Origin of the sequence: Sphingopyxis sp., from assembly GCF_036402335.1 — a bacterium.
GTDB lineage: Bacteria > Pseudomonadota > Alphaproteobacteria > Sphingomonadales > Sphingomonadaceae > Sphingopyxis.
In genome coordinates, this window is record NZ_DASWTD010000411.1 from 1 (window position 1) to 43,065 (window position 43,065).

Annotated in this window: 41 protein-coding genes, 1 tRNA gene and 1 riboswitch; of the genes, 24 read left to right on the plus strand and 18 right to left on the minus strand. The window is 66.0% G+C overall.

What is annotated here, in order from left to right; all coding sequences use genetic code 11:
* Nucleotides 1–80: 80 nt before the first annotated feature.
* The 3 genes from VGD20_RS13260 to VGD20_RS13270 are packed head-to-tail and all read right to left on the minus strand — an operon-like array spanning nt 81 to nt 3,102.
* Complete coding sequence (locus VGD20_RS13260) at nt 81–956, minus strand: F0F1 ATP synthase subunit gamma (RefSeq protein WP_192647279.1); 876 nt, start codon at nt 954–956, stop codon at nt 81–83.
* A gap of 46 nt (nt 957–1,002) precedes the next feature.
* Nucleotides 1,003–2,532, minus strand: coding sequence for a F0F1 ATP synthase subunit alpha (gene atpA / locus VGD20_RS13265; RefSeq protein ID WP_331134904.1), 1,530 nt, complete (start codon nt 2,530–2,532; stop codon nt 1,003–1,005).
* A 3-nt stretch (nt 2,533–2,535) separates the two neighbouring features.
* Complete coding sequence (locus VGD20_RS13270; RefSeq protein ID WP_331134905.1) at nt 2,536–3,102, minus strand: F0F1 ATP synthase subunit delta; 567 nt, start codon at nt 3,100–3,102, stop codon at nt 2,536–2,538.
* A gap of 204 nt (nt 3,103–3,306) precedes the next feature.
* Between VGD20_RS13270 and VGD20_RS13275 the strand changes: the two genes are divergently transcribed.
* From VGD20_RS13275 to VGD20_RS13290, 4 genes are all read left to right on the plus strand, one after another.
* A complete protein-coding gene (locus VGD20_RS13275; protein ID WP_331134906.1) occupies nt 3,307–3,984 on the plus strand; it encodes a dienelactone hydrolase family protein in 678 nt (225 codons plus the stop codon).
* Nucleotides 3,981–4,514 carry a shikimate kinase gene (locus VGD20_RS13280; protein ID WP_331134907.1) on the plus strand — a complete coding sequence of 178 codons (534 nt, stop codon included), beginning with the start codon at nt 3,981–3,983 and terminating at the stop codon, nt 4,512–4,514. Before VGD20_RS13275 ends, VGD20_RS13280 begins: the two co-directional genes overlap by 4 nt.
* Nucleotides 4,511–5,302 carry an alpha/beta hydrolase gene (locus VGD20_RS13285; protein ID WP_331134908.1) on the plus strand — a complete coding sequence of 264 codons (792 nt, stop codon included), beginning with the start codon at nt 4,511–4,513 and terminating at the stop codon, nt 5,300–5,302. Before VGD20_RS13280 ends, VGD20_RS13285 begins: the two co-directional genes overlap by 4 nt.
* A gap of 65 nt (nt 5,303–5,367) precedes the next feature.
* A complete protein-coding gene (locus VGD20_RS13290; protein WP_331134909.1) occupies nt 5,368–5,919 on the plus strand; it encodes a hypothetical protein in 552 nt (183 codons plus the stop codon).
* On the opposite strand, the gene VGD20_RS13295 is transcribed toward VGD20_RS13290, so the two are convergent.
* Nucleotides 5,897–7,438 (minus strand): serine protease, encoded by a 1,542-nt coding sequence (locus VGD20_RS13295; RefSeq protein WP_331134910.1) that lies wholly within the window; start codon nt 7,436–7,438, stop codon nt 5,897–5,899. The two genes, VGD20_RS13290 and VGD20_RS13295, sit on opposite strands and share 23 nt — an antisense overlap.
* Before the next feature lie 41 nt (nt 7,439–7,479).
* Complete coding sequence (locus VGD20_RS13300; RefSeq protein ID WP_331134911.1) at nt 7,480–8,301, minus strand: DUF2306 domain-containing protein; 822 nt, start codon at nt 8,299–8,301, stop codon at nt 7,480–7,482.
* A gap of 166 nt (nt 8,302–8,467) precedes the next feature.
* Between VGD20_RS13300 and VGD20_RS13305 the strand changes: the two genes are divergently transcribed.
* Genes VGD20_RS13305 through VGD20_RS13315 form a run of 3 tightly spaced genes read left to right on the plus strand, consistent with a single transcriptional unit; the run spans nt 8,468 to nt 10,727 of the window.
* On the plus strand, nt 8,468–8,932 hold the full coding sequence (locus VGD20_RS13305; protein WP_331134912.1) for a DUF1203 domain-containing protein: 465 nt from the start codon (nt 8,468–8,470) through the stop codon (nt 8,930–8,932).
* Nucleotides 8,933–8,934: 2 nt separating this feature from the next.
* Nucleotides 8,935–9,969 (plus strand): bifunctional DNA-binding transcriptional regulator/O6-methylguanine-DNA methyltransferase Ada, encoded by a 1,035-nt coding sequence (gene ada / locus VGD20_RS13310; protein ID WP_331134913.1) that lies wholly within the window; start codon nt 8,935–8,937, stop codon nt 9,967–9,969.
* Nucleotides 9,969–10,727, plus strand: a complete 759-nt coding sequence (locus tag VGD20_RS13315) for an isocitrate lyase/phosphoenolpyruvate mutase family protein (RefSeq protein ID WP_331134914.1) — start codon at nt 9,969–9,971, stop codon at nt 10,725–10,727. The genes ada and VGD20_RS13315 overlap by 1 nt, the downstream gene beginning before the upstream one ends.
* A gap of 6 nt (nt 10,728–10,733) precedes the next feature.
* Here the strand turns inward: VGD20_RS13315 and VGD20_RS13320 are convergent, their stop codons facing one another.
* From VGD20_RS13320 to VGD20_RS13340, 5 genes are all read right to left on the minus strand, one after another.
* Nucleotides 10,734–12,275 carry a hypothetical protein gene (locus VGD20_RS13320; RefSeq protein WP_331134915.1) on the minus strand — a complete coding sequence of 514 codons (1,542 nt, stop codon included), beginning with the start codon at nt 12,273–12,275 and terminating at the stop codon, nt 10,734–10,736.
* A gap of 69 nt (nt 12,276–12,344) precedes the next feature.
* The gene (locus VGD20_RS13325) at nt 12,345–14,513 is read right to left on the minus strand and encodes a primosomal protein N' (RefSeq protein ID WP_331134916.1); all 2,169 of its coding nucleotides are present in this window, start codon (nt 14,511–14,513) and stop codon (nt 12,345–12,347) included.
* A 146-nt stretch (nt 14,514–14,659) separates the two neighbouring features.
* Complete coding sequence (locus VGD20_RS13330; RefSeq protein ID WP_331134917.1) at nt 14,660–15,070, minus strand: DUF2141 domain-containing protein; 411 nt, start codon at nt 15,068–15,070, stop codon at nt 14,660–14,662.
* Nucleotides 15,015–15,746, minus strand: a complete 732-nt coding sequence (locus VGD20_RS13335; protein ID WP_331134942.1) for a sterol desaturase family protein — start codon at nt 15,744–15,746, stop codon at nt 15,015–15,017. The genes VGD20_RS13330 and VGD20_RS13335 overlap by 56 nt, the downstream gene beginning before the upstream one ends.
* A gap of 35 nt (nt 15,747–15,781) precedes the next feature.
* Complete coding sequence (locus VGD20_RS13340) at nt 15,782–16,534, minus strand: ParA family protein (protein ID WP_331134918.1); 753 nt, start codon at nt 16,532–16,534, stop codon at nt 15,782–15,784.
* Between the two features lie 93 nt (nt 16,535–16,627).
* Between VGD20_RS13340 and crtY the strand changes: the two genes are divergently transcribed.
* Genes crtY through VGD20_RS13370 form a run of 6 tightly spaced genes read left to right on the plus strand, consistent with a single transcriptional unit; the run spans nt 16,628 to nt 21,872 of the window.
* Nucleotides 16,628–17,782: a lycopene beta-cyclase CrtY gene (gene crtY / locus VGD20_RS13345; protein ID WP_331134919.1), complete on the plus strand. Its 1,155-nt coding sequence runs from the start codon at nt 16,628–16,630 to the stop codon at nt 17,780–17,782.
* Nucleotides 17,779–19,251, plus strand: a complete 1,473-nt coding sequence (locus VGD20_RS13350) for a phytoene desaturase (protein ID WP_331134920.1) — start codon at nt 17,779–17,781, stop codon at nt 19,249–19,251. Before crtY ends, VGD20_RS13350 begins: the two co-directional genes overlap by 4 nt.
* On the plus strand, nt 19,251–19,832 hold the full coding sequence (locus VGD20_RS13355) for a TIGR00730 family Rossman fold protein (protein ID WP_331134943.1): 582 nt from the start codon (nt 19,251–19,253) through the stop codon (nt 19,830–19,832). The genes VGD20_RS13350 and VGD20_RS13355 overlap by 1 nt, the downstream gene beginning before the upstream one ends.
* Complete coding sequence (locus tag VGD20_RS13360; protein ID WP_331134921.1) at nt 19,832–20,791, plus strand: phytoene/squalene synthase family protein; 960 nt, start codon at nt 19,832–19,834, stop codon at nt 20,789–20,791. The genes VGD20_RS13355 and VGD20_RS13360 overlap by 1 nt, the downstream gene beginning before the upstream one ends.
* The gene (gene pnuC / locus VGD20_RS13365) at nt 20,788–21,357 is read left to right on the plus strand and encodes a nicotinamide riboside transporter PnuC (protein WP_331134922.1); all 570 of its coding nucleotides are present in this window, start codon (nt 20,788–20,790) and stop codon (nt 21,355–21,357) included. The genes VGD20_RS13360 and pnuC overlap by 4 nt, the downstream gene beginning before the upstream one ends.
* Nucleotides 21,354–21,872 carry an AAA family ATPase gene (locus tag VGD20_RS13370; protein WP_331134923.1) on the plus strand — a complete coding sequence of 173 codons (519 nt, stop codon included), beginning with the start codon at nt 21,354–21,356 and terminating at the stop codon, nt 21,870–21,872. Before pnuC ends, VGD20_RS13370 begins: the two co-directional genes overlap by 4 nt.
* Nucleotides 21,873–22,254: 382 nt before the next feature.
* Here the strand turns inward: VGD20_RS13370 and VGD20_RS13375 are convergent, their stop codons facing one another.
* Nucleotides 22,255–23,181: a homoserine O-succinyltransferase gene (locus tag VGD20_RS13375; protein ID WP_331134924.1), complete on the minus strand. Its 927-nt coding sequence runs from the start codon at nt 23,179–23,181 to the stop codon at nt 22,255–22,257.
* A gap of 38 nt (nt 23,182–23,219) precedes the next feature.
* A riboswitch (SAM-I-IV-variant riboswitch) is annotated at nt 23,220–23,325 on the minus strand.
* 92 nt (nt 23,326–23,417) lie between these two features.
* The gene (locus tag VGD20_RS13380; protein ID WP_331134925.1) at nt 23,418–24,950 is read right to left on the minus strand and encodes a class I adenylate-forming enzyme family protein; all 1,533 of its coding nucleotides are present in this window, start codon (nt 24,948–24,950) and stop codon (nt 23,418–23,420) included.
* Between the two features lie 88 nt (nt 24,951–25,038).
* Between VGD20_RS13380 and VGD20_RS13385 the strand changes: the two genes are divergently transcribed.
* The 4 genes from VGD20_RS13385 (at nt 25,039) to VGD20_RS13400 (ending at nt 28,858) form a co-directional block, all read left to right on the plus strand.
* Entirely contained in the window at nt 25,039–25,752 is a 714-nt protein-coding gene (locus tag VGD20_RS13385; protein WP_331134926.1) for a response regulator transcription factor, read from the plus strand.
* A gap of 143 nt (nt 25,753–25,895) precedes the next feature.
* The gene (locus VGD20_RS13390) at nt 25,896–27,428 is read left to right on the plus strand and encodes an acyl-CoA synthetase (protein ID WP_331134927.1); all 1,533 of its coding nucleotides are present in this window, start codon (nt 25,896–25,898) and stop codon (nt 27,426–27,428) included.
* 4 nt (nt 27,429–27,432) lie between these two features.
* Nucleotides 27,433–28,041 carry a 2-hydroxychromene-2-carboxylate isomerase gene (locus tag VGD20_RS13395; RefSeq protein WP_331134928.1) on the plus strand — a complete coding sequence of 203 codons (609 nt, stop codon included), beginning with the start codon at nt 27,433–27,435 and terminating at the stop codon, nt 28,039–28,041.
* Nucleotides 28,042–28,054: 13 nt separating this feature from the next.
* Nucleotides 28,055–28,858, plus strand: a complete 804-nt coding sequence (locus VGD20_RS13400; protein WP_331134929.1) for a crotonase/enoyl-CoA hydratase family protein — start codon at nt 28,055–28,057, stop codon at nt 28,856–28,858.
* Nucleotides 28,859–28,964: 106 nt separating this feature from the next.
* On the opposite strand, the gene VGD20_RS13405 is transcribed toward VGD20_RS13400, so the two are convergent.
* The 6 genes from VGD20_RS13405 to VGD20_RS13430 are packed head-to-tail and all read right to left on the minus strand — an operon-like array spanning nt 28,965 to nt 32,730.
* Nucleotides 28,965–29,654 carry an ATP12 family chaperone protein gene (locus VGD20_RS13405; protein ID WP_331134930.1) on the minus strand — a complete coding sequence of 230 codons (690 nt, stop codon included), beginning with the start codon at nt 29,652–29,654 and terminating at the stop codon, nt 28,965–28,967.
* Complete coding sequence (locus VGD20_RS13410) at nt 29,651–29,887, minus strand: hypothetical protein (protein ID WP_331134931.1); 237 nt, start codon at nt 29,885–29,887, stop codon at nt 29,651–29,653. Before VGD20_RS13410 ends, VGD20_RS13405 begins: the two co-directional genes overlap by 4 nt.
* Complete coding sequence (locus VGD20_RS13415) at nt 29,884–30,504, minus strand: FMN-binding negative transcriptional regulator (RefSeq protein WP_331134932.1); 621 nt, start codon at nt 30,502–30,504, stop codon at nt 29,884–29,886. Before VGD20_RS13415 ends, VGD20_RS13410 begins: the two co-directional genes overlap by 4 nt.
* Entirely contained in the window at nt 30,504–31,727 is a 1,224-nt protein-coding gene (locus VGD20_RS13420; protein ID WP_331134933.1) for an RluA family pseudouridine synthase, read from the minus strand. The genes VGD20_RS13415 and VGD20_RS13420 overlap by 1 nt, the downstream gene beginning before the upstream one ends.
* Nucleotides 31,724–32,104: a fluoride efflux transporter CrcB gene (crcB, locus tag VGD20_RS13425; protein ID WP_331134934.1), complete on the minus strand. Its 381-nt coding sequence runs from the start codon at nt 32,102–32,104 to the stop codon at nt 31,724–31,726. Before crcB ends, VGD20_RS13420 begins: the two co-directional genes overlap by 4 nt.
* A gap of 47 nt (nt 32,105–32,151) precedes the next feature.
* Nucleotides 32,152–32,730 (minus strand): thermonuclease family protein, encoded by a 579-nt coding sequence (locus VGD20_RS13430; RefSeq protein ID WP_331134935.1) that lies wholly within the window; start codon nt 32,728–32,730, stop codon nt 32,152–32,154.
* Nucleotides 32,731–32,934: 204 nt separating this feature from the next.
* Between VGD20_RS13430 and VGD20_RS13435 the strand changes: the two genes are divergently transcribed.
* From VGD20_RS13435 to VGD20_RS13465, 7 genes are all read left to right on the plus strand, one after another.
* Nucleotides 32,935–34,008: a MarR family winged helix-turn-helix transcriptional regulator gene (locus VGD20_RS13435; protein ID WP_331134936.1), complete on the plus strand. Its 1,074-nt coding sequence runs from the start codon at nt 32,935–32,937 to the stop codon at nt 34,006–34,008.
* A 51-nt stretch (nt 34,009–34,059) separates the two neighbouring features.
* Nucleotides 34,060–34,135 (plus strand) — tRNA-Val (locus VGD20_RS13440).
* A gap of 725 nt (nt 34,136–34,860) precedes the next feature.
* Entirely contained in the window at nt 34,861–37,308 is a 2,448-nt protein-coding gene (locus tag VGD20_RS13445) for a TonB-dependent receptor (protein WP_331134937.1), read from the plus strand.
* Nucleotides 37,308–38,660, plus strand: a complete 1,353-nt coding sequence (locus tag VGD20_RS13450; RefSeq protein WP_331134938.1) for an MFS transporter — start codon at nt 37,308–37,310, stop codon at nt 38,658–38,660. Before VGD20_RS13445 ends, VGD20_RS13450 begins: the two co-directional genes overlap by 1 nt.
* A gap of 37 nt (nt 38,661–38,697) precedes the next feature.
* Nucleotides 38,698–39,651: a TauD/TfdA family dioxygenase gene (locus VGD20_RS13455; RefSeq protein ID WP_331134939.1), complete on the plus strand. Its 954-nt coding sequence runs from the start codon at nt 38,698–38,700 to the stop codon at nt 39,649–39,651.
* Nucleotides 39,652–39,762: 111 nt separating this feature from the next.
* Nucleotides 39,763–41,403 carry an arylsulfatase gene (locus tag VGD20_RS13460; protein ID WP_331134940.1) on the plus strand — a complete coding sequence of 547 codons (1,641 nt, stop codon included), beginning with the start codon at nt 39,763–39,765 and terminating at the stop codon, nt 41,401–41,403.
* A gap of 93 nt (nt 41,404–41,496) precedes the next feature.
* Entirely contained in the window at nt 41,497–42,954 is a 1,458-nt protein-coding gene (locus VGD20_RS13465) for an amidohydrolase family protein (RefSeq protein ID WP_331134941.1), read from the plus strand.
* The last annotated feature ends 111 nt before the right edge of the window (nt 42,955–43,065 follow it).

The following is a 43,065-nucleotide window of genomic DNA, read 5'->3' on the forward strand; positions in this document are numbered from 1 at the left end:
TTGGGCGCGGCGGCCTTCTTGGCGGGAGCCTTCTTTTCAGCGGGAGCGGTAGCCATTACGTTCTTCCTTGCTTGGATAGCTTACAGCGCTTCGGCGCCGGCAATGATTTCGATGAGTTCGGTGGTGATCGCCGCCTGACGCGTGCGGTTGTAAACGATGGTCAGCTTGTTGATCAGGTCGCCTGCGTTGCGCGTCGCATTGTCCATCGCGGTCATCGACGCGCCCTGTTCGGACGCGGCGTTTTCAAGGAGGCCCTTGAAGATCTGGATCGTGATGTTGCGCGGGAGCAGGTCGGCGAGGATCGCTTCCTCATCGGGCTCATACTCGACCGCGGCGCCGCTCGATGCCGGAACGTCGACGGGGGCGGGAACGGGAATCAGCTGCTGGCCGGTCGCTTCCTGAAGGAGCGCCGAACGGAACTTCGAATAAAAGAGATGCGCGACGTCGAAGACGCCGGCTTCGTACATCTCCATGACCTTTGCCGAAATTTCGTGCGCCTGGTCGAAGCCGATGTCGCGGATACCGGTCGTCTCATAGAGCTCGGTAATCTGGCCTGCGAACAGGCGTGCGATCACCGGGCGGCCCTTGCGGCCGATCAGGTAGAAGAGGACCTTCTTGCCCTGCGCCTGCAGCTCGAGCGCCTTGTCGCGCGCGGCCTTGACGATGTTCGAGTTGAACGCGCCCGCAAGACCGCGGTCGCTGTTGAGCACGACCAGCAGGTGCGTGTCGCTCTTGCCGGTGCCCGCGAGCAACTGCGGCGCCGAATCCGACGCGCCGACCTTCGACGCGAGGCTGGCGACGACGCCTTCGAGACGCTCGGCATAGGGGCGCGCGGCCTCGGCCGCGGCCTGCGCCTTGCGAAGCTTGGCGGCCGCGACCATTTTCTTGGCCTTGGTGATCTTCTGGGTCGATTTGACCGAGACGATGCGCCCTTTGAGTTCCTTCAACGAAGCCATTTAAGCCCCTCTTTGCGTCCCGGCCGGGCCGGGATGCGGAAAGCGATTAAGCGAAGATCTTGGCGAAGGCGTCGAGCGCCGCGACCAGACCCTTTTTGGCGTCGTCGCCAAGGTCCTTGGTGTCGCGGATCGTCTTCAGCACATCGCCATGGTCGCTGCGCAGATAGGCGAGCATCGCCTGTTCGTAGCGCGACACGTCGGTCGACGCGACATTGTCGAGATAGCCGTTGGTGCCGGCGAAGATCGACGCGGTCTGTTCTTCGAACGGCATCGGCTGGAACTGCGGCTGCTTGAGGAGCTGCGTCAGGCGCGCACCGCGGTTGAGCAGCTTCTGCGTCGACGCGTCGAGGTCCGAACCGAACTGCGCGAAGGCTTCCATTTCGCGATACTGGGCGAGCTCGAGCTTGATCGAGCCCGACACCTTCTTCATCGCCTTGGTCTGCGCGGCCGAGCCGACGCGCGACACCGACAGGCCGACGTTGATTGCGGGGCGGATACCGGCGTTGAACAGGTTGGTTTCGAGGAAGATCTGGCCGTCGGTGATCGAAATCACGTTGGTCGGGATGTACGCCGAAACGTCGCCCGCCTGCGTTTCGATGATCGGCAGCGCGGTGAGCGAGCCCGAACCATTGTCGCTGTTCATCTTTGCAGCGCGCTCAAGCAGGCGGCTGTGGAGATAGAAAACGTCGCCGGGGTAAGCTTCGCGGCCCGGCGGGCGGCGCAGCAGCAGCGACATCTGGCGATAGGCGACGGCCTGCTTCGAAAGATCGTCATACACGATCACGGCGTGCATGCCGTTGTCGCGGAAATATTCGCCCATCGTCACGCCAGCGTAAGGCGCGAGATACTGCAGCGGAGCGGGTTCCGAAGCGGTCGCAGCGACGACGATCGAATATTCCATCGCGCCATTTTCTTCGAGCTGACGCACGATCTGCGCGACGGTCGAACGCTTCTGACCGACGGCGACATAGATGCAGTACAGCTTCTTCGATTCGTCGGTGCCGGCGTTCGCCTGCTTCTGGTTGATGAAGGTGTCGATCGCGACGGCGGTCTTGCCGGTCTGACGGTCGCCGATGATCAGTTCGCGCTGGCCGCGGCCGACGGGGACGAGCGCGTCGAGCGCCTTGAGGCCGGTCTGGACGGGTTCGTGGACCGAGGTGCGCGGGATGATGCCCGGCGCCTTGACTTCGACGCGCATGCGCTTGTCGGCCTTGATCGGGCCCTTGCCGTCGATCGGATTGCCGAGGCCATCGACGACGCGGCCGAGCAGGCCCTTGCCGACGGGGACGTCGACGATCGTGCCGGTGCGCTTGACGGTGTCGCCTTCCTTGATCTCGCTGTCCGAGCCGAAGATCACGATGCCGACGTTGTCGGCTTCGAGGTTGAGCGCCATGCCCTTCACGCCGTTGGCGAATTCGACCATTTCACCGGCCTGGACGTTGTCGAGGCCGTGGACGCGGGCGATGCCGTCGCCGACAGAGAGCACCGAACCGATTTCGCTGACCGTTGCGTCGGTCCCGAAATTGGCGATCTGGTCCTTGATGACCTTGCTGATTTCAGCGGCGCGGATTTCCATTGTTTAGCCTTTCATCGCCTGTGCGAAGCTATTGAGACGGGTACGGATGCTGCCGTCGATCAGCTGGCTGCCCAGCTGGACGACGAGGCCGCCGAGGATGGCGGGATCGACGGTCGTGTCGACGGTGACGTCGCGCCCGACACGGGATTTGAGGTTCGCGGTCAGCTCCTTGAGCTGCGCGGCCGAAAGCGGATGTGCGCTGGTGACCTTCGCGGTCACTTCGCCGCGGTGGTCGGCGACGATCGCGCTGAAGGCGTCGATCATCTTCGGCAGGTCGGCGAGGCGACGGTTCTCGGCGAGCACGCCGAGGAACTTCGCGGTCAGCGAATCGAGCTTCAGCGACTTGGCGACCGCAGCGATCGCCTTGGAGGCGTCGGCACGGCCGACGACCGGGCTGGCGATCAGCGCCGAGAGGTCGGCCGAATCGGCGAGGCCCGTCTTGAGGGTCGCAAGGCTCTTTGCCACCGCGTCGATCGCGTTCGATTCGCGAGCCAGATCGAACAGCGCGACCGCATAACGGCCCGCGAGGCCCGCCGTGATGTTGCCCTGAATGCCGCCGGAATTCTCCACGCGTGAAAGTCCTTTGCTACGATCCCGTGGGGGATGGGTCGCGCGCTTTTATGGGGAGATTCGTTGAATATCCCCCACGCGAAGTCGCGGCGCGCCTAGCAACGATTTTGCTGCAATGCAAGGTGGGGGGACGATTGCTTTTGCCCCTTCGTGCGATAGGGACGGGCTGACAGAAAAATAAGGCCGCGACGGGAGGCAAAGAGCATGGGCGAGATGATCCGGATGACGATGGACGACGGCGCCGAAATCGCGGTCTATCAAGCGCAACCGGCAGGCGGGCGCCGTGGCGGGCTTGTCCTCGTCCAGGAAATCTTCGGGGTCACCGACCATATCCGCGAGCTGTGCGACGAATATGCCGCCGATGGTTACGAGGTGCTCAGCCCGGCGCTCTTCGACCGCGAGCATCCGGGGTTCGAGAGCGACTATTCGGGACCGCAGTTCCAGCGTGCGGTGCAGTTGGCCCGCGAGCTCCATCCGTTCGAGCAGAGCTTGAAGGATGCGCAGACGTGCATCGACGCGCTGAAAGGCAAAGGTCCGGTGTTCATCACCGGCTATTGCTATGGCGGCTCGGTCGCGTGGCGGATGGCGCAGACCAGCCCCGATCTCGCCGCATCCTCGGCCTATTATGGGAGCCTCGTGCCGACGATGTTCAGGGGCGAGGCACCGGCGTGCGCCACCATCGCCCATTTCGGACGCTTCGACGACGGCATCCCGATGGAGGGTGTCGAGGCGCTGGTCGCGAAGGATCACCCGACGGCGCAGGTGTTCATTTACGAGGCCGGCCACGGTTTCAACAGCGACCGGCGCAAGGATTATCATGAGCCGAGCGCCGACCTGGCGCGCGAGCGGACGCTGATGCTGTTCAGGGCGTGTGGCGGATGAGGCTGATATTCATTCACGGGCCTGCCGCGAGCGGGAAGCTGACCGTGGCGCGCGAACTCGCGACATTGACCGGTTTGCCGCTGTTCCACAATCATCTGGTCGTCGATGCGCTGCTCGCGGTGTTTCCGTTCGGCAGCCCCGCCTTTGTCGAACTGCGCGAGCGGATATGGCTCGACGTTTTTCGCGCGGCGGCTGCCGAAGGCCGCTCGCTGATCTTCACCTTTCATCCCGAGGCGAGCGTCGCGCCCGACTTTCCCGCGCGTGTCGTCGCCGTCGTCGAGGCGGCGGGCGGTCGGGTCGATTTCGTCGGGCTGACCTGCGCGCCCGAGGTCGTCGAAGCGCGGGTCGGGGCCGCATCGCGGCAGGCCAGCGGCAAATTGTCGTCGCTGGCGCTGCTGCGCGAACTCGAGGCAAAGGGCGCCTTTGCCTACCCCCCGATCCCGGCGGCGATCGAGATCGACACGGGCGCGGTCCAACCTGCCGAAGCGGCAACGCGGATCCGCGACGGCCTCGGGCTGCGCCAGGCGTGAAAATCGCGATCAACCTGCTGATCTTCGCGCTCGTCGTTGCGCTTGCCGTCACCCTGCTGCTCTATACGCAGCAGCGCCGTATCCTTTTCCCGGCGCCGTCCGGCTATCCGACGGAGGCGCCCACGGGATTCCGGCTCGTCTATACCCGGACCGACGACGGCTTGCGGCTCTCGGCCTTCTATCGTCCGGCGATGCCGGGGAAGAAGACGATCCTCTTTTTCCACGGCAACGGCGACAATATGCTCGGCGCGATCGAGGCGACGCGCGGGCCGGCGGCGGCAGGGTACGGGCTGATGCTCGCCGAATATCGCGGCTATGGCGGCAATCCCGGGTCGCCCGACGAGGCGGGGCTGTACCGTGACGGCGAGGCGGCGATTCGCTGGCTTGCCGAGGCGGGCATCGCGCCGCGCGATATCGTCATCGTCGGCAATTCGGTCGGTTCGGGGCCGGCGACGGAGATGGCGGTGCGGCACCATGTCGCGGCGCTGATACTCGTCTCGGGATTTTCCAGCCTGCCCGAGGTCGTGCGGAGCCAGGTGCCGATGACCGGATGGCTCGTTCGCGACCGGTTCGACAATATGGCGAAGCTCGCACGGGTGACGGCGCCAGTGTTCCTGCTGCACGGCGATGCCGATACGCTGGTGACGCCCGACAATCTGACGCGGTTGCGGCGCGTCCGGCCCGATGCGACCGCCGTACTGGTCGCCGGGGCGGGACATGAGCTGGCCTATACCGCGCCGGCGCAGGCGATCCTTGCGGACTGGATCGACGGATTGCGGGCGCCGTAGCTCAATCATATGGTAACCCGCGCCGGGCATGATCGGCACCGACGTCCATTCGCGGAGTGCCCGTCATGCTGTGGCCCATCATCCTGCTTTCGGCAGCGACGTTCGATCTCGATCCGGCATGGAAGCCGGCGCGCGATCCGCTGGTCGATGCGCGCGCGGGAAAGATCCAGTGCCACGATGCCGATCCCGCCGCGCGCACCTGCCGCATCATGACCTGGCTCGGCGAAGGAGAGGGCGGCCGGGTGCAGGTGCGGCAGTTGACTGCGCTCAGCGACAGCCCCGCGCTGGCAGCGGAACTGCGCATGGGTGCGACGCGCGAAGGCGCGGGGCTCTGCGGCGTGGTGAACGAGACCTATATGGCGAGCTTCCGCATCGTCAGCAGCCGCGCGCCCTACGTGCCGCTGAACGACAAGCGCTATTCGATCCTCTATCGCGACGCGCTCGTCGGGGCGCTCTGGAATCGCAAGACCTGCGCTTACGCCTATTCGCGCGCCGAGGATGATTTGCAGCTCGAGGTCGGAACCGTCGACGGCCAGTTCGCCGGCGAGATGATGAGCAATTATATCTGGATCAGCCCCGGCGCGGGCTACCGGCTCAAGGCGCGGGTGCCGGCTTGATCGCCGGCCTCGAAGCGGGCTGGCAGCGATAGACGAGCCGTTCGTTCGGGCTGGCGGGCAGCGCGCTGCGGATCGCGTCCTGCTGCGCCGCGAGCCCCGCCAGTTCGTCGGGGTTGGCGGTGCAGCTCTTGAGCGTGACCGTCGCGCGCGTCTCGCGCGCCTTCGTCATCGTTTCGGCATCGAGCAGATAGCGGTCGACGCGATAGTCGCGCCCGGTCGCATCGATCGATGCGACGGTGACCGTGGCTTCCTCGTTGGGGACGAGGATCCGCTGCCAGCGGTCGTCGGCGCCCTGCGTATACTGGGTACGGCCGTTGACGCAGCCCCCCTTGCCGATGGTGATCGGCACATCGGTCGTCGCCGACACGGTGATGCGGCTGCGGTCGGGACGGATGGTGCAGAGGAAATTGCCCTGCGCGAGTTTCGGCTCAGTCGTCGCGGCCGTGGCGGCCACTTCTTCGGCGATTTCGGCGTGCGCATCGGGGCGCGTCGCGAACAGCACCGCCGCGCCGAGCATCAGCACCGCGCCGGCGCCGCCCGCGATCTTCGCATTGCGGATATTCTTCTGGTTGTAGAAGAGCAGCCCCGCGCCCGCGGCGAGCGCGCCGATCACGAAGAGGACGCCGGCGAGCGCGATGCGATTCTCGCGCGAGGCGAGCGCGTCTTCCTCGGCGCGCGCCTGCTTGAGTTCGCGGTCGAGCCGGGCGGCGGCGTCCTTTGCGGCATTGGCTTCGGCGCTGGCGCGCGATTCGGCATCCATCGCGGCGCGGTCGCGCGCGTCGGCTTCGGCGAGCGACAGGCACGGCGTGCCGATGCTCGCATAATCCTGTCCCGCGTCGGTCAGGAAGCGCGTGAGTTCGCGCCCCGCGATCGCGAAGGCAAAGGGCGAATCGCCGTCGTCGGCGCGCGTGATCGCGGTGTTGATGCCGGTGATGCGGCCGCACGCGTCGACCAGCGGGCCGCCCGAATTACCGCGCGAAATCTTCGCGGTGTGGATCAGCATCGCGACGCCGTCGACCGCCTGCGTGTTCGACAGATTGCCTTCGCTGCGCGTCGGGGTGCGCGGGGTGATATAATCGTTGGCGCTGCGCGCGGTCGCGAGGTCGACATTGCCCGGATAGCCCAATGCCACGACATCGGCGCCCGAATCGAGCGGGCCGGTGTAGATCGCGGCGGCGGGCAGGCGGCCCTCGGTAATCTCGACCAGCGCGAGGTCGCGTGCGGTGTCGATCGCGATCAGCTTGCCCGCATAGCTTTTCTGTCCTTCCGACGGGACGACGCCGAGCGCGACATTGCCCGGATATTTGGCCGCCGATTCGACGACATGCGCGTTCGTGACGATTCGTGTGGGCGAGATCGCGATGCCGCTGCCATGGCCGAAGCCGACAACCTCGCCATCGACCATGGCGACGGTGACGACGCGCACGACGCTGCGCGACGCGGCGCTGATGTCGTCGGCGGCGCGGGCCGGGACAGCGAGGGTAAAGAGAGCGAGCAGCAGCGCGAGAAGGCGAGTCATGGCGCGGACCCTAGTCGCTCGCGGCACGAAGGCAAGCGGCGCTAGATGTAAGGGCCCCACATGATTATCCACGCGCCCGCGCTGCCGGCGAGGATGACGAGGCCGCTGAAGCCCAGCAGGATCGCGACGCCCTTTTTCGCCGCCGGCGTGCCGTGCGCCCCGGCGCGCAGATAAAGCTCGGCGAGTGCGAGCGGGATCAGCGAGCTGGCGAAGGCGAGGAAGAGATCGAAGGGCCCGTCCAGCGCCTTGCCGATCCCCGCGCCGCCGGTCGCCATGCCCCACGCCATATAGGCGACGCGCATGAACCAGACCGCCGATGCGACCGCGAACAGGCGCAGCGCCCAGCGGCGATGCTCGATGAATCGGCGCGCGCGGGCAGCGCGGTAGGCAAGCGCGGCGAAGGCGAGGATGAGCAAGGCGTCGAGCGTGATGCCGATCGCGCCTGCGAGTACGAGCCAGGTCTGGCGTACCCAGGTAAGCCACAGCCCGCCGAGCGCGAGCATCAGCGCGCTGACGAGGTAAAGCCGCCCGTTCCAGCGGTGCACCGCGGGCCAGCGGGTGCGGATCGCGGGGACGAGCTGGACGAGCCCGCCGAAGGTGATGACCGCTGCCATCAGCACATGCACCGCAAAGAAGAGGTTGCCCGCGGTGTCGCCCGCGACGAAGCCCTTGATCAGCGGCTTGTCGTTCCAGCCTGCAAAATCGCCCGAAAGCGACGGGGGGTAATAGAAGAGCAGGATGAAGACGGTGAAGAGCAGCTGTCCCGCGGCGATCGCCAGATAGCAGAAGGTCGCGCCGCGCCCGAGCCAGTCGATACGGCTGGCGGGCCGTGCCGATACGATCGATGCGTCGATACTCGCCATCACGACCTCCCCGTTTCCGGCAGCGAATGTGCGCGCTCCGCCAAGGTGAGTCAATGATATAATACAGTAATACAGTTGGGCGAATGTTTGAACGCAAGCATCGGGACGCGGCGCGATGCGGAGCATGGCATTGAAGGCTGGCAGCCGCGAAAGGATGTTTGTTTCGATGACCTATTCGATCGAGGGGCTCAGCCCCGAAAAATTCGCCCCGCTCTTCGCGCTCGATGATGCCGGGCTCGCCGCGATCAACGCGCGCCGCCTCACCGCGACCGCCGACCGCGGCTTTCCGTGCCGTGTCAGCCTGGAGGACGCGAAGGCGGGCGAGGAACTGATCCTGCTTCATCACACGAGCCACGATGTCGCGACGCCGTATCGCAGCGCCTATGCGATCTATATCCGGCCGCATGTCACCGCCGCGCGTTATCGCGACGAGGTGCCGCCGGTGTTCGCGGGCCGCTCGCTTGCGCTGCGCGCCTTCGACGCGGACGGCATGCTGCGGACCGCGCGGCTGGCGGGACCGGGCGAGGCCGATGGCGCGATCCGCGACCTGTTCGCTGACGACGCCATATCCTATATCGATGCCCACAACGCCGCGCACGGTTGTTTCGCCGCGCGGATCGAGAGGAATTGACCATGAACTTCAAGGCCATGACCGACGACGAGCGTTGGGACGCGGTGCAGGCGCGCGACAAGGCGCAGGACGGCCGCTTCGTCACCGGGGTGCTTACCACCGGCATCTATTGCCGGCCAAGCTGCGCCGCGCGCCATCCCCTGCGCCAGAATGTCCGCTTCTTTCCCGACGGCGACGCGGCGCGCGCGACCGGGCTCCGGCCGTGCAAGCGCTGCCTGCCCGACGATGTTGCGCGCGACGAAAATGCCGTGATCAAGGCGATTGCGGCGATCAAGGGCAGCGAGGAGCCGCTCGCGCTCGCCGATCTGGCGCGCCGCACCGGTTATTCGCCGACGCATTTCCAGCGCGTCTTCACGCGCCACACCGGCCTGTCGCCCGCGGCCTATGCTCGCGCGCTACGCGACGAACGCGCACGACAGGCACTCAGCGAGGGCAGCCGGGTGACCGACGCGATTTACGACGCGGGCTTTTCGGGGCCGTCGCGCTTTTACGGGAATATGGAAGGGCGCATGGGAATGACCGCGTCGGCGTGGGTGAACGGCGGGAAGGGCGCGACGATCCACTGGGCGGTCGTGCCGACCAGCCTCGGCGAGATGCTGGTCGCGGCGACCGGGAAGGGCGTGTGCCGCCTGTCGTTCGCCGAAGGACGCGAGGCGCTGGAAGAGCGTTTCCCGGCCGCCGATCTGGTCGAGGGGGGCGAGGAGTTTTCGGCATTGCTGAAACAGGTGATCGCCGCGGTCGAGGCACCCGTGAACGGCTTCGACCATATTCCGATCGACGTGAAGGGTACCGCCTTTCAGGAAGCCGTGTGGCGCGAACTCAGGAAGATACCCGCGGGCGAGACGCGCAGCTATTCGGACATCGCCGCCGCGGTCGGGAAGCCGAACGCGGTGCGCGCGGCGGGCAGCGCCAATGGCGCGAACAATGTCGCGGTGCTGATCCCGTGCCACCGCGTGGTGCGCAGCGACGGGACGCTCGGCGGCTACGCCTATGGTCTGCCGATCAAGGAAGAATTGCTGAAGAGGGAGAGTTTTTGATGTCCGACAAAATTGCCGAATTCCGGGCGCTGCATGTCCCCGGCGACCCGCTGATCCTGATCAACATCTGGGATGCGGGAAGCGCGAGGGCGGTTTCGGCCACCGGTGCAAAGGCGATCGCGACGGGGAGCTTCGGCGTCGCCGGCGCGCAGGGCCGCGCCGATGGCGAGGATTTCCCGATCGAGGATGTCTTCGAAAATCTCGCGCGCATCCTGTCGGTCACCGACCTGCCCGTGACGATCGACATGGAAGCGGGCTATGGCGCCGATCCGGCGGCGGTCGGCGTGTCGGTCGCCCGGGCGAGGGATGCCGGCGCGGCGGGGATCAATATGGAGGACCGCCTGCCGGGCGCGACCGGACTGCTGCCGATTGCCGAAGCCGTCGCGCGCTACCGCGCCGCAACCGACACCGGCATTTTCGTCAATGCGCGCTGCGACACGTTTCGCGGGGCCGATGCGGCGAAGGATGGGGACAGCCTCGTCGCCGCGACGCTCGAACGCGCGCGCGCCTATGCCGATGCCGGCGCGGGATCGCTGTTCGTGCCCTTCCTGCTCGATCCGAAATGCATCGGCGCGATCTGCGAGGCGTCACCGCTGCCGGTCAATATCCTGCGCGGCAAGGGCGGCCCGACGCACAGGGAACTCGCGAACCTTGGTGTTGCGCGGATCAGCCACGGGCACCAGCCATGGGCCGCGGCGATGGCATGGCTGGCGGGGCAGGCCGGACAGGTGCTGGCGGGTGGCGAACCCGATTACTGATCTGCTTCAGTCTTTTGGCGGGTCGGCGGCGCTTTCGTCGCCCGCCTTGCCTTTGGTCCCTGCGCGCATGGTTTCGAGCTGCTTCATCAGTTCGTCGCCCCTGCCGCCGTCGTGCGGATCGAAAGCGACGATTTTCGCAAGGGCGATCGCCCGGTCGAAATGCCCGTCGGCCGCAAGCGCGAAGGCGTAGCTCACACGCGTTTCGATGTTTTCAGGGGCAAGTTGAAACGCGCGAGCGAGGCCGTCGACCGCGATTGACGGCGGTCGGACGCCTTGCTCCATAAATGTCCTGAAATAACCATAGAGCGGGACCGGATCGTCAGGATTGGTCCGGTTGGCGAGAATGATCGGCTTGCGCACCGCATCCCAGTCGGCGTCGACGGCGTCCTTCTTTTCTTCGGCTGCGGCGGCCAGCATCTCGCCCAAAAGCACGTTGGCGCGGACATGCTCGGGATCGATCGCCAGCGCCTTGTCGACTGCCGCGCGTGCGGCCGCCTTGTCGCGCTTTTCGTCGCTTAACCCCCATTCGGCCATGGCGAGTTCGAACCAGACGGCGGCGTCGCCGGGATGTCGTCCGGCCAGCTTCCGCAGCCCATCACGCGTCCTGATGAGCCGCTCGTCGTCGTCATCGGCGCTAAGCCGCTCAAGGCGCAGCGGCACAATCGCATCCTGCGCGGGGTCCATCGCGGTGACGGTGATCGGACCGGCGATCGCGATTGGATCATTTGTCATGCGATGGGCCAGCCGCGATTTCATATAACGGTCGAGGTCCTGATCGAGCTTTGCCAGATCGCCGAAGCTGTCGTTCGCTGCTTTTGCCGGATCGACGCCGCGGTCGATCGCGTCGATATAGGATCCGAGCTGTTCGATGCGCGTACGGTCACTGAAGAGCATGTGCGTCAACAGCCACGCGCGGCCATAATAGACGTCCACCTGCCCCGAGTTGCGCATCTCGAGCGGACGTTTGAAGAGCAGCGTCTCTGCCGGAATTTTTGGCATGGTGAGCAGGCCGACGGCGCGCCCAAAGGCGGGTTTGCCGATTTCCGCTTTACCCTCCCTGGTGAAGTCGACTGTCGAATAAAATTCGGCGAAACCCTCGATGAACCATGCCGGAAACGCGCCGGGCAGGAATCGCCTCATGAAATGATGGGTATATTCATGGAACAGGGTCTGCTGTGATTGCGGAGTTCCCCTAAACACAAAATCTTCGCGGTTCGACACCGCAAAGCTGCCTTCGGGGCTGGGCGAGTAAAAGCCCGCGATCGAGGATCCGCGGCTGCCCGACGCGAGGCGGCCGGCATCGCTGGCACTTTCGACAAGATATATGGTCAGCGGATTGGGGTCCTTGCCGCCCTCGATCTTGAACCGGTTGCGAAGCGTGGCGTCGAAGCGTTCGAGCTTTTCGGCGAAGTCGCGCAGGTCCCTTTCTGCGCCTTCGCTATAGATGATGAAATTGTTGGTGTCGGCGCGCAGCCATTTGGCGTCCGCCGGACTTGCTATCGCTACCGCGACGATTCCGGCCATCAGGCCCAAACCCGCTTTGTTCATTTTGCGCCCCCGCCCAGTATTTGAGCCGATGCTGCCAGCCAGCTACGGCACTGTAAAGTTCTCTTTCAATTAGACAAAGCTATAGGGGTCGATATCGATCGCCAGCCGCGCCTTCGACGGCCATTCGATGCTGTTCACCCATTCGCGGATCGTCCCCTGCAGGTCGAAGCTGCGCGGCGCGTGGAGTAGCAGGCGAAAGCGGTGCCGCCCACGGAGCATCGCGAGCGGGGCAGGGGCGGGGCCGTACACCGCGAGGCCTTCGGCGACCGGCGCCTTCTGCCCCAGCCGCTGCGCCACCCCGCGCGCGACCTCGATGTCTTCGGAGGAAATGACGAGCGCGGCGAAGCGGCCATAGGGCGGCGCGCCCGCGAATTTCCGCGCCGCAGCCTCGGCCGAATAGAAACCGTCGCGGTCGTTGGCGACGAGGGCGGCCATCACCGGCGCCTCGGGCACGCGCGTCTGGATCAGCACCTCGCCCGGCTTGACCCCGCGGCCGGCGCGTCCCGCGACCTGCGCGATCTGCTGGAAGGTACGCTCGGAGGCGCGAAGGTCGCCGCCGTCGAGCCCGAGATCGGCATCGACGACGCCGACGAGCGTGAGGTTGGGGAAATGATAGCCCTTGGTGACGAGCTGCGTCCCGATGATGATATCGACCAGCCCGCCCTCGACATTGTCGACGAACTCGGCCGCTTTCGCGGGCGACCAGAGCGTGTCCGACGTGACGATGGCGACGCGTGCCTCGGGGAAACGCAGCGCGACCTCGTCGGCGACGCGCTCGACCCCGGGGCCGCACGCGACGAGACTGTCCTCATCCTCGCATTCGGGGCAGAGGCGCGGCGGCGGCATGACATGGCCGCAATGGTGGCACGCAAGGCGGTGGACGAGGCGGTGCTCGACCATCCACGCGGTGCAGTTCGGGCACTGGATGCGGTGGCCGCAGGTGCGGCAGAGCGTCAGCGGCGCGAAACCGCGGCGGTTGAGGAAGAGCAGGCTCTGCTCGCCCTTCTGGAGCCGGTCGGCGAGTGCGTCGACGAGCGGCGGCGCGAGCCAGCGGCCGCGGTCGGGCGGGTCCTGCCGCATGTCGATCGCCGCCAAGTCGGGCAGGGTCGCGCCGCCGAAGCGCGCGGGGAGGACGATGTGGCGATACCGCCCAGCCTCGACCATCGCGAGGCTTTCGAGCGCGGGGGTCGCGCTCGCGAGCACCACCGGCAGCCCCTCGAAATGTCCGCGCATCACCGCGACGTCGCGCGCATGGTAATGGACGCCATCCTCCTGCTTGAAACTCGTCTCGTGCGCCTCGTCGACGACGATGACGCCCAGATTCGCGTAAGGAAGGAACAGCGCCGAACGTGCCCCGACGACGATCTTCGCCTCGCCGCTCGCGATGGCGTGCCAGGCGCGGCGGCGCTCGGTCGAGCGCAACCCCGAGTGCCAAGCGACGGGCTCGCACCCGAAGCGTGCGGCGAAGCGTGTCAGCATCGGCTCAGTAAGCGCGATTTCGGGGAGCAGGACGAGCGCCTGCTTGCCCGCGTCGATCGCGGCGGCGATCGCCTCCATATAGACTTCGGTCTTGCCCGATCCGGTGACCCCGTCGAGCAGCAGCGTGTCGAATTTGGCGGCCGCCACCGCATCCTTGAGCTGCGCCGCGGCGGCGGTTTGTTCGACAGACAGGTCGGGCGGCGCAAAGCCGCTGTCGGGTTCGGGATAGGGCTGGTCGGCCGAGACGGTGACGGCTTCGAGCGCGCCGGTGCTCACGAGGCCGCGGATCACCGCGTCGCTGACCTCGGCGAGCGCCGCGAGTTCGCGCACCATGCCTTGCCTTGTCCCGATCTTTTCGAGCGCCACCGTCCGCTGCGCCGTCATCCGCGCGGGCAATTCGCCGGTAGCGCGATATTCGACGATCGGGCGGCGTGCGTCGGCAAAGGCGACCCCGGGCAAGACCATGCGCAGCACCGCGCCGGGCGGGGCAAGATAATAGTCGCTCGTCCATTCGACGAGGCGGCGCAGCGGCGCGCCGATCGGCGGCACGGGGACGACCTCGTAGAGGTTGCGCAGGCGATTGTCGCCGACCGCCTCGGGCGCGCCGAAGCTTTCATCCTCCCACACCACGCCGCCGAGCCGCCGCGGGCCGAGCGGGGCGACGACGACGCTGCCCAGCGGCGCCTCGGACTCGCGCGGAACGCGATAGTCGAGCGGGCCGAGGGCGGCGGTCAGGAGGAGGACGCGGGCGCGGGTCATGGATCGGGCAGGATATAGGGCGGCGGGTAAAATAGGAAAGCGCGAGGTGGGCAGTGGCTGCTGACCGGTTGCGAGCGGACACCAACGCCTATCTGAACGGAAATGCAAAGGGCAGCTCGCCATCCCCGAGCCGACGGCGTCAATTCCTAGAGCATATATTTCATCTTGATCGACTGGCGCATATCGCCCGTGACGGCAAAGCTGGCCGATTTGAAACTCGGCGGTCCGACGGTGATCGCCGGATTGCGCGAAAAGCCGAAGCCTTCGCGTGGCAGGAAGATCGCAACATCCATCTTGTTGTTGCTGTTCTCGTCATGGACGACCGCGATCGCATAGGTGCCCGTCGAGGGGGCGTGGACCGCGAAATCGCCGGCGTCGGCTGCCTTCACCGCCATCCGCACCGACGCCTTGTCCTTGCTGCAGTCGGGAAACGCTTTGGGATTGGTTGTCAGGCAGACGAGGATCTGTCCCTTCGCGCTGCGCAGCCCGGTGATACTGACCTCAACGGTCGGGGCGGGTGTCGGCGGCGGCGCTGCGGCGGCGGTGAGCAGCGGCAAAATCGCCCAGCCCGATATCCGTACCGCACGCCTTGTCCCAGAAGCGGAAATAAAGCCCATAATTCCCCCGGTAAACGGCGTGATGCTGTTCATGATGCGTCGCGGTTATCAGCCATCGCCCTGCGGGTCCATGGACCAGCGCGCGCGGGAACATCTCCCACCCCATATGATTGCCGACACCCATGAGCGTCATGATCGCCAGGACCGTCCCCAGAACCGTGACATGGATCGGAATGAGGAAGACCAGCGCCGGGATGACGACAGCGCCGGTGATGGCTTCGAGCGGGTGAAAGCTCATCGCCGCCCACGCGGTCGGCGGGCGGCTGGCGTGGTGGACACTGTGCGCGAGGCGGAACAGCGCCGGCCGGTGCATCCAGCGGTGCGTCCAATAGAACCATGTGTCGTGGATTAGCAGGTAAGCGAACAGGCTGACGGGCAGGTACCAGAACGGAAAGGCGCGGATGTCGCTGTAGATGCGCGTCCAGCCATACGACTGCCACCCCCACGCGACGATTCCGGCAGGAATACCATAGATGGCGGCGCTTGCGAGGCTCCAGCCGACCTCGCGGCGCATCTGCGGTTCGAGCCCACGATAGAGGCCGGGATGCCGGATTCGCGTCGCGAAAGCGAAAGCACCGCTGGTGATCAGGTAACGCACGCCGACGATCGCGGTCATCGCGAGCGCCGAGCCCAGCAGGGCGAGCGCGGGGGTCACCCGGGTTTGCGGACGCCGAGCAGGGCGGCGACGCGCAGCCACAGCGCGGCATAGGCCTGCCCCGCCTTGCTGCGCCGGGCATAGGCCGCGAGTGGCCGGCGCCGGGCTGCCATCTGTTCGACGATGCTCGCCATCGGCAGCACCGGCCAGGCGGTCTCGGCGGCGAGCGCGTCGCGGTGGAGCGCGCGCCGCGCGTCGACCATCGCATAGACGGGCATCAACGGCGTGCTGTTCTTCTTCGCGGGGCGGAGATGCGCGATCACCTCGTCGAGCGCGCGGCGCGACAGCGGCGAGGGGATCACCGGCACAACGATCAGGTCGGCGGCGCGCATCATCTGCTCGCTCGTTTCGGTGAGCCCGGGCGGGCAATCGAGGATGATGCGGTCGTAATCGGCGCCGATGTCGGCAAGCAGCCTGGCGAGCCGCTTTTTCTTGCCGGCGTCGAGGAAAAGCGCGTCGAGCCCGCGCAGCGAGGTGTCGGCAGGCAGCAGGTCGAGGCCCTCGATCGCGGTCGGGGTCACCAGTTTCGCGGGGGCTACGTCGCGATCGAACACCTGTTCGGCGGTGCGCTTGCCGGGGCCGTCGTGGCCGAGGATGAAGCTCGCCGCGGCCTGGCCGTCGAGGTCCCACAGTAAGGTCCGTCCGCCCGCCTGCAGCGCTGCTTCGGCGGCGAGGTTGACCGCGAGGCTGGTCTTTCCGACCCCGCCCTTCAGGCTGTAGACGGCGATGACGTGCGCCTGCTTGCTCATATCCACTGGACTCCGTCGTTTCGCGCGGCGAGTCAAGCGCACAGCACGCCGAACGGCTTTGCGCTTCGCCGCACCGACCGCTAGAGCAAAAATATGACCGCTGATCTTCCCCGCTGCGATATCGCCATCGTCGGCGGAGGGTTGGCGGGCGGGCTAGCGGCGCTGGCGCTCGCGGCGCGGCGGCCCGATCTCGACGTCCGGCTGGTCGAACCCGAGCCCGTCGGCGGCAACCATATCTGGTCCTTCTTCGACAGCGATATCGCCAGAAAGGACCGCTGGCTCGTCGGGCCGCTCGTCCGTCATCACTGGCAGGGCTACGACGTTCGCTTTCCGTCGCACGAGCGCCGGATACGCATGGGTTACAAGAGTATCACCAGCGAAGCGCTGGCGGAGGCGGTCGCGGCCGCGCTGCCCGGAGGGCACATCATTGCCGACAGGGCCAAGCATGTCGCGCCCGACCATCTGCTGCTGTCGCGCGGAGGGCGATTGTCGGCGAAGCATGTCATCGATGCGCGCGGGGCGGGGAAATTCCCGACACTCGACTGCGGCTGGCAGAAATTTGTCGGGCAGGCACTGACGGTGGCGGATGGGCATGGCGTCGAGCATCCCGTCGTAATGGATGCGACCGTCGAGCAGATCGACGGCTATCGCTTCGTCTATCTGCTGCCCTTCGACGCCGAGACCATTTTCGTCGAGGATACCTGTTATAGCGACGATGCCGACCTCGACGTGGCGGCGGCGCGCGACCGGATTGCGACCTATGCGGCGGGGCGGGGCTGGACGGTCACTGCGACGACGCGCGAGGAAAGCGGCGTGCTGCCCGTCGTGGTCGCTGGCGATTTCGAGCGGCTGTGGCCCGCGTCGGACCGCACCGGGCGGATCGGCGTGCGCGCGGGTGCGTTTCACGCGACCACCGGCTATTCGCTTCCCGACGCGGTGCGGACCGCCGCTGCATTGCCCGCACTGGTCGATCATGGCGACTTCCCGGCGATCCTGCGCGATCGTGCCGCGGCTTCGTGGCGGCGGCAGCGCTTTTATCGCATGCTTGGCGCGATGCTGTTCCGCTCCGCCGACCCGGACGAACGCTATCGCATTTTCGAGCGCTTCTACCGCCTGTCGCCGCGGCTGATCGCGCGCTTTTACGCCGGGCGTTCGGCAGGCGGCGACAAGCTGCGCCTGCTCGTCGGCAGGCCGCCGGTTCCGGTCGGCCGCGCGATATCGGCGCTGGCGAAGCTCGATTGGCGATGAGCCGCCGCGCGATTGTCGTCGGCGCGGGGTTCGGCGGGCTGGCGCTTGCGATCCGGCTGCAGTCGGCTGGCGTGGCAACGACAATCGTCGAGGCTCGCGACAAGCCGGGCGGGCGCGCCTATCATTGGCGGAAGGGCGGCTTCACCTTCGATGCGGGACCGACCGTCATCACCGATCCACCATGCCTTGCGGAGCTCTGGGCGCTCAGCGGGCAGGATATCGCCGGGGATGTCGACCTCGTCCCGGTCATGCCCTTCTATCGCCTCAACTGGCCCGACGGCACGAACTTCGACTCTTCGAACGACGAGGCGGCGCTCCGCGCCGAAATCGCCAAGCTCCACCCCGCCGATGTCGCGGGTTACGAGCGCTTCCTCGAATATTCGAAGGGGGTTTACGAGCAGGGCTATGTCAAGCTCGGCGCGGTCGCCTTCCTCGATTTCGCGTCGATGGTCCGGGCGGCGCCCGCGCTGATGAAATATCGGGCATGGCGCAGCGTCTATGGAGTCGTGTCATCCTATGTACAGGACGAGCGGCTGCGGCAGGCGCTGTCGTTCCACACCTTGCTTGTCGGCGGCAATCCGATGACGACGAGTGCGATCTATGCGCTGATCCATACCATCGAGAAGGATGGCGGCGTCTGGTTCGCGCGTGGCGGTACCAATGCGCTGGTGAACGGCATGGTTCGCCTGTTCGAGCGGCTGGGCGGAGAGGTCAGGCTCGGCGACCCGGTATCGCGGATCGAAACGGCAGGCGACCGCGCGACCGGCGTCACGACGGCGAGCGGTTGGCACCGCGCCGCCGATATGGTCGCGTGCAATGCCGACCTGATGCATAGCTACAGGGATTTGCTCGATCACCGGCGCGGCGCGAAGGTGGCACGCAGCCTGTCGCGCAAGCGCTGGTCGCCCTCGCTGTTCATCGTCCATTTCGGGGTGAAGGGCAGCTATCCCGATATCGCGCACCACAGCATCCTCTTCGGACCGCGCTACAAGGGGCTGCTCGACGACATTTATGGCGGCGTCGTTCCCGAGGATTTCTCGCTCTACCTCCATCATCCGAGCATCACCGATCCGGGCATGGCGCCACCGGGTCACTCGACCTTCTACGCGCTCGCGCCGGTCGCGCATCTCGGCAAGGCGAAGGCCGACTGGGAGGGCGATTTCGGCCGGCAATTCGCCGACGCGATCCTCGAAGAGGTCGAGCGCCGAGTCGCGCCTGGCCTCCGCGCCAATCTCGTCACGCGTTTCCACTACACCCCCGCCGATTTCGGCCGCGACCTGTCAGCATATCTCGGCAGCGCATTCAGCCTCGAGCCGGTGCTCTGGCAGAGCGCATGGTTCAGGGCGCACAACCGCGACGATGCAATTTCCAACCTTTACTTCGTCGGCGCGGGGACGCATCCGGGCGCGGGTATCCCGGGGGTCGTTGGCAGTGCCAAGGCGACCGCCAGTCTGATGTTGGAAAAATGATGAAACGCCTTGCCGTCTATTGCGGGTCCGCGACCCCCGAAGATCCGATCTATATCGAAACCGCGCGCCATGTCGGCCGCACCCTCGCCGAGCGCGGCATCGGCGTCGTCTACGGCGGCGGCCGGCTGGGGCTGATGGGCGCGGTCGCCGACAGCGCGCTTGAGGCCGGCGGTGAGGTGATCGGGATCATCCCCGACGCGCTCGTGGGGGCCGAGGTCGCGCACCGCGGCTGCACCGAGTTGCACGTCGTGTCGGGCATGCACGAGCGCAAGAAGATGTTCACCGATCTGTCGGACGGGTTCCTGACCATCCCCGGCGGGGTCGGGACGATGGACGAATTGTGGGAAGCGATCAGCTGGGCACAGCTTGGCTATCATGCGAAGCCGGTCGGCCTGCTCAACGCCGCGGGCTTCTACAACGAACTGATCGCCTTCAACCGCAAAATGGTCGACGTCGGCTTTATCCGACCCGCGCACGCCGGGATCATGATCGTCGACGCCGGGCTCGACGAATTGCTCGACAAGATGGTGTCCTATGTTCCGCACAAGACGATCTTTGCGATGAAGGCCGAAAATCTCTGATGATCGAGGCGGGGGCCTATGACGCACACGCCCTCCACGGTTTCGCGCATGACAGCATCGCGCGCGGATCGAAAAGCTTTGCGCTGGCCAGCCAGCTCTTCGATCGCCGGACACGCGAACGCGTGTGGCTACTCTACGCCTGGTGCCGTGCCGCCGACGATCTGACCGACGGGCAGGAGCATGGCGGCGCAATGAAGCAGGACCATGATCCGGTCGCTGCCGTCGCGCATATCCGCGCGCAGACGGACAAGGCTTTCGCCGGCGACCCAACGGGCGAGATGGCATTCGATGCGCTTGGTTTCCTGCTCACCGAGGTCGCGATCCCGCGCCGGGTCATCGATGACATCATTGCGGGCTTCGAACTCGATGCCAAGGACTGGCGTCCGCGCAGCGAGGCCGACCTGCTGCGCTACGCCTATCATGTCGCGGGCGCGGTCGGGGTCGCAATGGCGCTGGTGATGGGGATCGATCCAGCCGACGAAACCACGCTCGATCGCGCTTCCGACCTCGGCATTGCCTTCCAGCTTGCCAATATCGCCCGCGACGTCGCGGAGGATGCCGCTGCCGACCGCTGTTATTTGCCGGTCGAGTGGATGGTCGAACTCGATATCCCGCCGGGGCAGCATATGCACCCTGCCTTTCGCGGGCGCCTGTCGGTGATGGCCCGATGGCTGTCCGAAATGGCCGAGGAATATGAAGCCTCGGCGCGCTGGGGCGCGCGCAAGCTTGGTCCGCGCAGCCGCTGGGCGGTGCTCGCCGCCGCCGGCATCTATGGCGATATCGCGCGGGAGGTGCGCGCGCGCGGTGACCATGCGTGGGACCACCGCGCGTCGAGCTCGCTCGGTGCAAAGCTCGGCTGGGTGGCGCGCGCGGGCTGGTCGGTGCTGCGCCGCCCGCCGCAGCGGCGGATCAGTCGCGACGGCCTCTGGACGCGCCCGCGCCACGGGGCTGACGCGTGAGCCATCTCGAATGGATCGCAGCGGCGTTCGTGCTGACCAATGTCGCGTTCGTCGCGCTGCGCAGCGTGTGGAACTATCCCTTCGCGCTCGTTGCGGTGACGCTTTATGCGTTCGTTTTCTTCGAGGCGAAACTCTACAGCGACATGCTGCTTCAGGGCTTCTTCTTTGCGCTCAACCTTTATGGCTGGGCGGCCTGGATGCGCGCGCGCGATGACAGCGGCGTACCGGTTCGCTGGATGACCGAACGCGCGCGCCGGGGCTGGGCGCTGACGACGGTCGCCGCCTGGGTTGGCTGGAGCTTCGCGATGGATCGCTACACCGATGCGATCGCGCCATGGGTCGACGGCGCCATCGCCATGCTCAGTGTTACCGCGCAGTGGTTGCTCGCGCGCCGCCGCGTCGAAAGCTGGTTCCTCTGGATCCTCGTCGACCTGATCGCCGTGCCGCTCTTCGCCTGGCGCGGTCTTTACGCGACAAGCGCGGTCTATGTCATATTGCTCGGGCTTTCGATCGACGGATTTATCCAGTGGCGCCGCGCCGCTGCGACAGGGGGAGCGGTGGCATGACGCGGCATATCTGCCTTCACGGTGCCGAGAGCACCGGCAAGTCGACGCTTGCGCCGCGCCTGGCGCTCCAGCTTGGCGGGCTCGTCGTGCCCGAATATGGCCGCACATACGCCGAGGCGAACGGCATCAATCTCGACGAGGTCGACCTGCTCGCGATTTTCGGCGGCCATGTCGCCGCGACCCGCGAGGCGCTTGCGCAGCGGCCCGAATGGCTTGTCTCGGACACCGATCCGCTGATGACGCAGGCGTGGGCGATCATGCTTCTTGGTCGCCGCCTGCCCGAAATCGACCTGTGGGACGAGGTCGCCGACCTCTATCTTGTCCCCGCGATGGACCTGCCGTGGGAGGAGGATGGCACGCGGCTGTTCGGCAGCGAACTCGCGCGGAAGCGGTTCATGGAGGTCGCGATCGGCGAACTCGACCGGCGCAAACTCGAATGGGCATGGGTCGAGGGCGAAGGCGATGCGCGGTTGGCGAGTGCATTGGCGGCGATCGCGGCGGCGGGCCTGTCCTGATCGAAATTTGCCTATGCGTTTTGGAGGGTGGGGAGCGGCCGCTGCCCTCTTTGGACATCCCCGGCTGGGTCCGGGATCGGGTTGGCGCAAGGGCCGTGCGATATTTCAAAGTTCAGGAAAGTTCAGCCTTATGTGCGCCCCGATTTGGAAGTCGCGGGGCGTTGGATGCGCGCGGCACGTCGCATCATGGTCGTACCCGCTAGCCGGGTAGCGACCGCTTTTTGTTTACCGAATGAAAGAGCCGGATGAAGGCTGGCACAGCCAAATAATGTAGGAAAGACCTATTTTGGGGCGATGTCTGTTTTGGAGTGGGGAGTTGCCGCCATCCCCCTCCCTTTTAGGGAGGGGAGAAGAAAGGGCAGCCCTCGGCCGCTTCAAGCGATCAGGCCACGACCAGAGCGTCACGCTCCCCGATCGATGCGACCTCGAACGGCGTGGTCTGGTAGATTTCGTTGATCCAGTTCGCGAACAACAGATGCGCGTGGCTGCGCCAGCGGTTCTCCGGCGCGCGCGCGGGATCGTCGGCGGGAAAATAGCCGATTGGGAGCTGGGTTCCGCCGTCGCGATGATATTCGGCCGCCAGCGTGCCGGTATCATATTCGAGGTGATTGAACATATGCAGGGTCCGGCGCGCCCGATCATAGACGAGGCCCGCGCCCCCCTCTTCGCTGCCCGCCAGAATCTGCAGTCCGTTCGCCTCTGTGAGCGCGTCGGGGCAGACTTCCGTCCAGCGCGACACGGGAATATCGAACCTGTCTGAAAAGCCCCGCAGATAGGGCGAGGCGGGCGCAAGATTTGCATGGGGGAATATGCCGAAAGCCTTTTGGGGCAAGTCGAGTTTGGGAATGCCGTGGAAATGGAAAAGAGCGGCCTGCGCGGCCCAGCAGATCGTGAAGCAGCGATGGACGTGCGTCTGCGTCCAATCGAGGATCGCGCGCAGTTCGGGCCAGTATCGGACCTCGTCATAGGGAAGCCGTTCAACCGGCGCCCCGGTGATGATGAAGCCGTCGAACTTTTCGGTACGGACATCGCTCCAAGGCCGATAAAAGGTCGCCATATGGTCGGCCGACGTGTTGCGGGCGACATGATCGGTCATCCGCACAAGCGTCAACTCGATCTGGAGCGGCGTCGCTCCGAGTAGCCGGGCGAGCTGCGTTTCGGTGCTGATCTTGTCCGGCATCAGGTTGAGCAGGGCGATCCGCAAAGGCCTGACATCCTGTCGCACCGCGTCGACTTCGCGCATGACCATCACGCCCTCGGCCTCGAGAATATGTCGGGCGGGAAGTTGATCGGGTATTTTTATCGGCACGAAACGTCGTTCCCTCTTTACGGTTCGACGCTGCATGGCTTGGTCCGCTTGGTTGCCGGCTCGGCCACATCCTCCTTGCGGAGCGCCACCTTGCCCGGATCGGCAGGTTGGCGTTGGGCGTCGACCCAACTCTTGATGCTGATATTCTCTTACGTCGCCGCGCCGGTCTACGCAACAGCCGGTTTCGGCCGATCGAGGCGTGGAATCCGCAACCGGTCGAAAGTGACGCTTCGAAGCTAGCGGATGTGGGCGTCGCGCAATTCGCGCTTCAGCACCTTGCCGATCGGGCTGCGCGGCAACTCGTCTACTTGCCTGATCGCGCTCAGCCGCTGCGTCTTGCCGACCTTGGCATTGCAGTCGGCGCGTACCGCCTCGGCATCGGCGCCGGGTTGCAGCACGACGAAGGCGACCGGCGTCTCGCCCCATTCCTCGCTCGGCATGCCGACCACGGCCGCCTCGACGACACGCTCGTCCGCAATCAGGATCGCTTCGAGGTCGCTCGGAAAAATGTTGAACCCGCCCGAGATGATCATGTCCTTGGCGCGGTCCATCAAGGTCAGGAAGCCGTCCTCGTCGATGCGACCGATATCACCGTGGCGGTAGAAGAGATTTCCATCGGCATCGTACCAGTGCATCGCCCTGGTCGCGTCGGGGCGGTTGTTATATCCCGTCATCATCGCGGGGCTGCGGCCGACGACTTCGCCGACCGATCCCTGCGGCAGTTCGTTGCCGTCCTCGTCGATCACCTTCGCGATATGCCCCGGCGCGGGCTTGCCCACCGTGTGGAGCTTGTCGGGGAATTGGTGCGCCTCGAGGATGAAGGCGGCGCCGCCCTCGGTCATGCCATAGATTTCGACGAGCCCGCCGGGCCAGCGCTGCAGCACATCGGCCTTGAGCGCGGCGGGGAACGGCGCCGAGGTGCAATATTTGACGACGAAGCTGGAGAGGTCGAAGTCGCCGAAATCCTCGAGCGCCATGATGCGGCGGTACTGCACGGGCACCAGCATCGTGTTCGTCGCGCGCTCGCGCGCCGCGAGTTCGAGGAAACCGCGCGCGTCGAATTTCTTCATCAGCACGACCTGTCCGCCCGATCCAACGGTCGGCATGAAGCTCGCCATCGTCGTGTTCGAATAGAGCGGGGTCGACAGGATCGTCACCGCATTGGGGCCATAAGCGGGGGCGCCGCGGATGATGTGCTGCCAGCGCATCGCGTGGCTGTGGACGATGCCCTTTGGCGTGCCCGTCGTTCCCGACGAATAGATGATGTTGAAGCCGTCTTCGGGCAGGATGTCGACCGGTGCCGGCCTCTCTCCCGCCAGCGACAGCCAGGCGTCGAGCGGGGTCCCAGCGTCGCTGCCGTCCATTGCGATCAGGTCGCTCGCGGTAATGACATGCCCCTCCAGGCTTGCCCTGGCGGCGCTGTCGAGGAACAGGTGGCGCGCGCCGGTATCGGCGATCATCGCCGCCATCTGCTCGCCCGTCGCGCTGTTGGTGACGAGTCCAGCGACCCCGCCGGCGCGCAGCGTGCCGAGGATCACCGCCATCTGCTCGACGCTGTTGAGGCCGGCGATCGCGGTGCGGTCGCCTTTTGCGAATCCGTCCTGCTGCAACCGGGCGGCGATTCGGTCGGTCAATTGATCCAGTTCGGACCAGCTCAGCCGCCGCTGTGCGTCCGCAGCCGCTACGGCATCGGGACGCTCCGCGGCATGGGCACGGACAAGATCGGGCAGGGTGGCGAAGTCGCTGTCGAGCATTTCGATACTGGTCATGGCCTATGGACTAGCACAGCCGAAAGGCGGTGCAATGCCGGTGGGGCGGCGGGGTGACAGGATGTTGCGTCGACGACGGGGGGTGCGGATGGCATCATCGGATATTGCGGAAGCAGGCGACAGGAAGTTGCTGGTTGCCATCTATCATCCCGTGGCGCCGCGCGCCGAGCGGCTGCGCGACGCCATCGAGGCTGCGGGGTACAAGGCGTATATATTGCCGCCGCATGCGAATGGTCTTCGGCCCTGGATCGATATCTGCTTCAACCTGTTGCTGATCAATCCCTTCCTCGACTGGCAAGAGCCGTTCGAGTTCGTCCGGTTGGCATCGACGCTGGCCGGACGGCGACCGGTCATCGTCGTGTCGGATCGCGCCTCGGCCGACGATCGCCTGGTCGCGCTGGAGGCGGGCGCCGACGATGCCGTCGGCTGGACCGACAATCTGCCCGAAGTGCTGGCGCGCGTTGCCGGTCTGCTGCGGCGCAGCCGTGTCGCCGCCGGCCAGCTCGGCGAGGGCGAATTGCGGATCGACCTGATCGACCGGCGCGTCGAGCGCGCCGGGCGGCTCATCCGCCTTCCGCTGCGCGAATTCGACCTGCTCGCCAATCTCGCGCGCGTTCCCGACCGGCCGCTTTCGCGCGGCGCGCTCCTGAAAGCAGTGTGGCGGCTCGATTTCGACCCCGGAACCAACCGGGTCGAGGTGCATATGTCGCGGCTGCGCGCGAAGGTCGACCGCGGCTTTGACTGGCCGATGCTCCGCACGGTGAAAGGACAGGGCTACACGCTGCGCTCGCGGCCGGAATAGCCCGGCATCGCCCGATCTTGCGGCGCAATTTGCCGCTTCTTGATCGCGAACCTGTCATCGGTCCCAGCTTGCTTGACCGAAAGTTTCAGGTTGCTACTGATCTTCGACATAAAGAAAGCAACGATTCCCGGAGATGATGCCCGATGCACCCCTCAGTCCACGCCCGCGCCAACCCGAACAAAGCCGCGATCATCGTCGCCGAGACGGGGGAAGCGATCAGCTATGGCGAACTCGACGCCGCATCGAATCGCGCGGCGCAGCTCTTTCGTGCGCACGGGCTGGGGCATGAGGATGTCGTCGCGTTCATGCTCGACAACACGCCGCATTATTACGGTCTCACCTGGGGCGCACAGCGCGCGGGGCTGCGTTACGTCTGCATTTCGTCGCGGCTGACGCAGGACGAAACCGATTATATCCTCGAAAATTCGGGCGCACAGATACTGATCGTCTCGGCGAGCCTCGCAGGCGCCGCGCAGGAGCTGACCACCCGTATCAAGCGCTTCGCCATGGGCGGAAATATCCCGGGCTATGAAAGCTGGGAGGATGCCGTCGCCGCGATGCCCGCGACGCCCGTCGCCGACGAGCGCGCCGGGGTCGACATGCTCTATTCGTCCGGGACTACCGGCCGGCCCAAGGGCGTGCGCGTACCACTCCCCGAAGATCCGGCGATCGACGCGGCGAACAGCCTCGTCATGCTCGCCTCGGCGGTGTTCCAGATCAACGCCGACAGCATCTATCTGTCCCCGGCACCGCTCTATCACGCCGCGCCGCTGCGCTGGTCGATGACGATCCACCGCCTTGGCGGCACCGTCGTCCTGATGAAGAAATTCGACCCCGAAGCCGCGCTGTCGCACATCGAAAAATATCGCGTGAACAGCAGCCAGTGGGTGCCGACGCATTTCGTGCGCATGCTCAAGCTGCCCGACGATGCGCGTAGCCGGTACGACACCTCGTCGCTCAAGGTCGCGATCCACGCCGCGGCGCCGTGCCCGGTGCCGGTCAAGCAGGCGATGATCGACTGGTGGGGGCCAGTGCTCTTCGAATATTATGCCGGGTCCGAAGGCAATGGCATGACCTTTATCTCCAGCGCCGACTGGCTGACGCACAAGGGGAGTGTCGGCCGGCCGATCCTCGGCGCGATCCACATCATGGGCGAGGATAATGAAACCGAGCTCGGTGCGAACGAAGAAGGCGCGGTGTTCTTCGAAAGCGAAAATGTCTTCGAATATCATGGAGATAACGAAAAGACGGCGTCGAGCCGCAACAGCAGAGGCTGGTCCACCCTGGGCGATGTCGGCAAGGTCGACGACGAAGGCTTCCTCTATCTGACCGACCGCAAGAGCTTCATGATCATCTCGGGCGGGGTGAACATCTACCCGCAGGAAATCGAGAATCATCTCGTCACCCATCCCAAGGTCGCCGACGTCGCGGTCGTGGGCGGCCCGCACGACGAAATGGGCGAGGAAGTGATCGCGGTGATCCAGCCTGCCGATATGGCCGACGCGACCGAGGCGTTCCGCGACGAGCTGATCGCGTACGCGCGCGAGAAATTGTCCGGCGTGAAAATCCCGCGCCGCATCGACTTCCTCGAAGCGCTGCCGCGGCACGACACGGGCAAGCTCTACAAGCGCCTGCTGCGCGACCAATATTGGGAAAAGGCGAAGGCGGAGGCTTGATCCCATGACCGCCCGCGTCGAATTCTTTTTCGACCTCTCTTCGCCGTGGACCTGCCTTGCGTTCCACAATTTGCCAGGCGTGCTCGAACGAACCGGCGCGACGGCTGTGTACCGGCCGATCCTTGTCGGCGGGGTGTTCAATGCGGTGAATCCCGCTGTTTATGCAGCGCGTGAGCAGGCCGATAACCGGCGGCTTCTGCATAGCTGGAAAGTGCTGAAAGACTGGGCGCGGCTCGCGGGGGTGCCGATGAATTTCCCCTCGCAGTGGCACCCCGCGAAGAGCATCGCCGCGATGCGCTTCTGCTGCGCACTCGAGGAGGATCAGGCGGCGCTCGTCCGTTTCGCGCGCGACGCCTTCGCGAGCTATTTCGACCGGCAGGAAAATCTCGACGACCCCGCAGTGCTCGCCGCGGTTGCCGATGCCGGGGGGCTGGACGGGGCCGCGCTCGCTGCCGCGGCGGGCAGCGATGCGGTCAAGACGCGGCTGCGTGCGAATACCGACGAGGTCATCGCGCGCGGCGGCTATGGTTCGCCAACGATCTTCGTCGATGGCGACGACATGTATTTCGGCAACGACCAGCTCCCGCTCGTCGAAGCCGCCCTGAAACGCTGAAAAGGATTCCTGCGTGAAAGACCGTATTTCGATCACCATGCTCGATGGCGGTATCGCCGACGTCCGGCTGATCCGCGCTGACAAGATGAATGCGCTCGATCCGGCGATGTGGAACGCGCTGGCGGAAGCAATCGATCAGCTCAAGGCAACCACAGGCCTTCGCGTTGTCGTCCTGTCGGGTGAGGGGCGCGCCTGCTGCGCGGGCCTTGATCTTTCGAGCCTCAGCAATGATCGTGATCCGGGGGCGAGCAGCGCGGGCGGCACCTTGTCCGACCGGACGCGGGGCATCGCCAACAATGCGCAATATGCCGCATGGGGGTGGCGCGAAATCCCGGTTCCGGTGATCGCGGCGGTACATGGGGTCGCGTTCGGGGCGGGGAGCCAGATCATGGCGGCGGCCGACATCCGCATCGTCCATCCCGATACGCGCATCGCGATCATGGAAATGCGCTGGGGTCTCGTCCCCGACGTCGCAGGCATGGCGCTGTGGCGCACGCAGGTCGCCGACGATGTGCTGCGCGAACTGATTTACACCAATCGCGAATTCAACGGGTCGGAGGCGAAGCTGCTGGGTTTTGCGACGCATGTGTCGGACGATCCGCTCGCCAAGGCAATGGAACTGGCGGAGGTGATCGCCGACAAGAATCCGCACGCGATCCGCGGCGCGAAGCGGTTGTGCAATATGCTCGCCGACGCGAGCGACGCCGAAATTTTGCAGGCCGAAAGCGACGAACAGGTGAAGGTCATCCGCACTCCGAACCAGATGGAAGCGGTGATGGCCGGCATGCAGAAGCGGAAACCGAACTTCGTCGATTGACCATCGCTCGATATCCGTTCGTGTCGAGCGAAGTCGAGACACCCGTCGAGATGGCGCCAAGCCGATGGGCATCTCGACTTCGCTCGATGCAAACGGGTTTCGCGAGTTACAGCAGGCTCAAAAACCGCGCCGCATTGTCCCAGTCGCGTTTGTGGATGGCGCGCGCTTTTTGCGCTTCGCCGTCCGCGCCCCAACGGCGTTCCTGATAGAGATCGTCGAGGCTGACCGCTTCCCACAAGGCGTCGGCTTCGTATGCGTTTTCGAGCAAGGCGAGGCCGGCAACGAGCGATCCGCCGATCGTCACCAGCGGAGTCAGCGCGGTGATCCGCCAGGCGTCCTGCGCCAGCACAGTGCCCTGCAACGTCGCTACCGTCGTGTCGGGCTGATCGACCGGCAGCACGCCCCGCGCCAGGGTGAATTCGATACCATATTGCGCCTCGGCCCAGGCGAGCAGCGGGTTCCACGCTGCCGCCTGTTCGGCCTGCAGCGCCGCGTCGCGCGCGTCACGATAGCAGAAGAGGTCGCTTGTCGCATACGCCGCGATCGGTGCGGCGAAGGCGGCGATGTCGGGTGTGGCAAGGTCGATCGCGGCGTTGGTGAGGCCGGTCATCGGCATCATCGCCGGGTCGATCGTCTCGCCGACATCGCGCCATTCGGCGGCAATCGCTTCGGCGAGAGCAGGGCTTGCGACCGCGAGCGGCGCGCGCTGCGGCGTGCGCACCGGGCGTCCGTCGAGCGCGATGCCCCAGCCATCGTCTTCGGCGACGACGGCGACCTCTTCCCAGAAACGCTTCACCGGTCTTTGGGCGAACGCCAGCGGCGCGCGAGGAGCAGCGGCATGACGGCGAAATCGAACGCACCGACCAGCACGATCGCGACGCCGATCCAGCGGTCGGTCGGTTGCCCCGCGAGCGCGAAGCCGCCACCGATCAGGATGAAACCGATCGCCACAAAGGCGGCGCCCATCAGGCGCATGATCGAGAGGGCAAAGAAACGCTTCTTTGCGAGGGCGTCGTCGGCTTGGGTCATGCGCCCTCCCTATCGCCGCCAAGGTGGCGCATCAACTGCGCGAGCGCGCCATGGCCGGTCGCCTCGACACCATCGATCACGCGCTCGCGTTCCTCTGCGGATTTATTCTGCGACAGTTTGATCGTCGGCCGCCACGCGGCGATGCGGATCTCGAAGCCGGTGATAGCACCGGTCATCTTGCTGAACAGCGCGGGGTTCATCTTGGCGCGCGTCCATGGCGGATTGGCACCGGCACGCGCTTCGTGGTTCGCCGACAGCGTGTCGAGCTGTGCGACCAGTTCGGCATCGTCGAGTTTGCGCGCGACGCCTTCCATTTCGATTGCGACATAATTCCACGTCGGCACCTGATCGGGGTCGGCGTACCAGCTTGCGCTGACATAGGCGTCGGGGCCCTGCACGACGGCCAGCGCGTTCGCGCCGCCCAGATGACGGGTGAGCGCATTGCCGCGCGCGAGGTGGAATTGCAGCGTCGTCCGGTCGTCGCTGAGCACAACCGGCGCGTGCGCGACGCGCGGCCCGTCGGGGGTGCTGGCAAAGATCGCGGCAAAGCCGATCTCGCGCACGAGCAATTCGGCGAGGTCGTCCTGCCTGGGCCGGAAGGCGCTGTTCGGGTGCATCAGCTCGGACGGGCAGGGCGCGACGGATGCTTCTTTGCACCCGGCCTTTTGCCCGCGGGTTTCCCCGGCGCGGCCTTGCCCGGTTTCGCTTTCGGCTTGGGCTTCGGCTTGCCGACAAAGTCGGTCGGCTTGCTGTCGGCGGTGCGTCCACGCCGTTCGCCGCGCCGCGCCTTGCGAATCTGTTTGCTGTGCGCCTTGGCGGCTGCTTTTGCCGCGGCTTTCGGCGGCGGGCCCTTGGCGCCATCGTCGACGCCGACTTCGCCGAGCAGCAGGTCGAAGCCCAGCGCGTCGAGGCTGGCGGCGAAATGCTCGGGCACTTCGGCATGCACGTCGATCGCGCCGCCGTCGGGATGGTCGATGCGCAGGCGGCGGCTGTGGAGGTGCATCTTGCGGCTGATCGAGCCGGTCAGGAACGCGCCCTTGCCGCCATATTTGCCGTCGCCGACGATCGGGTGGCCGATCGCCGCCATATGGACGCGCAGCTGGTGGGTGCGCCCGGTGAGCGGCTGGAGTTCGACCCACGCGGCGCTGTTTCCCGCGCGCTCGATCACGCGGTAACGCGTCTTCGACGCGAGGCCGCTGTCGTGCACATGCATCTTCTCGCCGCCCGATCCCGGCTGCTTGGCGAGCGGCAGGTCGATCTCGCCCTGCTGGATGTCGGGCACGCCGACGATCAGCGCCCAATAGGTCTTGCGCGCGCTGCGATTCGAAAAGCTCTTCGCGAAATAGGCGGCGGCGCGCGGAGTGCGCGCGATCAGCAGCGCGCCCGACGTGTCCTTGTCGAGCCGGTGGACCAGCTTCGGGCGCACCGGCGCATCATATTTCAGCGCGTCGAGCAGGCCGTCGACATGCTGTTCGGTCTTTGTGCCGCCCTGCGTCGCGAGGCCGGGCAGCTTGTTGAGCACGATCGCGCTCGCGTCGCGGTGGATCACCATCCCCGTCGCGAGTTCGATATCGGCATCGGTCAGCGGCCGGCCCTTACGTGCCGGGCGCGCTTCGGCTTCGACCGGCGGGGTCGGCATGACGAGCTTCTGTCCGGTCGCGATCCGGTCCGACACATCGGCCTTTTTGCCGTCGAGTGTCAGCTGCCCCGACCGCGCCCAGCGCGCAAGGAGCGCGTGCGGCGTCCCCTCGCGGTGGCGCTTGAACCAGCGGTCGAGGCGGATGCCGTCGTCCTCTTCGGCGATCGTCGCGCCGTCGAGTTTCATTTTGGGCTCGCTCATGCCGGCACCTGCCGCATGATGAAGAGGCCAAGCCCGCAGGCCACGATCGCGCCGGTCACCGACGCGAGGACATAGGCGGCCGCGTGCGCATTTTGACCGCGTTCGAAAAGCATCCAGAATTCCATGCTGAAAGAAGAGAAAGTGGTGAAGCCGCCGAGGACCCCGACACCGATGAAGAGGCGCGCGGTTTCGCCGCCGTCGCTGCTCCGTGCAAGCGCGCCGACCAGCAGGCCCATGAGAAGGCTGCCGGCGATATTGATCGACAGTGTCCACCAGGGAAAGCCGGGGCCGAGTCGCGCGAGCATCGCCTGCCCGACGAGATGGCGGGCGCCGGCACCGATCGCGCCGCCGATCATGACAGGAAACAGGCTGTTCATGACGCTCGCCCTAGCCCGAAACGGCCGCGAGGCATAGCGGGCCATTTCTAGGCGTCGGGCGGTGTCAGCGCGGTGGCGGGGCGTTCGTGCGTCGCGCGCCAGTTTTCGGGGCGGATGAAGTCGCCCTGCCAGATGCCGCGCCGCCGCGCCTGCGCCTCGGCTTCCTCGACCATATAGGCGTCGCTGGTCGCGACCGCCCAGCCGAGCCGCGTCATTTCGGCGCCGAGATCGACACCGTCGGGGAGGGGCGCGGTCCGGCACGCGGCGAGCGTGCGGCCATAACGATCCTTCGCTGCGACCTCGCAGGAGAGTGGGCCGCGGCCGACCAGTGTTTCGAGCGCGGTGCGCGCTTCGCGCCCGCAGGGCCAGCGCGTGCCGCTGCGTGCGCAATCCTGCCGGTATTCGACCGCGTCGATGCCGGTCAGGCGGATCGTCAGCGGCGCATCGCCCTGCCGCACCGCCAGGCTGTCCCCGTCGATCACATGGACGAGCGGAACCGTGACGGCGGGGACCGGGAGCCACACCCATGCGGCAAAGGCGAAGGCGGCGAGAAGCAGCAGCGCGGCCAGCGACCGCAGCCGGCGCCGCCAGCGCAAACGGGTGAGCGGTGAAGGGCCTCGCAACATGACGCTCCGACTGACCCGGCGCGTGCAGCTTGGCAAGAGTGAAGAATAGCTTGACGGTGAGAACAAACCGTGTCCAGAATGGACTAAACTCCATCCGGCTGACAGTCGCCGACTCGCGTTTTGTATCGCCTGGGTCCGGATTGGCGGCAAAAAGGAACGAACAAAAGGTGAATATCGCCGGAATGACGACATAGTTACGCCAAGGTGGAGCGATGGAACGGGGACGGTAGCAAGATGGACCATGGACTATATTTCGGGCTCGACACATCGGCCTTTCCGCCGGGCGGCTTCGGTGCGGGCGGGGTCGAACCGCCCGCGACGGTCGGCAGGTCGTTTCCCGAGGGCATCGCATCGCCGCTTCTGGTGGTGGGGTCGCCGGTCGATTTTTCCGATGCGATCTCGCTTGCCGACGTGCGGCTCGCCAAAATCGTCGCGGCGCCGGAGGCGGCGGATTATATCAGGCAGACCGGCACGCTCGATATCGTGTGGTTCGCGGTGGCGGATGCGGTGGAAAGCGACATGTTCGCCGCCATATGCGGGGCGGTCGAGGCGCAGGGGTGCAGCCTGATTTGCGAAACCTCGCTGTCGGCGATCGATCGGGTGGCGGCGGCGATTCCGGCATCGGTCGACGTCCAATTCCTTGTCGACGCCGATCCGACCGAACGGCTCGTCGCCCTGGCGGCCGCCCGGCGCACGCGCGACGCGAAGGTCCATGACATCGCCCGCGACGATGCGATGGAGCGGATCGACCGGTTGCAGGAAGAGGTGGCGCGCATTTCGCGCCTGCTCGGCGACCTGGCGGGACAGAGGGGCGGACTTCCCGGTACCCCGACGGGCTTTGCACCGCGCGGCGATGATTTTACGGATTATCCGGGTCAGGTGCGCGCGCCGACGCGCGATTTTGGCGCCATGCCGCGCAGCTTCGTTCCCGAAGAGCGCACGATCGACCGCAACCGCGCCAAGGCGGTGCGCCGGGTGCTGCGCCAGCGACGGATGCGCGAGCAATATTTCCCCGCCGACCTGTTTGCCGATCCGGCGTGGGACATGCTGCTCGACCTTTATGCCGCGCGGCTCGAGCGCCAGCCGGTGTCGGTATCGAGCCTGTGCATCGCCGCTGCGGTCCCCGCGACGACGGCGCTGCGCTGGATCAAGACGATGACCGACGCCGGGCTGTTCGTGCGCGAAGCCGACCCGCACGACGGGCGCCGTATCTTCATCGCGCTGGCCGAAGGTGCGTGCGACGCGCTCGCCCGCTATTTCGAGGCGCTCGAAGAATAGCGGCGGCTTGCCAGCGGCGGCGGCATGTGGCAGGGCGCGCTTCCCCAAAGGGGGCGCTTAGCTCAGTTGGTAGAGCATCTCGTTTACACCGAGAGGGTCGGCGGTTCGAGCCCGTCAGCGCCCACCACGGACATTTTCCTCCCTTCATGATCCTTGCGCAAGAAACCGGCGGCCGGTTTTGTGGCACGATTTCCGTGGCTTGTCCCTGTCAATGGCATCGCGGTACCGGTCATCGTCCTCTCTCACAAAAGCGAGGCTCGCCGCCCGAAAGATTTTCTTCGTCGCAAATCGACGCGTATGGCATTGACGAATCCAATATCTACCTTTTAAGTTGACATTGTCATTCGGGACTGGTCGAGACGAATGGCGGGCTCTCCTCCCTCGACCCGCGGCTTTTGACCGGGAAGCAGCTTGCTCCGCGTTATCAACGGCTAAAGCGCGTGATGCTCGGGCGACAGCGCCAGGCATTGCGTTCCCCCAGAAGGGGTATTGCGATGCGTATGTGTAGCACCAGTTGATAAACGGGCGCCGATGACGTCGCGCGCCGGGTAGCGGTCCGACCGCGCCCGGAGCGACCCGCGGCCTGTCCTTTCATCCCGGCCGCGCCTGCCTTTCGCGAGGACGCACTGCGGCTTTGCGTCCGGCGCCTGCGCGCGCCGGCGACAGGTGAATCATGCCTTTTCTGACCCAATCCGACCTGTCGGATCTGGCTCGCTATCCTGCGTCCCTGCGCAGCGCCGCCCGGGCGCTGTGGGGGGCGGAGCCGACGGCTGCCCGATCGGACGCGGCGCCCCGCGCCACCATCCATCGCATCAAAAAAGGGGCGGGACTGCCGCCCGGGGAACCATGATAATGTCGAAATTCTCTCCCGAACATCGTTTGAAGCTCTTGCTCGGCGCGGCGCTGCTGATCCCGGCGGCACCTGCCCGGGCGACCGAAGGCGGGGCAACCGAAAATGCCCCGGCCGAAAGCTCGGCGGCGGATGCCGGCAGCCTGGCGGTCGAATCTGCCGCGGCCTTCGATGGCGCCGAAATCATCGTGTCGGCGCGTCGCCGCGACGAAAGCGCACAGGAGGTGCCGATCGCGCTGTCGGTCGTGGGCTCCGAAACGCTTGCGGCGACGGGCAATTATACGCTCACGCAGGTTCAGCAGATCGTTCCCAGCCTGCAGGTGTTCAGCTTCAACCCGCGCAACACCAACATCAACATCCGCGGCCTCGGCAGCAATGTCGCGCTGACCAACGACGGGCTGGAGAACGGCGTCGGTTTCTATGTCGACAATGTCTATTACGGCCGCGTCGGCCAGTCGCAGTTCGACCTGGTCGACCTGCAGCAGATCGAGGTTCTTCGCGGGCCGCAGGGCACGTTGTTCGGCAAGAACACCACATCGGGCGCGATCAACATCACCTCGAGGAAGCCCAGCTTCGAACCCGAATTTTCGGGCGAAGCGAGCGTCGGCGACTATGGCTATTACCAGCTTCGCGCGTCGGCGTCGGGCGGGCTGATCGACGACCTGCTCGCGGTTCGCCTGTCGGGCTCGGTGACCGAACGCCGCGGCTTCCTCTATAACGACACGCAGAACGAGCGCGCGCAGGATTATTCGAACTGGAGCGTGCGAGGGCAGTTGCTGTTCACCCCGACCGCCGACCTCGAAGTCCGCATCATCGGCGACTTCGCGCGCCAGAAGCAGAATCATGTCCTCAACGTCTTCGCCGACTATTTCGGGACCTATGAAAATGGCGCGGCGATCCCCAACAGCTTCGCCGAGCGCGCCGCGCGCTTCCCCGGCTATAGTTTCCCGACGATCGATCCTTTCGCGCGGCGCGGCGAGGCCGACAGCCATTATCAGTCGAACATGGACGGCTATGGCGTATCGGGGCAGGTCGACTGGGACGTCGGTGCGGCGAAGCTGACCTCGATCACCGCCTATCGCTGGTGGGACTGGAACCCGGCCAACGATGGCGATTCGACCTCGCTGCCGGTCATCACCAAGGCGCAGCAATCGAACCGCCAGCGCCAGTTCAGCCAGGAAATTCGCCTCGCCTCCGACAGCGATGGCCCGATCGACTATGTCGTTGGCGCCTATTATTTCTGGCAGGTGATCCGCGGCAAGGGCGCGAGCGCCTATGGGCCGGCGGCGGCGCTGTGGAACCGCCCCGCGACCTCGCCGCTCACACTCGCCGCGTGGGAAGCCGCGCTCGACGGCTTCGAGGCCAATTCGACGTCGGACCCGCGCACCAAAAGCTATGCGCTGTTCGGCCAGCTCGACTGGAAATTCACCGACCGGCTGACGCTGACGGCGGGGCTGCGCTACACGCACGAGAAGAAGAGCGGCTCGTTCACGCAGGTCCATGTCGCGGGGATCGACCTGTCGACCCTGCCGGCGCTGCTCGCGGCGCAGGCGGCAGGAATTCGCGCGCAGTTCAATCCCGTCACCAGCTATTCGACCGGCTTCACGGACAACAGCCTTTCGGGGCTCGCGACACTGTCGTGGCAGTTCAGCGACGATGCGCTCGCCTATGCGACTTATGCGCGCGGCAACAAGTCGGGCGGGCTCAACCTCACCAACCTCCCGGCAGGCCTGCGGCCCGAGGATGTCGCCGCGGTCGCGCCCGAAAAGGTCGACAGCTACGAACTCGGCATCAAGTCGCAGTGGCTCGACGAACGGGTGACGCTCAACGTTGCGGGCTACTGGACCGAAATCCGCGACTATCAGACCGCGATCACCGAACAGGTGCAGAATTCGGTCAATGTTCGCCAATATATCGCCAATATTCCCGGCGTTCGCTCGCGCGGGGTCGAGGGCGATCTGGCCTTCGCGCCTTCGCAGCGTGCGAGTTTCTATGCCTCGGTCGCCTATGCCGACACGACGTACAGCGACTATCCCAACGCGCCGCAGGCGCCCGAGCGGCTGAACGGCAGCGGGATTCAGGATTTGACCGGCGAGCAACTGCCGGGTGTTCCCAAATTCACCTACACGCTCGGCGGCGACGTTTCGGCCCCGCTCAGCAGCCTCGGCGGGCGCGACCTGTCGATCTATGCCCATGCCGATTATTCGCATCGCTCGTCGTTCAACACCTCGTCGAGCGACAGCATCTATGCCGACGTTCCCGCCTACGGGATTGCGAACGCACGGATCGGCTTCAAGACCGACGACGGCTTGTTCGACCTGTCGATCTGGGCGCGCAACCTGTTCGACAAGGATTATTTCCAGACCCTGTCGGCGCAGAACACCGGGATCGTCACCGCGCTGATCGGCGAACCGCGGACGGTGGGCGCGACGCTCCGGACGAAGCTGTGATGAGCGCCGCGCCGCCCCCCACCGCCGGCCAGCTCGCCCGCTTCTCCGCGGTCGCGGTGCCGCTTGCCGCCGCCGGACTCCCTCTCGGCGTGTACCTCCCCGCCATCTATGCGCGCGATTATGGCCTGTCGCTGACGGTGATCGGCGTCATCTTCCTGCTCGGCCGATTGTGGGACGCCATCGCCGATCCGGTGATGGGGTCGCTCAGCGACCGGACGCGCAGCATCTATGGGCGGCGCAAGCCGTGGATCGCGGCGGGCGGGGTCGTCTTCGGCCTGTCGTCGATCTTTCTCTTCTTTCCGCCATTCGGGGTGACGCCCCTCTCGCTCGGGCTCGTGCTCTTCTTTTTCTACCTCGGCTGGACCGCGGTGCAGATCCCGTTCCAGGCATGGTCGGGCGAAGTGTCGGGCGACTATCACCAGCGCACGCGGATCGCGACCTACCAGACCGTCGTGACCTCGTCGGCCTTGCTGCTGACGCTGATCCTGCCGACGATCGCCGACCAGCTGCGCCCCGGCGACGGGCATCTGCAGCTGTCGCTGATGGGCGGACTGGTTTTGCTGTCGATCGTTCCGGCGCTTGTTCTGACGCTGACGGCGCTCAAGGAACCGCCGCTGCCGCCGCTTCCGGTCGGCAAGCCGAGCCTCAAGGACACGATCCGCGCGATCACCGGCGAGCCGCTGCTGCTGCGCGTGCTTGCTTCCGATTTCGCGGTGACCCTCGCGCAGAATATCCGCGCCGCGCTGATCGTCTTTTTCGTGACCTTCTATATGGGCCGCCCCGAATGGGCAGGCGGCCTGTTCCTGTTCCAGTTCGTCTTCGGCATCTTTGCTGGACCGATCTGGCTCAAGATCGGGCGCCGCTACGGCAAGCACCGCACCGCCGTCGCGGGAGAGCTGGTGCAGGTGGTCATCAACCTGTCGCTGCTGCTCGTCACCCCCGACACCTTCCCGCTGCTGCTCGCGCTGACGCTGGCGCAGGGGCTGGCGCAGGGTTCGGGCAACCTGATGCTCCGCGCCATCGTCGCCGACGTCGCCGACAAGCATCGTCTCGACAGCGGCGAGGATCGCACCGGGCTGTATTATTCGGTGTTCAGCCTGGCCGGGAAGACCGCGACCGCGGTGGCCATCGGCATCGCGCTGCCGCTCGTCAGCTGGCTGGGCTTCGATCCCAAGGGCGTCAACAGCCCCGAGGCGCTGACCGGCCTGCTCCTCGTCTTCGCTCTTGGCCCCGCCATCGCCCACGCCTTGTCCGCCGCCCTCATTGCGCGCTTCCCGCTCGACGAGGCGGCACACGCCGAAATTCGCCGACAGCTCGATCCCGGACCGCCGGACTATGCCTTCGCCGAATGACCACGCCTGCCAACCCGTAACCCCAAGGAGACTGACAATGACGGACCTTCATAACAGCTATGCCAATGCGCGCGACAAGGGCATCGACCTCGACGTCACCCCGGTGACCGGCACGATCGGTGCGATCGTGAACGGCGTCCAGCTGTCGGGCGACCTGCCCGCTGCGACGGTGCAGGCCATCCAGGCGGCGCTCGTGCGGCACAAGGTGCTGTTCTTCCGCGACCAGCAGCATCTGACCGATCAGGAGCATGAGGATTTTGCCGCCCAGCTCGGCGATCCGATCGCGCACCCGACGGTGCCGGTCGCCGAAGGGTCGCGCTATCTGCTCGAGCTCGACAGCCGCGAAGGCTATGCCGCGTCGAGCTGGCACACCGACGTGACCTTCGTCGATGCCTACCCCAAGGCATCGATCCTGCGCGCGCTCACCATCCCGGAGGCGGGCGGAGATACGCAGTGGGCGAACGGCGAGACGGCCTATGAAGGTCTGCCCGAGGTGCTGCGCCAGCTCGTCAACAATCTGTGGGCGACGCACACCAACCTCTACGACTATGCCGCAATCCTGCAGTCGGCGCCCGACAACGACACCGCGCGCGAGCGCATCGCCCAGCACCGCAACGTCTTTGCCTCGACCGTCTATGAAACCGAACATCCCGTGGTGCGCGTGCATCCCGTCAGCGGCCAGCGCAGCCTGCTCCTCGGCCACTTCGTCAAGCAGTTCGTCGGGCTGAACGCCACCGACAGCGCGCGGCTGTTCCAGACGCTGCAGGATCACATCACCAAGCCCGAGAATGTCGTGCGCTGGCGCTGGCGCGAGGGCGACGTCGCGATCTGGGACAACCAGGCGACCCAGCACCGCGCGACCGCCGACTTCGGACTCCAGCGCCGGACGCTGCGCCGTGCGACGATCGCGGGTGAAATCCCGGTTTCGATCGACGGACGCAAGAGCCGCACCGTGCGCAAGGACAAAGCGGTTCAATACGAACCGGCGTGACGAATTCGGCCGGCGCCCGACTCCTCTCCCTCTTGCGCTGGTCCAGACTGCGGCGCGCCCGGGTTTCATTCGCCCGCGGCGCGCTGCCCTTCCTTTATGAGGACGCCCCCCATGAAACATCTTGTGCCGTTGCTGATCGCCCTTTTCGTCGCCGTCCCGTCCGCGCAGGCGAAGGAGCGGCGGCCGAATCTGCTTGTGATCGTTGCGGACGATCTCGGCTATTCGGACCTCGGCGCGTTCGGCGGCGAGATCGCGACGCCGAACCTCGACCGGCTCGCGCTCGGCGGCATCCGTCTCGCGGGATTTCACACCGCGCCGACCTGTTCGCCGACGCGTTCGATGCTGCTTTCGGGCACCGACAATCATCTGGCCGGGCTCGGTACGATGGCGGAAATGATCCGGCCGAACCAGCAGGGCAAGCCCGGCTACGAAGGTTATCTGCGCAGCGACGTCGCGACGCTCGCCGAGCGGCTGCGGGAAGGCGGTTACCGGACGCTCTTTTCGGGCAAGTGGCACCTTGGGCTGACCGAAGAACAGGATCCTTTCGCGCGCGGTTTCCAGCGCAGCTTTGCGCTTGCGCAGGGCGGGCACAATCATTTCGGGACCGATGCCGGCATCGAGCCACCGGATGGCACGACCTATCGGGACAATGGCAAGCGGGTCCGGCGCCTGCCCGGGGATTTCTATTCGAGCGACTATTTTGCGACGCGTCTCATCGATTTCCTGGGCGAGCGTCCCGCCGCCGGGGAGGGGAAGCAGCCCTTTTTCGCCTATCTGGCCTTTACCGCGCCGCACTGGCCGCTTCAGGCGCCGCCCGAGGATATTGCCCGTTACCGCGGGCGATACGACGAAGGCTTCGACGTGTTGCGCGAACGGCGGCTGGCGCGGCAAATTGCGCTGGGAATCCTGCCTTCGGGCGTCGTGGCGCATGTGCCGCGCAACCGCGACGGCAGCTGGGATTCGCTGACCGCCGAGCAGAAGCGCACCGCCGCACGCAACATGGAAATCTATGCCGCGATGGTCGACCGGCTCGACCGGAATGTCGGCCGGGTGATCGCCCGGCTGCGTGCTTCGGGCGAGCTCGACAATACGGTGATCGTCTTTCTGGCCGATAATGGCGCCGAGGCGCTCGATGCCGAGACCACCGGCGCGGCGATGCTCGCAAAGCGGCTCGAGGGCGCCGACAACGGTTTCGCCAATCGCGGGGCAGCGTCGTCCTACATCACTTATGGCGCCGGCTGGGCGCAGGCCGCCACGGCGCCTTCGTGGCTGACCAAAGGCTATCAGACCGAAGGCGGCACGCGCGTCGTTGCCTTCATCAGCGGCGCCGGTATTCCGCAGCGCAAGGGCGCCGATACGCAGTTCCTCTCCGTCGTCGACATCGCCCCGACCCTGCTCGAACTCGCCGGGGTCGATCCGGCGGCAACCGAGGTCGAGGGCCGGGCGGTGCGTCCGATCACCGGCCGCTCGTGGACGGCATGGCTGCGGGATCCCGGGGCCCGCATCTATGGCGCCGACGATGGCTTCGGGGCCGAGCTGTTCGGTTCGCGCGCCTATCGCCAGGGCGACTGGAAACTCACCGACATCGGCGACGGTGCCTGGCGCCTGTTCGATATCGCCCGCGACCCTGGCGAAACGCACGACCTGTCGCGCGACGAACCTGCAAGGCGCGCGGCGCTGGTCGAAGCGTGGAAGCGCTATGCGCGCGATGTCGGCGTCATTGATCCCGATTCGATCCCGTACCGGCCATAGATCAGGAGGGCGGCCCGCGCGGCGGAGAGGATATGGGTCGCTTGATCTCGTCCGCGATCGGGTTAAGGGACGACCAACCCGAAAGGTCGCCTCATGAAAAACCTGTTTGCCGCTCTCGCTCCCGCCTTGTGTGTCCTTGCGTCGCCCGCGCTCGCGGCGCCGAAACCGGCGGACGTCATCATCCGGCATGCGACGGTGGTCGATGTGGAGGCGGCGAGGACGATCGCCGGGCAGGCGGTCGTGCTGAAAGGCGGCGATATCGTCGCGGTGGGTGCCGACGCGGCGATCGCGAAGGACTGGCGCGCCGACCGGACGGTCGAGGGCAAAGGGCGCTTCCTGATCCCCGGCCTATGGGACATGCATGTCCATTTCGGCGGCGGACCGGAACTCGTCGAAGAGAATAAGGCGCTGTTGCCGCTGTATGTTGCGAACGGCATCACGACGATCCGCGATGCCTCGGGCGATTTGCCCGACCAGGTGCTCGCGTGGCGCGGCGAGATCGCGAACGGCAAGCTGTTCGGTCCGCGGCTGCTGACCTCGGGTGCGAAAATCGAGGGAATCGCGCCGGTGTGGAAAGGCACGATCGAGGTTGGCAGCGAGGCCGACGTTGACGCCGCGCTGCTACGCCTCAAGGACCGCGACAAGGTCGATTTCGTCAAGATCACCGACAGCACGCTGAAACCCGAGCTGTTCCTCTATGCGCTTCGGCAGGCCAAGGCGCTGGGCCTTCGGACCTCGGGGCATATACCGATGGCGCTCACGACCGAGCAGGCGGTCGACGCCGGGATCAGTTCGATCGAGCATCTCGACTATGCCTATAACGCCGGCGCGAAGGACGAAGCCGCGATCGCGGCCGATTTCGCTGCGGGACGGATCGACCGCGCCGAGGCGAACCGCCGGCTCGATGCGGGTTTCGACCGCGATACGGCGACGGCTGCTTACCGGCGCTTCGCCGCCAAGGGCGTGTCTGTCACCCCGACGCTCAACGGTAGCCGCATCATTGCGTATCTGGACCGCGACGATCATTCGAAGGATGCGGGGCTCGCTTATATGGGCCCGAAGCTGCGCAAGACCTATGAATGGCGGATCGAGCGCGCGGCGAAAGCCGATGCGGCGGGAATCGCGGCGCGGCACAAGCAGATCGACGATGTTGCGACGATCCTGCCGATGCTTGCCGAAGCGGGCGTGCCGATCATCGCGGGGACCGACGCGGGATTCCTCAACAGCTTCAATTATCCGGGTTTCGGGCTGCACGACGAGATCGAGCTCTATACCGAAAAAGGTCTGACGCCGGCGCAGGCGCTGGCGTCGGCAACGCGCGCGGGGCCGGCATGGTTCGGCTGGCTCGACCGTTATGGCGCGATCAAGCCGGGGATGGCGGCCGACCTCGTGCTGCTGACGAAAAATCCGCTCGACGATATCGCGGCGACGCGGGCGATCGATACGGTCGTCATGCGCGGGCAGATCCATGACCGTGCCGCGCTCGACGCAATGCTCGCCGATGCGCGCGCAAGGGTGGCGGCCTGGAACGCCGGGGCAGAGGCGCGTTAGGGGATCGTGGCGCGAGCCGCGACGCGGCCCCGCCATACCAGCCAGAGCGTGAAAATCCCCATGCCGCCCCAGATGACGTTGAGCACGGCCGACGGCAATGCACCATTATAG

What these genes read in the sequence shown, in the direction of transcription:
- VGD20_RS13315 (WP_331134914.1), top strand. Translation starts at nt 9,969, where the DNA reads ATGTCCGACAAAATTGCCGAATTCCGGGCGCTGCATGTCCCCGGCGAC.
- VGD20_RS13305 (WP_331134912.1), top strand. Translation starts at nt 8,468, where the DNA reads ATGACCTATTCGATCGAGGGGCTCAGCCCCGAAAAATTCGCCCCGCTC.
- crtY (WP_331134919.1), top strand. Translation starts at nt 16,628, where the DNA reads ATGACCGCTGATCTTCCCCGCTGCGATATCGCCATCGTCGGCGGAGGG.
- VGD20_RS13300 (WP_331134911.1), bottom strand. Translation starts at nt 8,301, where the DNA reads ATGGCGAGTATCGACGCATCGATCGTATCGGCACGGCCCGCCAGCCGT.
- VGD20_RS13340 (WP_331134918.1), bottom strand. Translation starts at nt 16,534, where the DNA reads ATGAGCAAGCAGGCGCACGTCATCGCCGTCTACAGCCTGAAGGGCGGG.
- VGD20_RS13275 (WP_331134906.1), top strand. Translation starts at nt 3,307, where the DNA reads ATGGGCGAGATGATCCGGATGACGATGGACGACGGCGCCGAAATCGCG.
- VGD20_RS13430 (WP_331134935.1), bottom strand. Translation starts at nt 32,730, where the DNA reads ATGTTGCGAGGCCCTTCACCGCTCACCCGTTTGCGCTGGCGGCGCCGG.
- VGD20_RS13320 (WP_331134915.1), bottom strand. Translation starts at nt 12,275, where the DNA reads ATGAACAAAGCGGGTTTGGGCCTGATGGCCGGAATCGTCGCGGTAGCG.
- VGD20_RS13325 (WP_331134916.1), bottom strand. Translation starts at nt 14,513, where the DNA reads ATGACCCGCGCCCGCGTCCTCCTCCTGACCGCCGCCCTCGGCCCGCTC.
- ada (WP_331134913.1), top strand. Translation starts at nt 8,935, where the DNA reads ATGAACTTCAAGGCCATGACCGACGACGAGCGTTGGGACGCGGTGCAG.
- VGD20_RS13380 (WP_331134925.1), bottom strand. Translation starts at nt 24,950, where the DNA reads ATGACCAGTATCGAAATGCTCGACAGCGACTTCGCCACCCTGCCCGAT.
- VGD20_RS13355 (WP_331134943.1), top strand. Translation starts at nt 19,251, where the DNA reads ATGAAACGCCTTGCCGTCTATTGCGGGTCCGCGACCCCCGAAGATCCG.
- VGD20_RS13290 (WP_331134909.1), top strand. Translation starts at nt 5,368, where the DNA reads ATGCTGTGGCCCATCATCCTGCTTTCGGCAGCGACGTTCGATCTCGAT.
- VGD20_RS13465 (WP_331134941.1), top strand. Translation starts at nt 41,497, where the DNA reads ATGAAAAACCTGTTTGCCGCTCTCGCTCCCGCCTTGTGTGTCCTTGCG.
- VGD20_RS13350 (WP_331134920.1), top strand. Translation starts at nt 17,779, where the DNA reads ATGAGCCGCCGCGCGATTGTCGTCGGCGCGGGGTTCGGCGGGCTGGCG.
- VGD20_RS13415 (WP_331134932.1), bottom strand. Translation starts at nt 30,504, where the DNA reads ATGCACCCGAACAGCGCCTTCCGGCCCAGGCAGGACGACCTCGCCGAA.
- VGD20_RS13410 (WP_331134931.1), bottom strand. Translation starts at nt 29,887, where the DNA reads ATGACCCAAGCCGACGACGCCCTCGCAAAGAAGCGTTTCTTTGCCCTC.
- VGD20_RS13455 (WP_331134939.1), top strand. Translation starts at nt 38,698, where the DNA reads ATGACGGACCTTCATAACAGCTATGCCAATGCGCGCGACAAGGGCATC.
- VGD20_RS13360 (WP_331134921.1), top strand. Translation starts at nt 19,832, where the DNA reads ATGATCGAGGCGGGGGCCTATGACGCACACGCCCTCCACGGTTTCGCG.
- atpA (WP_331134904.1), bottom strand. Translation starts at nt 2,532, where the DNA reads ATGGAAATCCGCGCCGCTGAAATCAGCAAGGTCATCAAGGACCAGATC.
- VGD20_RS13390 (WP_331134927.1), top strand. Translation starts at nt 25,896, where the DNA reads ATGCACCCCTCAGTCCACGCCCGCGCCAACCCGAACAAAGCCGCGATC.
- VGD20_RS13445 (WP_331134937.1), top strand. Translation starts at nt 34,861, where the DNA reads ATGTCGAAATTCTCTCCCGAACATCGTTTGAAGCTCTTGCTCGGCGCG.
- VGD20_RS13335 (WP_331134942.1), bottom strand. Translation starts at nt 15,746, where the DNA reads ATGACCGCGATCGTCGGCGTGCGTTACCTGATCACCAGCGGTGCTTTC.
- VGD20_RS13385 (WP_331134926.1), top strand. Translation starts at nt 25,039, where the DNA reads ATGGCATCATCGGATATTGCGGAAGCAGGCGACAGGAAGTTGCTGGTT.
- VGD20_RS13460 (WP_331134940.1), top strand. Translation starts at nt 39,763, where the DNA reads ATGAAACATCTTGTGCCGTTGCTGATCGCCCTTTTCGTCGCCGTCCCG.
- VGD20_RS13420 (WP_331134933.1), bottom strand. Translation starts at nt 31,727, where the DNA reads ATGAGCGAGCCCAAAATGAAACTCGACGGCGCGACGATCGCCGAAGAG.
- crcB (WP_331134934.1), bottom strand. Translation starts at nt 32,104, where the DNA reads ATGAACAGCCTGTTTCCTGTCATGATCGGCGGCGCGATCGGTGCCGGC.
- VGD20_RS13295 (WP_331134910.1), bottom strand. Translation starts at nt 7,438, where the DNA reads ATGACTCGCCTTCTCGCGCTGCTGCTCGCTCTCTTTACCCTCGCTGTC.
- VGD20_RS13450 (WP_331134938.1), top strand. Translation starts at nt 37,308, where the DNA reads ATGAGCGCCGCGCCGCCCCCCACCGCCGGCCAGCTCGCCCGCTTCTCC.
- VGD20_RS13370 (WP_331134923.1), top strand. Translation starts at nt 21,354, where the DNA reads ATGACGCGGCATATCTGCCTTCACGGTGCCGAGAGCACCGGCAAGTCG.
- VGD20_RS13280 (WP_331134907.1), top strand. Translation starts at nt 3,981, where the DNA reads ATGAGGCTGATATTCATTCACGGGCCTGCCGCGAGCGGGAAGCTGACC.
- VGD20_RS13260 (WP_192647279.1), bottom strand. Translation starts at nt 956, where the DNA reads ATGGCTTCGTTGAAGGAACTCAAAGGGCGCATCGTCTCGGTCAAATCG.
- VGD20_RS13395 (WP_331134928.1), top strand. Translation starts at nt 27,433, where the DNA reads ATGACCGCCCGCGTCGAATTCTTTTTCGACCTCTCTTCGCCGTGGACC.